Annotated in this window: 62 protein-coding genes (2 of these 62 only partly in view); 32 read left to right on the top strand and 30 right to left on the bottom strand. The window is 62.3% G+C overall.

Features of this window, described 5'->3' with window-relative positions:
• A protein-coding gene (locus AB3X96_RS22370) for an MBL fold metallo-hydrolase (RefSeq protein WP_368591428.1) crosses the window boundary here: on the top strand, positions 1-433 show its 3' portion. It extends 1,235 nt beyond the left edge of the window; 433 of the gene's 1,668 nt are visible here — the last part of the coding sequence; its start codon lies beyond the left edge, outside the window; the stop codon is at positions 431-433.
• Between the two features lie 75 nt (positions 434-508).
• Here AB3X96_RS22370 and AB3X96_RS22365 read toward each other — a convergent pair whose 3' ends face one another.
• Positions 509-1,486, bottom strand: coding sequence for an NAD(P)H-dependent flavin oxidoreductase (locus AB3X96_RS22365; RefSeq protein WP_368591427.1), 978 nt, complete (start codon positions 1,484-1,486; stop codon positions 509-511).
• Between the two features lie 190 nt (positions 1,487-1,676).
• On the opposite strand from AB3X96_RS22365, the gene folE reads away from it, so the two are divergent.
• A complete protein-coding gene (folE, locus tag AB3X96_RS22360; protein ID WP_176111401.1) occupies positions 1,677-2,312 on the top strand; it encodes a GTP cyclohydrolase I FolE in 636 nt (211 codons plus the stop codon).
• Between the two features lie 93 nt (positions 2,313-2,405).
• Here folE and AB3X96_RS22355 read toward each other — a convergent pair whose 3' ends face one another.
• The 4 genes from AB3X96_RS22355 to AB3X96_RS22340 all read right to left on the bottom strand — a co-directional run bounded on the left by AB3X96_RS22355 (position 2,406) and on the right by AB3X96_RS22340 (position 5,501).
• The gene (locus AB3X96_RS22355; RefSeq protein WP_368591426.1) at positions 2,406-2,948 is read right to left on the bottom strand and encodes a nuclear transport factor 2 family protein; all 543 of its coding nucleotides are present in this window, start codon (positions 2,946-2,948) and stop codon (positions 2,406-2,408) included.
• Between the two features lie 11 nt (positions 2,949-2,959).
• A complete protein-coding gene (locus AB3X96_RS22350; RefSeq protein WP_368591425.1) occupies positions 2,960-3,346 on the bottom strand; it encodes a hypothetical protein in 387 nt (128 codons plus the stop codon).
• A 340-nt stretch (positions 3,347-3,686) separates the two neighbouring features.
• A complete protein-coding gene (locus tag AB3X96_RS22345; protein ID WP_018436029.1) occupies positions 3,687-4,472 on the bottom strand; it encodes an SDR family NAD(P)-dependent oxidoreductase in 786 nt (261 codons plus the stop codon).
• Positions 4,473-4,601: 129 nt separating this feature from the next.
• Positions 4,602-5,501, bottom strand: coding sequence for a LysR family transcriptional regulator (locus tag AB3X96_RS22340; RefSeq protein ID WP_176111404.1), 900 nt, complete (start codon positions 5,499-5,501; stop codon positions 4,602-4,604).
• A 231-nt stretch (positions 5,502-5,732) separates the two neighbouring features.
• Between AB3X96_RS22340 and AB3X96_RS22335 the strand changes: the two genes are divergently transcribed.
• Positions 5,733-7,325, top strand: a complete 1,593-nt coding sequence (locus AB3X96_RS22335; protein WP_368591424.1) for a methyl-accepting chemotaxis protein — start codon at positions 5,733-5,735, stop codon at positions 7,323-7,325.
• A 185-nt stretch (positions 7,326-7,510) separates the two neighbouring features.
• Here the strand turns inward: AB3X96_RS22335 and AB3X96_RS22330 are convergent, their stop codons facing one another.
• Entirely contained in the window at positions 7,511-9,079 is a 1,569-nt protein-coding gene (locus AB3X96_RS22330) for a GMC family oxidoreductase (protein ID WP_368591423.1), read from the bottom strand.
• Between the two features lie 23 nt (positions 9,080-9,102).
• Positions 9,103-10,572: an aldehyde dehydrogenase gene (locus AB3X96_RS22325; RefSeq protein WP_368591422.1), complete on the bottom strand. Its 1,470-nt coding sequence runs from the start codon at positions 10,570-10,572 to the stop codon at positions 9,103-9,105.
• A 222-nt stretch (positions 10,573-10,794) separates the two neighbouring features.
• Here AB3X96_RS22325 and AB3X96_RS22320 point away from each other — a divergent pair, with 222 nt between their 5' ends.
• Positions 10,795-11,775, top strand: coding sequence for a LysR family transcriptional regulator (locus tag AB3X96_RS22320; RefSeq protein WP_368591421.1), 981 nt, complete (start codon positions 10,795-10,797; stop codon positions 11,773-11,775).
• Positions 11,776-11,788: 13 nt separating this feature from the next.
• On the opposite strand, the gene AB3X96_RS22315 is transcribed toward AB3X96_RS22320, so the two are convergent.
• Positions 11,789-12,742, bottom strand: coding sequence for a GlxA family transcriptional regulator (locus AB3X96_RS22315; RefSeq protein WP_368591420.1), 954 nt, complete (start codon positions 12,740-12,742; stop codon positions 11,789-11,791).
• 201 nt (positions 12,743-12,943) lie between these two features.
• On the opposite strand from AB3X96_RS22315, the gene AB3X96_RS22310 reads away from it, so the two are divergent.
• The 5 genes from AB3X96_RS22310 (at position 12,944) to AB3X96_RS22290 (ending at position 18,101) form a co-directional block, all read left to right on the top strand.
• Positions 12,944-13,372 (top strand): carboxymuconolactone decarboxylase family protein, encoded by a 429-nt coding sequence (locus AB3X96_RS22310; RefSeq protein ID WP_176111409.1) that lies wholly within the window; start codon positions 12,944-12,946, stop codon positions 13,370-13,372.
• Positions 13,373-13,411: 39 nt separating this feature from the next.
• The gene (locus AB3X96_RS22305; RefSeq protein ID WP_176111410.1) at positions 13,412-14,395 is read left to right on the top strand and encodes a phytanoyl-CoA dioxygenase family protein; all 984 of its coding nucleotides are present in this window, start codon (positions 13,412-13,414) and stop codon (positions 14,393-14,395) included.
• Positions 14,396-14,635: 240 nt separating this feature from the next.
• The gene (locus tag AB3X96_RS22300) at positions 14,636-15,553 is read left to right on the top strand and encodes an NmrA/HSCARG family protein (RefSeq protein ID WP_368591419.1); all 918 of its coding nucleotides are present in this window, start codon (positions 14,636-14,638) and stop codon (positions 15,551-15,553) included.
• Positions 15,436-16,521: an alpha/beta fold hydrolase gene (locus AB3X96_RS22295; RefSeq protein WP_368591418.1), complete on the top strand. Its 1,086-nt coding sequence runs from the start codon at positions 15,436-15,438 to the stop codon at positions 16,519-16,521. Before AB3X96_RS22300 ends, AB3X96_RS22295 begins: the two co-directional genes overlap by 118 nt.
• On the top strand, positions 16,518-18,101 hold the full coding sequence (locus tag AB3X96_RS22290; RefSeq protein ID WP_368591417.1) for an AMP-binding protein: 1,584 nt from the start codon (positions 16,518-16,520) through the stop codon (positions 18,099-18,101). Before AB3X96_RS22295 ends, AB3X96_RS22290 begins: the two co-directional genes overlap by 4 nt.
• Positions 18,102-18,116: 15 nt before the next feature.
• Here the strand turns inward: AB3X96_RS22290 and AB3X96_RS22285 are convergent, their stop codons facing one another.
• From AB3X96_RS22285 to AB3X96_RS22275, 3 genes are all read right to left on the bottom strand, one after another.
• Positions 18,117-18,992 (bottom strand): enoyl-CoA hydratase-related protein, encoded by an 876-nt coding sequence (locus tag AB3X96_RS22285; RefSeq protein ID WP_368591416.1) that lies wholly within the window; start codon positions 18,990-18,992, stop codon positions 18,117-18,119.
• Between the two features lie 42 nt (positions 18,993-19,034).
• Positions 19,035-19,988 carry a spirocyclase AveC family protein gene (locus AB3X96_RS22280; protein WP_368591415.1) on the bottom strand — a complete coding sequence of 318 codons (954 nt, stop codon included), beginning with the start codon at positions 19,986-19,988 and terminating at the stop codon, positions 19,035-19,037.
• A gap of 96 nt (positions 19,989-20,084) precedes the next feature.
• The gene (locus AB3X96_RS22275; protein WP_368591414.1) at positions 20,085-21,296 is read right to left on the bottom strand and encodes an aminoglycoside phosphotransferase family protein; all 1,212 of its coding nucleotides are present in this window, start codon (positions 21,294-21,296) and stop codon (positions 20,085-20,087) included.
• Positions 21,297-21,552: 256 nt separating this feature from the next.
• Here AB3X96_RS22275 and AB3X96_RS22270 point away from each other — a divergent pair, with 256 nt between their 5' ends.
• The 4 genes from AB3X96_RS22270 to AB3X96_RS22255 all read left to right on the top strand — a co-directional run bounded on the left by AB3X96_RS22270 (position 21,553) and on the right by AB3X96_RS22255 (position 24,911).
• Positions 21,553-22,356 (top strand): SDR family NAD(P)-dependent oxidoreductase, encoded by an 804-nt coding sequence (locus tag AB3X96_RS22270; protein ID WP_368591413.1) that lies wholly within the window; start codon positions 21,553-21,555, stop codon positions 22,354-22,356.
• A gap of 111 nt (positions 22,357-22,467) precedes the next feature.
• On the top strand, positions 22,468-23,274 hold the full coding sequence (locus AB3X96_RS22265; protein WP_368591412.1) for an SDR family NAD(P)-dependent oxidoreductase: 807 nt from the start codon (positions 22,468-22,470) through the stop codon (positions 23,272-23,274).
• A 50-nt stretch (positions 23,275-23,324) separates the two neighbouring features.
• A complete protein-coding gene (locus AB3X96_RS22260; protein ID WP_368591411.1) occupies positions 23,325-23,645 on the top strand; it encodes a 2Fe-2S iron-sulfur cluster-binding protein in 321 nt (106 codons plus the stop codon).
• 270 nt (positions 23,646-23,915) lie between these two features.
• Positions 23,916-24,911: a cytochrome P450 gene (locus AB3X96_RS22255; RefSeq protein WP_368591410.1), complete on the top strand. Its 996-nt coding sequence runs from the start codon at positions 23,916-23,918 to the stop codon at positions 24,909-24,911.
• Between the two features lie 18 nt (positions 24,912-24,929).
• Here AB3X96_RS22255 and AB3X96_RS22250 read toward each other — a convergent pair whose 3' ends face one another.
• From AB3X96_RS22250 to AB3X96_RS22215, 8 genes are all read right to left on the bottom strand, one after another.
• A complete protein-coding gene (locus AB3X96_RS22250) occupies positions 24,930-25,793 on the bottom strand; it encodes an alpha/beta fold hydrolase (RefSeq protein WP_368591409.1) in 864 nt (287 codons plus the stop codon).
• Entirely contained in the window at positions 25,790-26,647 is an 858-nt protein-coding gene (locus tag AB3X96_RS22245; RefSeq protein WP_368591408.1) for an alpha/beta fold hydrolase, read from the bottom strand. Before AB3X96_RS22245 ends, AB3X96_RS22250 begins: the two co-directional genes overlap by 4 nt.
• 19 nt (positions 26,648-26,666) lie before the next feature.
• The gene (locus AB3X96_RS22240) at positions 26,667-27,947 is read right to left on the bottom strand and encodes an MFS transporter (RefSeq protein WP_368591407.1); all 1,281 of its coding nucleotides are present in this window, start codon (positions 27,945-27,947) and stop codon (positions 26,667-26,669) included.
• A gap of 15 nt (positions 27,948-27,962) precedes the next feature.
• The gene (locus tag AB3X96_RS22235; RefSeq protein ID WP_368591406.1) at positions 27,963-28,286 is read right to left on the bottom strand and encodes a hypothetical protein; all 324 of its coding nucleotides are present in this window, start codon (positions 28,284-28,286) and stop codon (positions 27,963-27,965) included.
• 239 nt (positions 28,287-28,525) lie between these two features.
• Entirely contained in the window at positions 28,526-29,746 is a 1,221-nt protein-coding gene (locus AB3X96_RS22230; RefSeq protein WP_176121398.1) for a Bcr/CflA family multidrug efflux MFS transporter, read from the bottom strand.
• A gap of 75 nt (positions 29,747-29,821) precedes the next feature.
• A complete protein-coding gene (locus AB3X96_RS22225) occupies positions 29,822-30,793 on the bottom strand; it encodes a VOC family protein (RefSeq protein ID WP_368591405.1) in 972 nt (323 codons plus the stop codon).
• A gap of 13 nt (positions 30,794-30,806) precedes the next feature.
• Entirely contained in the window at positions 30,807-31,373 is a 567-nt protein-coding gene (locus tag AB3X96_RS22220) for a flavin reductase family protein (RefSeq protein ID WP_368591404.1), read from the bottom strand.
• Between the two features lie 29 nt (positions 31,374-31,402).
• Entirely contained in the window at positions 31,403-32,650 is a 1,248-nt protein-coding gene (locus AB3X96_RS22215) for an acyl-CoA dehydrogenase (RefSeq protein ID WP_184227086.1), read from the bottom strand.
• A gap of 112 nt (positions 32,651-32,762) precedes the next feature.
• Here AB3X96_RS22215 and AB3X96_RS22210 point away from each other — a divergent pair, with 112 nt between their 5' ends.
• A complete protein-coding gene (locus tag AB3X96_RS22210) occupies positions 32,763-33,653 on the top strand; it encodes a LysR substrate-binding domain-containing protein (protein ID WP_176367974.1) in 891 nt (296 codons plus the stop codon).
• A gap of 157 nt (positions 33,654-33,810) precedes the next feature.
• Here AB3X96_RS22210 and AB3X96_RS22205 read toward each other — a convergent pair whose 3' ends face one another.
• Positions 33,811-34,998 carry a pilus assembly protein TadG-related protein gene (locus AB3X96_RS22205; RefSeq protein ID WP_368591403.1) on the bottom strand — a complete coding sequence of 396 codons (1,188 nt, stop codon included), beginning with the start codon at positions 34,996-34,998 and terminating at the stop codon, positions 33,811-33,813.
• Positions 34,999-35,008: 10 nt separating this feature from the next.
• A complete protein-coding gene (locus AB3X96_RS22200; protein WP_176121404.1) occupies positions 35,009-35,428 on the bottom strand; it encodes a TadE/TadG family type IV pilus assembly protein in 420 nt (139 codons plus the stop codon).
• Positions 35,429-35,883: 455 nt separating this feature from the next.
• Here AB3X96_RS22200 and AB3X96_RS22195 point away from each other — a divergent pair, with 455 nt between their 5' ends.
• Positions 35,884-36,387 (top strand): flavin reductase family protein, encoded by a 504-nt coding sequence (locus tag AB3X96_RS22195; RefSeq protein ID WP_368591402.1) that lies wholly within the window; start codon positions 35,884-35,886, stop codon positions 36,385-36,387.
• A gap of 19 nt (positions 36,388-36,406) precedes the next feature.
• Here AB3X96_RS22195 and AB3X96_RS22190 read toward each other — a convergent pair whose 3' ends face one another.
• Positions 36,407-36,868 carry a hypothetical protein gene (locus AB3X96_RS22190; protein WP_176111431.1) on the bottom strand — a complete coding sequence of 154 codons (462 nt, stop codon included), beginning with the start codon at positions 36,866-36,868 and terminating at the stop codon, positions 36,407-36,409.
• A 129-nt stretch (positions 36,869-36,997) separates the two neighbouring features.
• Between AB3X96_RS22190 and AB3X96_RS22185 the strand changes: the two genes are divergently transcribed.
• Positions 36,998-37,504, top strand: a complete 507-nt coding sequence (locus tag AB3X96_RS22185) for a PRC-barrel domain-containing protein (protein ID WP_368591401.1) — start codon at positions 36,998-37,000, stop codon at positions 37,502-37,504.
• Positions 37,505-37,604: 100 nt separating this feature from the next.
• Entirely contained in the window at positions 37,605-37,901 is a 297-nt protein-coding gene (locus AB3X96_RS22180) for a hypothetical protein (protein ID WP_368591400.1), read from the top strand.
• Between the two features lie 18 nt (positions 37,902-37,919).
• Here the strand turns inward: AB3X96_RS22180 and AB3X96_RS22175 are convergent, their stop codons facing one another.
• Positions 37,920-38,201 (bottom strand): hypothetical protein, encoded by a 282-nt coding sequence (locus tag AB3X96_RS22175; RefSeq protein ID WP_368591399.1) that lies wholly within the window; start codon positions 38,199-38,201, stop codon positions 37,920-37,922.
• 17 nt (positions 38,202-38,218) lie between these two features.
• Here AB3X96_RS22175 and AB3X96_RS22170 point away from each other — a divergent pair, with 17 nt between their 5' ends.
• The 5 genes from AB3X96_RS22170 (at position 38,219) to AB3X96_RS22150 (ending at position 43,333) form a co-directional block, all read left to right on the top strand.
• Entirely contained in the window at positions 38,219-39,112 is an 894-nt protein-coding gene (locus AB3X96_RS22170) for a LysR substrate-binding domain-containing protein (protein WP_176111434.1), read from the top strand.
• A 164-nt stretch (positions 39,113-39,276) separates the two neighbouring features.
• Positions 39,277-40,026 carry an SDR family NAD(P)-dependent oxidoreductase gene (locus tag AB3X96_RS22165; protein WP_368591398.1) on the top strand — a complete coding sequence of 250 codons (750 nt, stop codon included), beginning with the start codon at positions 39,277-39,279 and terminating at the stop codon, positions 40,024-40,026.
• 108 nt (positions 40,027-40,134) lie between these two features.
• Positions 40,135-41,460 (top strand): MFS transporter, encoded by a 1,326-nt coding sequence (locus AB3X96_RS22160; RefSeq protein WP_368591397.1) that lies wholly within the window; start codon positions 40,135-40,137, stop codon positions 41,458-41,460.
• 32 nt (positions 41,461-41,492) lie between these two features.
• Entirely contained in the window at positions 41,493-42,338 is an 846-nt protein-coding gene (locus tag AB3X96_RS22155; protein WP_368591396.1) for a transketolase, read from the top strand.
• Positions 42,335-43,333, top strand: coding sequence for a transketolase family protein (locus AB3X96_RS22150; RefSeq protein WP_368591395.1), 999 nt, complete (start codon positions 42,335-42,337; stop codon positions 43,331-43,333). The genes AB3X96_RS22155 and AB3X96_RS22150 overlap by 4 nt, the downstream gene beginning before the upstream one ends.
• A 40-nt stretch (positions 43,334-43,373) precedes the next feature.
• On the opposite strand, the gene AB3X96_RS22145 is transcribed toward AB3X96_RS22150, so the two are convergent.
• A complete protein-coding gene (locus AB3X96_RS22145) occupies positions 43,374-43,613 on the bottom strand; it encodes a hypothetical protein (protein ID WP_176111986.1) in 240 nt (79 codons plus the stop codon).
• Positions 43,614-43,970: 357 nt separating this feature from the next.
• Between AB3X96_RS22145 and phaZ the strand changes: the two genes are divergently transcribed.
• Entirely contained in the window at positions 43,971-45,269 is a 1,299-nt protein-coding gene (gene phaZ, locus AB3X96_RS22140; protein ID WP_368591394.1) for a polyhydroxyalkanoate depolymerase, read from the top strand.
• 53 nt (positions 45,270-45,322) lie between these two features.
• Here the strand turns inward: phaZ and AB3X96_RS22135 are convergent, their stop codons facing one another.
• Positions 45,323-45,637, bottom strand: coding sequence for a hypothetical protein (locus tag AB3X96_RS22135; RefSeq protein ID WP_368591393.1), 315 nt, complete (start codon positions 45,635-45,637; stop codon positions 45,323-45,325).
• A gap of 208 nt (positions 45,638-45,845) precedes the next feature.
• Between AB3X96_RS22135 and AB3X96_RS22130 the strand changes: the two genes are divergently transcribed.
• Entirely contained in the window at positions 45,846-46,082 is a 237-nt protein-coding gene (locus AB3X96_RS22130) for a type II toxin-antitoxin system Phd/YefM family antitoxin (protein WP_368591392.1), read from the top strand.
• Positions 46,082-46,459 carry a type II toxin-antitoxin system VapC family toxin gene (locus AB3X96_RS22125; RefSeq protein WP_013093781.1) on the top strand — a complete coding sequence of 126 codons (378 nt, stop codon included), beginning with the start codon at positions 46,082-46,084 and terminating at the stop codon, positions 46,457-46,459. Before AB3X96_RS22130 ends, AB3X96_RS22125 begins: the two co-directional genes overlap by 1 nt.
• Positions 46,460-46,467: 8 nt before the next feature.
• On the opposite strand, the gene phbB is transcribed toward AB3X96_RS22125, so the two are convergent.
• Positions 46,468-47,214 (bottom strand): acetoacetyl-CoA reductase, encoded by a 747-nt coding sequence (phbB, locus tag AB3X96_RS22120; RefSeq protein ID WP_368591391.1) that lies wholly within the window; start codon positions 47,212-47,214, stop codon positions 46,468-46,470.
• Between the two features lie 64 nt (positions 47,215-47,278).
• A complete protein-coding gene (locus AB3X96_RS22115) occupies positions 47,279-47,629 on the bottom strand; it encodes a polyketide synthase (protein ID WP_368591390.1) in 351 nt (116 codons plus the stop codon).
• Positions 47,630-47,828: 199 nt separating this feature from the next.
• Here AB3X96_RS22115 and AB3X96_RS22110 point away from each other — a divergent pair, with 199 nt between their 5' ends.
• Positions 47,829-48,668, top strand: coding sequence for a universal stress protein (locus tag AB3X96_RS22110; RefSeq protein ID WP_176111445.1), 840 nt, complete (start codon positions 47,829-47,831; stop codon positions 48,666-48,668).
• Between the two features lie 23 nt (positions 48,669-48,691).
• Positions 48,692-49,210 (top strand): universal stress protein, encoded by a 519-nt coding sequence (locus tag AB3X96_RS22105; RefSeq protein ID WP_368591389.1) that lies wholly within the window; start codon positions 48,692-48,694, stop codon positions 49,208-49,210.
• Positions 49,211-49,239: 29 nt separating this feature from the next.
• Here the strand turns inward: AB3X96_RS22105 and AB3X96_RS22100 are convergent, their stop codons facing one another.
• On the bottom strand, positions 49,240-49,701 hold the full coding sequence (locus tag AB3X96_RS22100; protein WP_368591388.1) for a universal stress protein: 462 nt from the start codon (positions 49,699-49,701) through the stop codon (positions 49,240-49,242).
• A gap of 248 nt (positions 49,702-49,949) precedes the next feature.
• Here AB3X96_RS22100 and AB3X96_RS22095 point away from each other — a divergent pair, with 248 nt between their 5' ends.
• The 3 genes from AB3X96_RS22095 (at position 49,950) to AB3X96_RS22085 (ending at position 52,379) form a co-directional block, all read left to right on the top strand.
• Entirely contained in the window at positions 49,950-50,357 is a 408-nt protein-coding gene (locus tag AB3X96_RS22095) for a response regulator (RefSeq protein WP_368591387.1), read from the top strand.
• A 16-nt stretch (positions 50,358-50,373) separates the two neighbouring features.
• Positions 50,374-51,156 carry a fumarate/nitrate reduction transcriptional regulator Fnr gene (gene fnr, locus AB3X96_RS22090; RefSeq protein ID WP_368591386.1) on the top strand — a complete coding sequence of 261 codons (783 nt, stop codon included), beginning with the start codon at positions 50,374-50,376 and terminating at the stop codon, positions 51,154-51,156.
• Between the two features lie 122 nt (positions 51,157-51,278).
• Positions 51,279-52,379, top strand: coding sequence for a PAS domain S-box protein (locus tag AB3X96_RS22085; RefSeq protein ID WP_368591385.1), 1,101 nt, complete (start codon positions 51,279-51,281; stop codon positions 52,377-52,379).
• Positions 52,380-52,412: 33 nt separating this feature from the next.
• On the opposite strand, the gene AB3X96_RS22080 is transcribed toward AB3X96_RS22085, so the two are convergent.
• Complete coding sequence (locus AB3X96_RS22080) at positions 52,413-52,883, bottom strand: universal stress protein (protein WP_368591384.1); 471 nt, start codon at positions 52,881-52,883, stop codon at positions 52,413-52,415.
• 112 nt (positions 52,884-52,995) lie between these two features.
• Here AB3X96_RS22080 and AB3X96_RS22075 point away from each other — a divergent pair, with 112 nt between their 5' ends.
• Positions 52,996-53,283 (top strand): hypothetical protein, encoded by a 288-nt coding sequence (locus AB3X96_RS22075; RefSeq protein WP_368591383.1) that lies wholly within the window; start codon positions 52,996-52,998, stop codon positions 53,281-53,283.
• Here the strand turns inward: AB3X96_RS22075 and AB3X96_RS22070 are convergent.
• Positions 53,278-54,267, bottom strand: coding sequence for a zinc-dependent alcohol dehydrogenase family protein (locus AB3X96_RS22070; protein WP_368591382.1), 990 nt, complete (start codon positions 54,265-54,267; stop codon positions 53,278-53,280). The two genes, AB3X96_RS22075 and AB3X96_RS22070, sit on opposite strands and share 6 nt — an antisense overlap.
• Positions 54,268-54,556: 289 nt before the next feature.
• On the opposite strand from AB3X96_RS22070, the gene AB3X96_RS22065 reads away from it, so the two are divergent.
• Positions 54,557-54,630, top strand: partial view of a DUF3564 domain-containing protein gene (locus AB3X96_RS22065; RefSeq protein WP_368591381.1) — the 5' portion only. It continues 301 nt past the right edge of the window; the window shows 74 of its 375 coding nt (coding positions 1-74); the start codon lies at positions 54,557-54,559; the stop codon falls past the right edge of the window.

Genomic DNA, 54,630 nt, shown 5'->3' with positions numbered 1-54,630 from the left:
CGCAAGCAACCACGTCTGCCTGGTCCTTCTGGAGGACGGACTGCTATTCAGCGGCGATCACATTCTGAATGGCAGCACGACCATCATCGATCCTCCGGACGGCAATATGACGGCGTACCTTGCGTCACTAGACCGACTCGACGCGATCTGTACCGAACGTGAGATCGAATTTATTCTCCCCGCACACGGGTACGTGCTCGACCGTGCGCGTGACCAGATCACGCGCCTCAAGGCACACCGGATCGCCCGTGAAGCAAAGATCGCCGACGCGGTCAAGGCGCTGCCGAGCGGTTCGATCGACGATTGGCTGCGGCTTGCTTACACCGATGTTCCCGAAAGACTGTGGCCAGCCGCTTCCCGGTCGCTGCTGGCTCATCTCGAACGGCTCGACGAACACCGTCATCTGATCTCGCACGCCTGCTTGCACTCGTAATGCCCGTATCGGCTGTCCACGCCCGTGGAATCCCAAGCGCGGACAGCCGCATTCGATTGCCGTCTTCTTTCGACTTCAGCTCTCTGCTACGAGCGCGGTCAGCCGGTCATGAATGAGTGCGCGCGCCTCAGCCACCATCCGATTCACGAGTTCCGCACAGGTGGGAATATCTTCGATAAGCCCGATTGCCAGACCGGCCGGGAACGTTCCATCTTCCGTATCGCCCGTCTCGTACATACGCTTGCCGCGCTCCCCGCTGACGAGCGGCTTGAGATCCGCAAACGTCGCACCCTCTTTATGCTCCAGTTCCAGCACTCGCTCCGCTACCGAATTCCTGAAGATACGCGACGTGTTCTTCAGCGTGCGGAAGATCAATGCCGTATTGCGCTCATCATGCTCTACTAGCTTGCGCTTGACGTTCTCGTGAATCGGCGCCTCCCGCGTTGCCATGAAACGCGTTCCCATGTTGATCCCATCCGCGCCGAGCGCGAGTGCGGCGACCATGCCGCGCGCATCGGCGATGCCACCCGAGGCAATCATCGGGATGCGCAGCTTCGCGGCCGCGGCCGGCAACAGGACCAGATTCGGCACGTCGTCCTCACCGGGATGGCCGGCGCATTCGAATCCGTCCACGCTCACGGCGTCGCACCCCAACGCCTCGGCTTTCAGCGCGTGACGCACCGACGTGCACTTGTGGATCACCTTGATCCCCGCAGCCTTGAATGACGGCATATATGACTCGGGATTGCGTCCCGCCGTTTCGACGATCTGCACACCGCTCTCCACGACCGCTTGCACGTACTCGTCGTACGGCACCGGCTTGATCGTCGGCAGGATTGTCAGGTTCACGGCGAATGGCTGATCCGTCATCGAGCGAACGCGAGCTATCTCGTTGCGCAATGCCTCCGGTGTGGGCTGAGTGAGAGCGGTGATGGTTCCGAGCGCACCGGCGTTCGAGACAGCAGCGGCCAATTCCGCGCGGCCCACCCACATCATGCCCCCTTGAACAATCGGGTATCGAATCCCAAGCAACTCTGTAATGCGCGTTTTCATCTGCTGATTCCTGTGTAAGTGGATCCTGATTCGTCAACGTGCAGCGGTCGAGCGTCGCGTGTGAAATGCGTCACTCGTTTATATTTACGAACATCGTGCAATTATATACACTTCTCCATTGCCGATGCTCATGTGCTGCACTCGCGGACACGCACGTGATTGCACGAGGCATGAACGATCAGGAGAATTGATGAACAAGCGAGACAACGAGATTAGCGCTGAGGAAGCGTCGGTTCTCCCGACCCTGGATCAAGCGGAAGAAGCCGTGCGTACGCTCATCCGATGGGCAGGCGACAACCCCGAAAGGGAAGGGCTCATTCAAACACCCGCACGCGTCGCGCGCGCATACCGCGAGTTCTTCTCGGGCTACGAATCCGATCCAATGCAGATCCTGGCAACCACGTTTTCCGAGGTGGATGGCTATGACGAGATGGTGGTGCTAAAGGACATTCGCTTCGAAAGCTACTGCGAACATCATATGGTGCCCATCATCGGACGCGCGCACGTTGCCTACTTGCCCGAGCATCGCGTGGTCGGCATTTCCAAACTCGCGCGCCTCGTCGATGTCTATGCCAAGCGTCTGCAGATTCAGGAGAAGATGACCGTTCAGATCGCCGACGCGTTGAACACCGTGCTGCAACCCAAGGGGGTCGCCGTCATTCTCGAAGCCGCACATCAGTGCATGAGCACGCGGGGCGTGCATAAGCCGGGCGCGTCGCTGGTGACGAGTCGAATGCTGGGCGCATTCCGCGACGATCCTTCCACGCGCCGCGAGTTTCTCTCGATTGTCGGTCACGGCGCGAATACTCCATTACCCAATAGCTAAAAAAGCCAACGTCGGCTTCCAGCCGACGTTGGCTTTTTGGGCAAATCGATTCGCGTATCCGCGGCAAGTGTCGTTACAGGCTTGCGTACGGTTTCAAACCTCGGCGGGTTGACGCGTCGTTAGAGGCCGTTCATAAGAAACGTCTTCACGATTTCTTGAACTAACGCCGTTGCTCATCAGGATTTCACGCCATGCCGCAGGTACTTCTGCAGGCGTGAGTTCGTTGATAGCTTCAGAGATGCAGACACGAGCCGCGATCGCCCACACACCATCACGCTTCTCGAAGCGGTCGATATAGCGCCCCACCGCCAGCGTGTCCGGCTTGACGCGATTTTCTCCGAAGAAAAGCCAGTACGTTTCCGCGTGCGCCTCATTGCCCTGCAATTCGACGCTGTGATTGAACACCATATGGTGGTGCGACAGCTGATGCTCGGTATGGTATCCAAAAGCCCAGTCGACGAATTCCTCTGCATTTCCAACGAATGCGCCGTGATCGTCGATGGCGCCCGAATGGTATGCCGACAGCGTCAACTCACGGTCCATGCGGTCGACCCCGCGACAATATCGGTGCACGCATTCGAGTATGTCCTGCTTGTCCAACAGCGCTTCCACGCGTGCGTTCAACTCGTCATTCATCGTTTTTACCGTTAGATGGTCATGGCGACAAAAAAGACGACCGCGCCAATAACGGCGCCAACGAAGCAATAGCCTTCGCCTGTCGACAAATCAGTTTCCTGCGCTCGCGCACGGCTCGCGATCGCACATCCGATGATGCCCGCAAGTGCCGTCAAACCAAGCACGGCAAACGTCATCACGACGCCGAACAGCGCGGACCGACCCAGTTCTTCCATGTGCAGGTCACGTTGCAGCAGCCAGACCGCTGCTGCCGAAATCGACAGAAGAATGAGCGGCACCCATACTCTGCGCGCTTCTCGTGCGCTCTCGCGAGTCAGCGTTTTCATCGTGTCCGGCCCCCCATGCGCAGTTTGCCGAGAGTACCAGGCGCCATTGCTTCCAGCGCGCGCGTCACCCAATTCGGCTGTCTTGCGCGAGCCGATTCGTTCGACGAGGGAGCGCCGTTTTCAGCGCGCTGACGACGATAGTCGAACGTGTAGTCCGCAAGTGGACCTCGTAAATCGCTGTCGAGAAAGTACATCGCATGTCTCCGATCAGACTTATGCCTGGCGGGCGCTTGCATGGCGCCTCTAGATAGACATCCTAGGTCACGGAAAACTGTTATGCAACAAGTCGTTCAATTAATGGCGTCGGTGTTTTCACTAGCCGTGAAGGGATAGACCGGATCGCATGCGCGAGCGGCCGTTGCACACATGGTCATGTGTGCAACGGGTTCGGCAATGAGACGCGGACGGGCAATCAGGAGACCTGGAAGCCGCCATCGACAGCGAGAAGCTGCCCGGTGACATAGTCCGATGCCGGCGACGCGAAGAACAGCACAGCCCTCGCGATATCGGAGGCGACACCGATGCGGCCCAGCGGCATGCGGCCAGGCTGCGTAATGGGCCCGTGGGCCTGATGAACCTTCGTCGATGCGGCCGCGCCCTCCGTTGCCACGCCGCCGGGCAGCACTGCGTTCACGCGAATTCCATGTGGTGCGAATTCGAGAGCTGCGACCTTCGTGAGGTTGTTGACACCCGCCTTCGATGCGCCGTAGTCGCCGTTGTCGAAAATCACCGGCTGCAGCGAAGCCACCGACGAAATATTGATGATCGAACCGCCGTTTTTGGCACCCTGCATCCGCTTGATCGCTTCGCGCATGCACAGGAAGGTGCCGCGCAGGTTGACGCCGAGCACCTTGTCCCACTTCTCGGCCGACGTCTCGACGAATTGCGTCTTCGGATAGATACCCGCGTTGTTGACGAGAATATCGAGGCGCCCGAGCTTCGCCTGCACGGTTTCGTACATCGCGAGAATCGACGCTTCATTGCCGATGTCGACTTTGACCGCGATAGCCTTGCCTGACGCGCTTTCGATTTGTTTGACCGTCTGCTGCGCCGCTTCCTCGTTCAGATCCGCCGCGACCACCGCCGCGCCGGCCGACGCTAGCAGCAGGGCCGTCTCACGTCCGATGCCCGAACCTGCCCCTGTCACCACCGCTACTTTCTGATCGAGATTGAATAGACTCGCCACATTCGTGCTCACTGCTCCTCCTTTTGGCTCGCGTCGCGAGCAAGTTATTTTATGAACGTCATTCGGAAAAATAAACGCCCCGTTTGAAGGTGTCAAGATAAACGAGGATCCGCATGACGGAAGGAGCAGCTGCTGTGGGTATCACGTAGCAGTCGACGACGCGATTTCACGCATGATGTCGAGCATCGAACGATGATAGGGCTTGTGAGGCCTATCCGCCCACACCAGCGACACTTCGGTTTCGCCCGAAGCTGGAACATCCTCGATGTCGATGTAGGCGACACCCTCCACGGGCAAGTAACGCGCCGAGTCCAGCATCAGGCCGACACCCAGTTCGTGAGCCACGAGATTGAGCATCGTATAAGGATGGCGCGCTTGCTGGGTTACGCGCGGCGACAGCCCCGCCTCGCGGCGCGCGGCCTCGAACGCGGCGAAGAGCGGCTGCGACATCTGCTGAGGGAACATGATGAGCGGATATCGCGCGAGATCCGCAATGCGAATCGAACGCTGCGTCGCCACCGGCCACTTCGCCGGAACCGCGGCGACCACACGCAGACGCTCGATAACCACGCTTTCCAAACCCGAGACGTCCGCGGCGCTGGTGACCACCACGCCCAGGTCAATGCTGCCGTTTTTCACGCTGGCGACGGTCAAAGCACTGCCGCGCTCGATCAACCGGACGTCGACACCGGGCCATTGCTTGCGGAGCCCCTGAATGGCTAGCGGCATGATTCGAACCGCGCACATCGGCACGAACGCAACGCTCAAACTCGCCAGTTCGTCGGCGGCTTGCCGCACGCGCCGCTCGGCCAGCTCGGCTTGCGCGATCAGTGGCTTCGCTTCCGCGAGCAACGCGGCTCCGGCGGGCGTGAGCGAAACGCCTCGCGGTGTGCGTTCGAGCAGTTTGATACCAAGCTGCTCCTCCAGCCGCATGATCGACTGGCTGAGCGGCGGCTGCGCCATGCCCAGTCGCGCAGCCGCACGGCCAAAGTGCTGGGTCTCCGCAACCGCAACGAAATGTCTGAGATGCCGCAATTCCATGAGCTGATATGACTTTGATATCGGGTGCCGCCAGCATATCGCCTTTGTCCCGTTGCGGGGCACTGCGGACGAACCCTGGTCACATCGTTGAACGCGGCTTGGTGAACGCGGGCCCCACGACATATCGGGTGCTCCCCAGCTTGACGTCAAGCATCGATCCACATACATTTTCGAATGTCGTTCCACAATACGAATAATAATCAAAGGCGGCTCAGGTGAGCTTGGACAGATATGGGGCAACAGGACAATACGAATCGCGATTACGAGCTACAGGACCATGAGCTGATGGTCTGCTGCGTAGGCGTGCAATCTCAGGTGGTCTATACGAACCCGGTTTATCAACGCGTCACGGGCTTTTCGCTGCAGGAACTCCAGGCTACGCAGGGAGCGGACCGCATACGCGACGTTCCCCAACCGGTACTGGCCGACCTCGGAGCGGCTGTTAGGCAGGGCAAGCCCTGGAGCGGACTGATCAAGCTCGCTTGCAAGCGTGGCACCCTCGTGTGGTGCCGTTTGAACATGGCGCCACTCGTTTCGCATGGACGATACATCGGCTCCCTGATGGTTCTCAGCAAGCCGGTTCATGGTGAGATCGAGCAGACCGAAGCACTGTACCGACGTTTTCGCTCTGACCATGACGGAAAGCTCGGATGGGAGCAAGGGCGCATCGTGCGACGCGGCATCGTTGGCAAGGCCGCCGGCCGGATTCGCTCGGTTGGTCTGAAGCGCTACATCTGGGGTGTCCTCGGCGTGCTCACCCTGGTGGACATACTCGGACTGGCGAGTTGCGCTGACGGTCTTTCCTCGTTCTCGTTCTGGAGCGAACTCGCCGCGCTGATTCTGGAGACCTCCGCGGCGGGGGTGTTCCTGTGTCACGTCATCGCCGCCCCGTTGCAGGAAGCCGCGCGAACTGCGATGAAGATTGCCGCGGGCGATCTGAGCGCCACGTGCCACAGCGTTCGAAGCGATGAAATCGGTGACGTGCTCCGAACGCTGAATCAGGTCAGTATCAACATGCGTGCCACCGTGCTCGACGTCCGTAATGGCGTAAAGACCATGCAACAGGCAACGAACGATATTGCCGCGGGCACGTTCGAGCTTTCCGGACGAACGGAAACGCAGGCCAGCAGTCTCGAAGAGACGGCTGCTTCGATGGAGCAGATCAACTCGACGGTGGGTCACAATGCCGACGCAGCCAGACAGGCGAGTAGTCTGGCCGCCCGCGCGAGCCAGGCGGCCGAAGATGGGGGACGAGTAGTAGATCAGGTTATCTCGACGATGGAGAAAATCACGCAGTCGAGCAGCAAGATTTCGGACATCATCTCCGTCATCGATGCCATTGCCTTCCAGACCAACATTCTGGCCCTGAACGCCGCGGTCGAAGCCGCGAGAGCCGGCGAAGACGGACGTGGGTTCGCCGTGGTAGCGGGCGAGGTCCGGAATCTCGCTCAACGCAGCGCGCAGGCCGCAAAGGAAATCAAGGCGTTGATCACGCAAAGCGTCGAAACGGTCGAAGGAGGATCGAAGCTCGTCGATTCAGCAGGCAAGACGATTGCCGACATCGTCGCACAAGTTCGTGGCGTAACCAATCTGGTCAGCCAGATCGCGGAGGCATCGCGAGAGCAGTCGGCCGGAGTCAGTCAGGTCAGCGTTGCGGTAGAACAGTTGGACCGCATGACGCAGGTGAACTCAACGCTCGTTCAGCAGCACACGGCCGCAGCCGATAGTATGAAGCAGCAGACCCAGCGACTCGCCGAAATGCTGTGCGTTTTCACGCTTTCCCGCGACGAACGAAACGCGCTGCTGAGCGGAACTGCCGCGTAAAGCCGTAATGGTAGATGTCTGGACGATGTCTCCAGCGTCCCGGCTATTCGATAACACCGTCCTGATCTCCGACGTCATAGCTACAACCGCAGTCCAGCAATCCGCTGCATAATGACCGCCGTGTACTAGCACAACTTTGGAAATGCTCATTCGCGCGCTCCAGATCAGGCAAATCGTCGCAGAGGTCAACCCGCGATAATCATTTCCACCGCCTTCTCGGCCACGGCGATCGTCGCGGCGTTCGTGTTGCCCGAAATGATGTTCGGCATGACGGAAGCGTCGACCACGCGTAGCCGCTCGACACCGCGAACACGCAACCGGGTGTCGACTACGGCCATGTCGTCGGCTCCCATCCGGCAGCTGCCTACAGGGTGGTAGCCGATGCCCACGCGTTGGCGCACGTACGTTTCCCACGCACTATCGCTTTCAGGCAACGACGCAGGTTCATGATCGCCAATCACGTGTCTCGCCAGCGGGGTTGCGGCGAACACCTCGCTCACAAGACGGCTGCCCTTGATGGTCAACGCAAGATCGCGTGAATCACCAAGCAACGCATGCTCGATGACCGGCTTCGAGTACGGATCGAGATCCTTCAGGCGGATCCGCCCGCGGCCGTGGGGTCTCAGCACCTGCGAGCCGATCGTCACGCCTGCCTGCTTCGCGAGCGCGGGATGTCCGCCGACGAAACCTATCGCCAGCGGCAGGAAGCTCATCGCAATGTCCGGCTCGGTCAATTCGGGTGCGCTGCGCGCGTAGGCCATCGCGTGGACGGCTATCGAGGTCAGAATCCCTCTCTTTACCGTTGCATACTTCAGCAGATGTCCCGCGAGACGCAGGGGGCCCACCATTGTGTTGTACGTCGGCACGTCGGTCAGTCGGCTCTGTGAAACCCCGCAATGTTCCTGCACATTACGGCCGACGCCGGGCAGATCGGCGACGATTTCAACACCCATCGCGGATAGATCCGCACCAGCGCCGATGCCGGATCGCAGCAACACGCCGGGCGAAGCGATCGTTCCCGCACTCAGCACAACTTCGCGGCGAGCGGTAAATGTGCGCCTCTCGCCTGCGACAATCACCTTCACGCCAATTGCCCTCCGTTCTTGGAAGAGCACATGGTCTACGACCGCGCCAGTCGTGACAGTGAGATTGGGCCGATGTAGCGCAGGTTCGAGGTAGGCCTTGCGAGCGCTGCAGCGTTTGCCCTTCCGGGTCGTGCCATAGACAATGAATGATCCATGCACGTCGCCTGCGCAATACTCGGCACGCGCTGGCATGCCGCAATGCCCCGCAGCCTCGAGAAAGGTGTGAGCCAATGGATGCAGTACGCGCGGCGGCGAGACGCTCAGCGGACCATCAGAGCCATGCGCCGGGGACGCGGGACCGGTGAAATTCTCGGACTTGCGGAAATACGGAAGCAGATCGTCGAATCCCCAGCCCGGGCACCCGCTGTCCCGCCACGCGTCGTAATCTCCACGCTGGCCACGGATATAAACCATCCCATTGATGCTGCTGCTTCCACCTAGCGCCTTTCCCGCTGCCCATGTCGTCACGCGCGCACCGGCGGAGGGATCGGGCGCGGTCGGATAAATCCAGTCCGCCTTGGGATTGCCCATCAGCGCGAAACTGCCGGCTGGCATGTCGAAGAGAAATCCCTTTCCCTCACTTCCTGCCTCCAGCAGCAACACGCGTGTCGAAGGATTTTCGCTCAATCTCGCCGCAATGACGCACCCAGCCGAACCGCCGCCGATCACGATATAGTCGAAAACGCTTTCGCTCATCGCTTGCCTTCTCTGCGCGCAACGAAGACGTTCTTGAGCTGCAGATACTCCTCCATACCGGCCCAGCCACCCACCCTGCCGAAGCCGCTTTGACGGTATCCGCCGAACGGCGCACCCGGTGCCATCGAGGCGAAGCCATTGATGTTCACGTAGCCCGCGTCGAGGCGCTCGGCGAATGCGTGCGCCCGATCGAGATCATTGGTGTGCAGATAAGCACCGAGCCCGTAACGCGTACCGTTGGCGATCGCCAGCGCTTCCGCGTCATCGGCAAACGGAGTGATCGACAACACGGGACCGAACACCTCGTTCTGTTCCAGCGCACTTCCGGGCTGCACATCGGCAAACACGGTCGGCTGGATGAAGAAGCCGTCGGCCAGTTCGCCGCCCAATCGCTCGCCGCCCGCAACCAGCTTCGCGTCGCGTCGCGCTTGCGCGATGATGCCGAGGATACGATCGCAAGCCGACTGGCATATCACCGGTCCAGCGACCGTGCCGGAATCGAAGGGATCGCCCACCTTCATGCTGGCAGCCACCGCCGCGACGCGCGACACCATTTCGTCGTAGCGGGATCGGTGCACGAGCAAACGGGTCGGGTTCACGCAACCCTGCCCGCTCAGCCCCAATGCGCCATACACCGCCTGGATCGCTGCGGCGTCGAGATCGGCGTCTTCGAAGACGAGATTGGCGGACTTGCCGCCCAGTTCCAACGCGACCGGCTTCAGACATGCCGCCGCTGTCGCCATCACACGCCGCGCGACGCCTTCGCCGCCCGTGAACGTGACCTTGGCGATATCGGGGTGAGCCACGAGCGCCTCGCCAGCCTCGGCCTCGCCGGGCACCACATTGAACAGGCCCGCTGGCAAGCCGGCCTGATGAGCGAGTTCAGCGATTCGCAGGGCGACGAAAGGCGCAAGCGCTGGCGGCTTCAGAACGACGCCATTGCCGGCCGCGATTGCAGGCAGCGCCATCATGCAGGTCGCCATCAGCGGACCGTTCCAGGGAATGATGACGCCCACCACACCATAAGGCTCTCGCCGGGTGTAATTGAAGCCTGGCGCCGGATAAGACTCGCCATACGAACCCTCGATCTTGTCGATCCAGCCCATGTAGTGATCGACCCAGCCCAGCGCCATGTCCATCAGCGGCAGTCCCACCGGAATGCCGGACTCCCGGGCACCGAGAAATGCCAACTGCTGCTGGTTCGCTTCGAGCAGCTCGCCGAGGCGCCTGAAGCATCGTGTCCTCGCGCGCGGCCCCATCTCCATCCATACACGTTGGGCCGCCTTGGCCGCCCTGACGGCGTGGTCGATGTCGCTCGCGCTAGCCAGGCGCACAACGGCCTGAGGACGACCCGTCGAAGGGTTGACGTGCTCGATGGCGTCGCCATCACCTTCGACAAATGCGCCGCCGATAAAGAGTCGGCCGGGGACGTCGAGCGGGTGTTGGTGCGAGGGGGAAAGTGACATGTGCTGTTCCATTGAGCGTTTGACTTCTGGAGGCAGAAGACGCGTGCAGGAACAGACGCCAGGCGCGTCGTCGCGGTCGGTCGTGTCGTCTCCTGAACGTTCTCCTGGCCGGCTGGCGCGCCACGCGAGCCGGCTCTGATAAATTCGATTCTAGCGACGGCTCATGCTTTACACTGCTTACCGACCGGAACATCTAGAGTTACTTTTTTTCATGAATTGACGATGCCCGAAATCAGAAACCTGGAGCCTTTCGTTCAGGCCGTCCGTTGCGGCAGCTTCATCGCAGCGGCCACCCGGCTCCAGGTCACACCGCCTGCCGTCAGCAAGAGCATTGCCGCTCTGGAGCGTGAACTGGGCGTGCGCCTCTTCAACCGGACCACTCGCAAGCTCAGTCTGACGAGCGAAGGGCGGCAGTTCTTTCAACGCGTGGCGCCGTTGTTGAGTCAACTCGATGAAGCCGTCGCGGATGTGCGGCGCAGCCCTGAGCATCCGGAGGGGGTGATCAAGGTTTCGGTGACGCCCACGTTCGGAAGGCATTGCCTCACTCCGGTGATCGCGGAGTTTCTGCAACGCTACCCGCTCGTCGAAATCGACATCAGCTATGACGAGGTTGCGCCAAGTCTGGTCAATGACGGTGTCGACGTGAGCATTCAGCATGCGCGCGGACGAGGAACCAACCATGTCTCCCGTCCGCTGTGTGACTACCCAATCGTATTGGTCGCGAGTCGGGACTACCTCGAACGCAAGGGGGTGCCGCAATCGCCGGATCAACTGGCCGAACATGACTTCATCGGCATCCGGATGCCTTTTGGGCTTGCGGCGCTTCATCTCGAACGCTTGCCCGGCGGTACGCGAAAACGAGCCAATCGCGGGGAAAAGGCGTTCATCCATCATCCCCGCGGCCGTCTCACCGTCGCGGGTCAGCCGGATACCAGCCTGATCGCCGCTCTCAGCGGCGCCGGCATCACGCCGTCCTCGGTGCCTGTGGTGCTGCCGTATCTGCACTCCGGAGCGCTCAAGATCGTGCTTCCCGACTACACGGTGCGCGGAGACGAGGCGGAGGGTGCGGGACCACGCATTTACGTGCACTATCCCCACCGCCAGTATCTGCCCGCGAAAGTCAGGGTTTTCGTGGATTACCTGCTCGCACGTTTTCGGACAACCGATTTCGGCAAAGCGGAACTCGACAAATATTCGGCCTGAGCGCCGGCTGCCTTCATTCGCGGTCGGTGCCACGTCGCCGATACGCGGAAGGACTCGTCGAAACGTGCTTGTGAAAGATATTGCGAAATGCGCGCACGTCCGAATAGCCCACCATGACGGCGATCTGCTCGATGGAGATCTGCGTGTTGCGCAGCATCCTCTTGGCAGACTCGATGCGCAGTGAACTCGCATAGGCACGCGGCGTCACGCCCAAGCTACGTGTGAAGCGACGCAGCAACGTGGCATGACTGACGGCGAGGACGTCCGCCAGCTCGCTGATCTTGAAGTCCTGAGCGAAACGCTGCGCGAGCCAGAATTGCGCGCTGCTCACGAGCGGATCGTCGCTCGTCAGGCGGCCTTCCTCGCGCTCGCCGTCGGTGCCGGTCGTCGATGCGAGCCATTGAGCGGTGTGCGGCGATATCGCACGATCGACCAGACGGGCCACGAGTTGCCACTCGCTTGCCGGCACGCTGCAAGTGTGCACGCCGTCATGCTCGGCGATCGTGGAACCCGGGTCCACGCGCACCTTTGGAAAGCGCGAGCGGAACAGGCTTCTGAGCACTCGCGGGACCGCTGCCGGGCCACCGTCGAGCAAGCCCGCCTGCGCGAGCAGCGCCCCTGCCGTGCCGCTCGCTGCCAATACTGCTCCCCGCGCACGCTGCCAGCGCAACCAGTCCGTCACGGGCTCCGCGTGGTCGAGGAGCGTAACGAGTGCCTCTTCACTGGCGACCGCAAAAGCGGGGACATAAACGATGCGGTACTCGGTATCGCCGAGCAGGTTCCCGTCACTCTCCATCTTTCGCCCGCCGGCGAACTCCAGACCGTTTCCGTTGGCGCCGAGAAGACGCACCTGCGTCTTCATCGTGTGCCGGTAGGGAGGAGCGAACTGCCCGAATATGTGTCGTGCGATCAGCGCGAATCCGTCTACGAGCGCGCCGACGCTCGATAGATAGCTGCCCGGCAGCACGAGCGCGGCAACGTCTTTTACCGGTTCAGTCGGAGCGGCGGGCTTGCGAATTTCGATCCCCCAATATGCAGATTTTGATCCTCTTTCGCCGCGATCTTAGCACGCATCATCGTTGCTATCGCCGGCTACCAGAACGGCGGGGAACGCGGAATCGCATCCGCTGCCAATAGCCGCGCCGTCGCGGTTAAACAGGAGACAGAAGTGAAGAACCTCGAAGAAAAGCTTGCCTACGGTTTGAAGGTATTCGGCGAAATCATGGGTGAAGACAAGGCGGCCGGCTTGCGCGCCGCGAGCGAGTCCACCGGCTTCGGATCCGACATTTCGCGCCTTGCCGTCAACTACGCGTTCGCGGATGTATGGGGCGACGACAAACTCGAGCGCAAGCAGCGCAGCCTCGTCACGCTGGGCATCCTCATCGCCAACCGGCAGACGCTCGAACTGAAGAACCACGTCCGCATTGCCGTGCGCAACGGTCTGAGCGCACGCGAACTCGAAGGTGTACTCATGCAGGCGCTCCCGTATGTCGGCTTTCCTGCCGTCGCCTCCGCTACCACGGCCGTTCTCGAGACGCTGCGGGAACTGGGCATCGACACCACCACCCGCACTTCGGAAGAGCGCGGATTGCTGTAAGGCGCCATCGGAGCGCCCCGCGATCCAAGGAGACAATTTATGAGCACACCAATCGTGGATATCGTGCCGGCAATGCGCGAATTCAACGTTTCCAACGACCTGATCGGCGATCACGCCGCGCTGCAAGCACGATGGAACGAAGACGGCTACCTGTTTTTCCGCGACGTTCTGGACCATGAGCCGCTGGAGCGCATGCGCGGTCTGCTGGTAGACCACCTCGACAGCCACGGCTTCGTGGACCGTAACGATCGAGACGTGCGATGGACCGGCAAAGAACGCGAAAACTTCAGCTTCTTTCCTGTGAAGGCGATGAATGAACAGCGTGCCGCACGCACCGTGATGGAAGACCCGGCGATTCGTGCGTTCTTTCAGCGGCTGTTCGGCGTACCGCTTTACTGGGTGCCGTTCACCGAATACCGCACGTCGCCGCCCGCTATCGACAAAAGCCGCACGCGCTTCGACTTCATTCATGAAGATGCCATCTACAGCGACCGGCTCGATTTCATCATCTGCTGGATTCCGCTCAGCGATATCGATGCGCAAGTTGGCGGGCTGGCCGTAGCGGAAGGATTGCACAAGCTTCCATGTCTGCACAGGAAAGACGGCGACAAGATCATCCCGATCGATCTCGCTAGCGTGCCCGAAGACGCATGGCGCCGCACGAACTACCGCTTGGGCGACGTCCTGTTGATGAGTCGACGCACGCCGCACTCCGGCCTCAGCAATCATTCGGACCGTTTTCGTCTTTCTCTCGACACGCGCATTCTGCCGCACGGCGGAAGTTTCCCGTTCGAGCCGCGCCTGCCGTATGTGGGGACGCTGACGTCGATCGCATCGGGCCAGATCGTCGTGCGCGACGCGCATGGCGAACATGTGCTGCGACTCGACGAGACGAGCTATCTGCGCGGTTTCCAGGGCAACCGTCTGCGCGGAGACGAAATCGCCGACGTTTATCAGCCGGGCTGCGAAGTGATCGTTGCGCATGAAGGCGGCCTCGTTCAAACGCTGCGGCCGCAGCACTGATCGTCGCATCAGGCGTGAAGACGAGGTTCGTCTTCACGCCGCCACACGCCTTACCTTTCTGAAACATCGACTCACGCTCCGCTCCCACATTAATTGAACATCGTGCTAATATCAGAACGCATGCTTCGGAGCACGAGGCCGCGCATCTGCAATCACTGTCACCGGGATCAGCGGCATCGCGCGCGAACCGTCCAGGCATGACACGCCTGGCCTGCGTATCGTTCGACCACGGGACAAGTCATGATCGATTCATCCGACGCGGTACTCGTCATCGGCGCCACTGGCATGCAAGGCGGTGCCACGGCTCGGCATCTCGTTGCGGCTGGGCGCAAGGTGCGTTTCCTGACGCGAAATCCAGACTCGCCGGCTGCGCGTGCACTTGTCGAAATGAATGCGCAGGCGCTCCACGGAGATCTGGACGACAGCGAGTCCCTCGAAAAAGCGCTGGAGGGCGTCGGTTCCGTCTTCTCCGTTCTCCTTCCTGATTTCGATCGCAGCGACAGCGAACGCCGCCAAGGCTTTGCGCTCATCAACGCAGCACGTAACGCGGGCGTCGCGCAGTTCGTTCATACCTCGGTGGCGCAGGCGGGCAATCACGAGACGTTTCCCGGCTGGAACGACAAGCGTTGGAACCGAAAATACTGGACGGACAAATGGGAGGTCGAAGAGGCCGTTCGCTCGGCGGGTTTCGAATCGTGGACGGTCTTGCAACCTGCATTCATGATGGACAATCTGGCTGAGCCGAAAGCAGCCGCGATGTTTCCGCACCTACGCGAACGCCTGCTGCTCACCGCATTACTACCCGACGCACGACTCGACTGGATTGCCGCCGACGACGTGGGCGCGCTCGCGACCAGCGCGCTAACCGATCCGCAACGCTGGCACGGCCACACCGTGCCGCTGGCGTCCGAAAAGCTCACGATGTCCGAAGTCGCGCAGCGCCTGGGCAACGCAACGGGTGTACAGATCCGCGTTTCGCACGTCTCACCGGATGAAGCCAGAGCAAAGGGACTCTTACCGGGATGGGTGAATGCACAGGAATGGATCAACGCGGTCGGGTATCGCGTCGATCTCGATGCGCTTTCCGAACGTGGTGTCCGGCTCACCCCGATGGTGGACTGGATCGATGCGAATCGACAACGCATCCCACTCGCATAGCGGTCGTTGCGAAGCAATCGATCTGTCGCAGGTGCGAGAAGTCCTTCGTATGTCATTTCGTTCCGCACCGTCCGTCTGTGAACCGGTGTGGGCAAGCCTCAGGCAATGGAAGATCCACAATGAATGACCGTGCACCCTCATGGTTCGATGGCGCGATGACGCAGCCGCGTCGATCCCACTTCACCGAAGGCAGCGGGGTTACCGTGCACTATGTCTCGTGGAATGCCGCAGACACAGCTAAGCCGCCCCTCGTCTTCGCGCACGGCTTTCTTGGGCACGCGCACTGGTGGGACTTCATTGCGCCGTTCTTCACTGATCGCTTTCGCGTTTTCGCGCTGGATTTCAGCGGCATGGGCGACAGTGCCTACAGGCAGGAATACAGCGCCGGCGTTTTCGTGCGCGACCTCGTCGCCGTCGTGGATGCAATCGGCTCCGGACCGTGCGTCGTGGTCGGCCACAGCTTTGGCGGATCGCGTCTGCTTCAGGCGTGCGCGACCTTTCCCGATCGTCTCTCGCATGCAATCGTGCTCGATTCGTATTTCATGCTACGCGGTGATAATTTGCCGACGGTGGAAAGACGCCCGCCGCCACGCCCCTATCCGGACTGGCATACCGCCGTGAGTCGCTTTCGACTCATCCCTGGACAAGATTGCGAGCCGTGGCTGCTCGAGCATCTCGCGCAAACATCGCTTCGTCGAACCGCTGACGGCTGGGTATGGCGATTCGACCCGAAGCTGCGGGTTCTCCAGCCGGTCGAAGGCGAGGAAGACTTGCTGAATCGCATCACAGTACCCGTCAGCTATGTTCACGCCGAGTGCAGCAGCGTGGTCAGCGCCGATCGCGCTCGCCGCATCGTGGATGCGATTCCCGGCGCGAAGGGCCCCATCACGATGCCAAGCGCAGGCCATCACATGATGCTTGACCAGCCACTCGCGCTGGTGAGCCTGCTACGAGCATTGCTGGCATGAACCCCGACATGCGCGATCCGATGACAACGCCGTGGTCGACCGAGCTGCCTCTCTCGGCCCTGATTGCACACGCGGTCGAAAAGCACGGCGCCACTGCGCTGCATTTTCATACCCAGGGCGGTGCCTACACTTGCACCACCCGGTCCCTGCTGCACGACGCGAAAGAGATCGGCCGGGCGCTGAGAGCCATCGGCCTGCGTCGAGGCGATGTGATCGCAATACAACTGCCCACCCAGCGTGAGACTGCGCTGCTATATCTGGCTGCGCTCGAGATTGGTGCGGTGCTCGTGCCAATCGTGCACATCTACGGTCCCGCCGAAGTCGGTTTCATCCTTCGACAATCGCGCGCCCGATTTCTTTGCGTGCCCGACTTCTGGTCCGGCACCGACTATCTGGAGCGTGTCGCCGCGCTTGGCAACACGCCTGACCTCGAGCGCGTTATCGTCGTTGGCGATCGGGCACCCTCGAACGGCATCACATTTAGCGCGCTGCAACGACTCGCCGCGACAACGCATGATCAGCGCCCTGTCGACTTGCCAACGTCGGAAGATATCTGCCTGCTGCTGTACACGTCGGGAACGACAGCCTCGCCGAAAGGCGTGCAGCACTCTCATCGCACCGTAGGCGCAGAGTGGCGGATTCCGTTCATCGACGGGCCAGGGCCGTATATGACGCCCTTCCCTGCTGGTCATATTGCAGGCTTCAATTTCCTGTTGCGTCCGTTCATAACCGGCACCGAGATGGTGTTTATGGACCGATGGGACACCTCACTTGCCGCGCGACTGGTCGATGAGTATCGCGTGCGCCTTTCTGGCGGCACACCGTTCCATCTCCACGGACTCCTGGAAGCCGCTCGCCGCGACGGGCGCAGTTTGGCGTCCCTCGTGTCTTACGGCCTGGGCGGCACGGGAGTCACGCCGGAGCACGTCGCGATCGCCGACCAGGCCGGATTCGCCGGAACCCGCGCGTACGGGCTGACCGAGCATTCGACAGTGAGCGTCGGATGGGCCGATTCTCCCTTTGATGTTCGGGCCTGCACGGACGGCCGCATTCAACCCGGCTCGCAGGTGCGCGTCGTCGACGAGTTGGACAGCGACCTGCCTACGGGACGCGACGGTGAGATTCTGATCAAGGGACCGGAGTTGTTTGTCGGCTACACCGATCCGGCGCTCAATGCGGCCGCATTCACGCACGACGGCTGGTTCCGGACCGGCGATATCGGCCGCGTCGACGAAAGCGGCTGCCTGACCATCACGGATCGCAAGAAAGACATCGTCATTCGCGGGGGAGAAAACATCTCGTCGCTCGAAGTAGAGCGAGTGCTTGCCACGCACCCGGCCGTGCGCGATGTCGCTGTCGTGGCGCAGCCAGACGCGCGATATGGCGAAAGAGTCTGTGCGGTCGTCGTCTTGCACGAACACGCCTCGCTCGATCTGAGCGCAGTCCAGACCCACTTTGCCGCTGCGGGGGTGGCGAAGCAAAAGACGCCGGAACACCTTTGCGTGGTTTCAGAACTGCCGCGCACGGCTTCGGGAAAGGTGAAAAAAGGCGATTTGCGCAAGCAGCTTGCGGCGCAATAGTGGGTCGGTCGATGTTTATCGAGCCTGGCCGTCGTGGCGAGACTTAAAAAACCGATCTCGCCGCCTTGACACCTCATCGGACGAAATAAGCCGATCATAGATCGCACGCGCTGCGGCCATACCCGCATCGAAATCGGCCGATTCGGCCGCGGCGGCGATGGCATTCAGACACTCGCTTTTTACCGCCTCGCTACAGCTGAGGCGTGAGCGCGCCTCGGCAACCACGGAAACCGGATCGCAATCGGGCAACGGCAGCCGGCGAATCAACGGCAATGACGTGCTCCCTACCTTCTCACGCGCCAGTTCTATCGCAACGCGCAACAGGTGCTCCTCATCGCCCTCAACGATCCGGTCGAATAACGCGGTGCCGCGGAACGTTCCTGCGCGCACGATCTGAGCGCCAAGAATGAAATCGATCGACTTTGCGAGGCCCAGCACGCGCGGCAAACGCTGAGTGCCGGAAAGAGGGATCATGCCAAGCTTGCATTCGGGCAGACCGATCTGCGCACTGTCCGCGACCACTCGATAGTGGCACACCAGCGCGGTTTCCAGGCCGCCACCAATTGCGAACCCGTGGATAGCGGCTACAACAGGCTTGTCGCTCGCCTCGATCACCGGGTGAACATGCATCGACAACGCTGGCGCAGCGGTTGCAGCAGAAGTGCCGAATTCGCGAATGTCACCTCCCGCGGAAAAGCCGCGTCCACTGCCGGTGAGCACGATCGCGCGAGCAAGCGCATCGCGTTGGGCTGCGTCGAACGCAGCGACGAGTCCACGGCGGAGCCCCAGCCCTAGACCGTTGACCGGTGGATGGTCCATCGTGACGATAGCGACGTCGTCTTCTACACGATACGTTACGTCGGCGAAGCGCTGCGGCTGGCAATGCATCATCTGTTGTTGGCTGTAGCGTTTGACGAGGCCGGTAATGTGTGGCTAGCGGCTGTTCGCAAGCCAGCTGGGCATGTCTGCTGGCCACGGATCGGCGTACACCGCGTGCACACCCATCGCGGTCGTGTAGGCCAGATTCAGTACGTTGCAAAACGCGATGAAAGCCAACACCCGAAGCGCCGTGCGAACCGCTGGATGACAGTCGATACGATCGACGCCTCGCTCGATGGCCGTATGTCCGTTCTTGTCGACGCTCAGCAGAAGGAAGGCCGACGCCACGAAAGCAGACGGAAACAGCAAAAACTCATAGACCGGAAACTGGTAGTAGTGACCACCCCAGAAAGAAGCGCTCTGGAACGCACCTGGCCACGCGTCGAACCCCATGAACCGGCTGGCAGCGATGTCGAGCAAGCCCATTGTCATCCAGATCACGGCGAAGCCCGCGAGCGCGAGTCGCAGGTTGCCGGCACGAGGCCAACGCTTGCGGGTCGCACGCATCGCCCACAACGCCACCACGGCGGTGCCCGTGAAGGTATAGAAGTAGCTTGGCGCGTCGATCAGAATGGGCTCGGCGATGCGAGCATGCGACGATTGCCAGAACGGAATGAAACGGCACCAGCAGCCGAAGTTCAGCGCATGGGCGTTATAGGTGAACATCGGTCGAAGAAAGTCCAACCACGGATCAAGCCAATATGCTGAGAGCCAGCCGATCATCATCAAACGCACCGCGTCGATGCGGCGACTCTTGACGATTCCGTAGACATACCAGATCGCTACTGGAATCAGGATCAGCACGCTGACCCACTGGTAATGGTCGATCGTCGCTTTCACGGACTCTGGAATCGGATCCGCGCCCAATTCCACGGGGCGGAAGTCCTCTGAACGAATCCACGCCACATAGGCGCGGATTTGTGCAAAAGCGAAAAGCGCACCGAGCGCTGCCCACGCATACACCCTATGCCAGGTTGTACTGCTGCGGGGGGCGACCATTTCCGACATGCGTTGCCTCCTTCATCACGCCGTCATTCACCTATGTGAATGTTGATCGCAAAAATGTACTCCTACCGATGTGGCTACGTCAAGCACATACGCAGGTTATCGGCCCATGAGGTCGTGAATCTCGTGATCGAGCGCCGCCATCGCGAACCGAGGCGCAACTGCGCAATTGTTGACTTCCGCCTGCCATTCCACGGGATTCACAAGCCAGAAGAACAGCCCATAGACGATGTGGCGCCGGTAAGCATCCAGCGCGCTTTCAAATGACGGCGGCTTGTCCACGCCGTGAAAAGCAAGCCGCTCGAGATAGTATTCGAGCAACTCACGCTCCCATCGCGGCCGATCCGCGATATCGAGTGCCGATATCAGGAAGTACGTGACGTCATGGGCCCACGGTCCGCGTCGATACGACTGCCAGTCAAGAAAGCCGGGCGTGCCGTCGCGGTCGAAATAGAGATTGCCGAGGTGTACGTCGCCGTGAAGAAACGTCATCGGCCCGATCCGGTCGAAAGCACGCAGATCGAGGAGCGCCTGCTCCATCCAGTCACGATCATGAAACCGCTTAGGCACTGCAGCGCCGCGCGGCAACTGCGTGTAGCTGGCGAACACATCCGGTTTCAGTTGGCCCCAGTGATACGTGCCGGCCTCGCCGTCGGGCAGCGGGTCCTGCGCCGCGAGCCAGCCCAGTTCGCCACCGTTCTCGAGCGCAGGCGATTGCCAGAACTGCGCATGCCACCGCGCCTGGGCATCCAGATTTGCCGCCGCCTGCGCAAACGTCAGCGGCCGCTGCACGCGGCAGAATTCCACTTGCCGAGAACGTAGATCCTCGAGGATCACGATTGACTGCCCGCTTCGACTGTCCGTCTCTGCATAGAAGCAGGCAGGCACATTCGCAAGTAAGCACGGATGGACTTCCTTGAAGAATCTCGCCTCGTATTCGTATATGTAGGCGTTCAGATCGCGATACTCAGGAACGAAGCCGCCCTTGACGATCAGAGACTCCGGCATGCCAAGCTCGCGTCCTCTTGCGTTGTAAGCCAGACGCACCCTGACTTTGGTAGCCGTGCCGTACATCACGTCGTCTATAGCCAGCGATTCAATCGCTACGCCCTCATGGCTCTGGGCGAGCGCCGAGGTCAGCCATGAAGGTGTGATTTCCTCGACCTGCAACGGAAGCCTGCCGGTGTCTGACTGTGGCCCGTGTGATTCCGTCAGGGCGAGGCTTTTCTTCGCAACACTCATCTTGACGCGCTCCTGTGAGTTCCGTGTGCGTTCGTGCTCGACATCGTCCACGCGCATGTTGCGCGGCACGTCTGAAGGCTCGCAACGAGGGAAATCCCGGCTGGCATTTTCGTTTCTTTTTTAGAACGACGTACGCTTTCCTGCGCACCGCTTCAAACTCGTCTGCTAACACCGCGCCGAGCCGGCTTCATTCCTACGGTTCGCGAGAGCGCTAATTAGTGAAATTTCTTCACTCTAATCGTTCCATCCGGTAACCATCTTCTGTCGGCTGTTGTGGCTAGAATTCATAAAAAGGCCTAAACCGAGCCCCACAGGAGACGACTCGATGACCACGACCGTGCTTGAACGGCTATTCGGCATTAGCGGAAAAATCGCTGTCGTTACCGACAAGGGACGCAATTCCAGCATCGATATTGCGCCGGTGCTGGCCGCGGCCGGCGCACGAGTGGTAGTCGCGGATCACAGTCCGGCGCATATGCAACCGGTCGTCGACAAAATCCATTCGGCGGGCGGCGAGGCAATCGCCATTGAGACGGACGTGGAACGCGAAGCCTCGGTGATTGCCTTATTCGACCAGGTCAAAGCCGCCTGGGGCAGCCCGGACATCGTAGTCAATTGCGCGGCGATGACCAATAACGGCCCGCTTACAGAGTTCTCAGAAGCCGCCTGGGACGAAGTCATGGCGATCGACCTGAAGTCTGTGTTCTTTTGCATGCGAGAAGCGATCAAGCACATGCTCGCCGCAGGCCGGGGTGGACGCATCGTGAACGTCACCACCATGGGCGCCACGCATGCCGTGCTCAATGGCAACGGCGCTTATGGCGCCGCGCGCGCCGGCGTCGCAGGGTTAGTGCGGTCCGCAGCGCTTGACTATGCCCGCGACCGGATTCTCGTCAACTGCGTGCTGCCCGGTGCGGTGCCCGGCAAGGTTCAGTTTCATCCGGATATGCAGGCTCGCCTTAAGACAGGACAGCTCACGGGACCCGGCACGGATGCTGAGCGACGTCTGCCGCTCGGATGGGGCGACCCCGCCGATATCGCCGCCGCGGTGCTGTATCTCGCGGGGCCATCGGGCCGCTATATGACCGGCCAATCGATTACGCTCGACGGCGGATTTCTGATTAGCTGAAGGCGTCGGCGGCTGCCGCGAATCCTGGGTCGGCGGTTCACCGTGGCACTACGACGACTGAAGCGAACCGAATAGCCCGACCTTCATCGACCAATCAAACCGGAGCATTCCATGTTTAGTGAAACGCAGATCGGCGCGCGCCTCGCGCAGATTTTCAATCTCACGGGCAAGACCGCCGTTATTACCGGCTCTGCGCAAGGTCTCGGCCGCGAGAGCGGGCGACTGCTTGCCGAGGCCGGCGCCAATGTCGTGATCGCCGACCTGAACCCGGATGCCGCTTGCGCAACAGCAGCAGAGATCGAAGTCGACGGCGGCATCGCGATTCCATGCAAAGTCGACGTTGCCGACGAAGCATCCGTCAAGGCACTCTTCGCCGCCGTCGATGCAAAGTTCGGCGGTGTGGACATTCTGATCAATAACGCCGCGCACCGTTCGAAAGCCGAATTCTTTGAAATGTCCGTCGAACAATGGGACCAGATGCAGGACGTCACACTGCGGGGCACGTTTCTGTGTTGCCGCGAGGCTATCACGCGTATGAAGGCAAAGGGCGGCGGTGGCTCGATCGTCAACATTTCCTCCGTTGGCGCACTTCGACCCACGCTGTGGGGCGTCAATGCCCATTACGACGCTGCGAAGGCTGGCGTTGACAGCATCACGCGATCACTCGCCAGCGAGTTCGCAGCCGATGGCATCCGCGTCAACTCGATCCTCCCAGGCGGCATGGCCAGCGAAGGCGGCAAGAACATCAGCGCGACCTTCAAGATTCGAGGACCAATCGTTGGTGCAGGCCGAGTTCCGATGGGACGGATGGCCGCCCCGATCGAGGTCGCCCAAAGCGTGTTCTTCCTCGCAAGCCCTGCCGCTAGCTATGTCACTGGACAGATCGTCGCCGCGGACGGCGGCTTCACGGTCAGCTAGGTAACTGCCACTGCGTGGCTCGCACGACTGCAAAACATTAGGACACTGAAATGCCAAAGATTACGTTTATCGAGCACGACAACACGGAGCATATCGTCGATGCGATTGCCGGACAGTCGTTAATGCAAGCAGCAATCGACAATTCGGTGCCCGGCATCCGCGCGGACTGCGGGGGCTATTGCAATTGCGCGACTTGCCATTGCTACGTCGACGATATGTGGACCGCAAGGATTCCGCCTGCAAAACACGCGGAACTCGACATGCTGGGCGGCGCCATCGATACCAACAACAACAGCCGACTCGGTTGCCAGATTCAATTGACCAACGACCTCGATGGATTAGTCGTCCGGCTACCCGTTTCGCAAACCTGACGAAACCCACGACGAATAACCTGTTCGCGGAGAACACACATGTCTCATAGCGCGGTCCCACTCGTTCCAGTTCCCGACCATGTTCCTCCCGAACTCGTGGTGGATTGGGATTTCAGCAAGCCTCCCGGCGGCGAAGCCGACATCGTCGGCGCCTGGAAACGTCTGCACGATGGTCCGGACATCATCTGGACGCCGTACAACGGCGGTCACTGGATTCTCACGCGAGCGGAAGACATCGAATTCGCGCAGCGCAATCACGATCCGTTCTCCATGCGCGAAATCACGCTGCCCGCTAGTACAACAATGCAAATCTTGCCGCTCTCGGCCGATCCGCCTGAGCATGCCGACTATCGCGCACTGATCAACCGCTTCTTCGCGCCGAAAGTGATACGCGACATGGAAGGCGAGATCCGTGAACTGGCCGTCTCGTTGATCGAAAGCTTCCGGGAAAGAGGCCGATGCGAATTCATGGCCGACTTCGCGATGAAGTTTCCCATCACGATCTTCATGCGGCTCGTGAATCTCCCGCTCACCGATCTGGACGATCTGCTTGCGTGGACCGAGGCGAGCGTTCGTGCCAACGATCCCGAGCGTCGCGAATGGTCGCAGCGCATGCTGTTCGGCTACCTGGAGAGCATCATTCGTGAGCGCCAGAAAGAGCCGGGTACCGATCTGATCAGCGCAATAGTGAATGGAACCGTATTCGACCGGCCCCTCACGGAGCAAGAGATCCGCGGCATGATGGTCAACGTCATCTTTGGCGGGCTCGACACTGTTGCGTCCACCATGGGTTTTGCCGTGCTCTATCTCGCTCGCAATCCGGCGCATCGTCGTCAACTGGCGGAGCACCCGGAGCTGGCGGGGAACGCGGTGGAGGAATTGCTGCGCATGTTCGCGCCTTCGAGCACAGGCCGTGTGATGACGCGCGACTTCGAATACAAGGGCCTGCATTTCAAAGCGGGCGATCGGGTGTACGTCCGTCCGCTGCTACACGGTATGGACGAGCGCAAGTTCAAGTGCCCGATGCATGCAGACTTCGCACGTGCCAATGCTTCGCAACATGCGGCCTTCGGCAACGGTCCTCATCGCTGCGCCGGTGCGCTCCTTGCGCGCAGTGAGATTCGCGTGTTCCTCGAGGAGTGGTTTAAGCGCATTCCCGACTTCTCGTTGGATCCGGATGGCGAAATAAGCTTCGAAGGGGGAATGGTGAACTGCGTGACGCGTGTATCGCTTTTGTGGGATTCCGACGCGAAGCGCGCAGTCTAGCGCTCGGCGTCTCCATGATCAGGCTTCTTGCAGAAATGCAATGCTCTCCTGATTGAATCTCTCGGGCTGTTCATACTGTGCCCAGTGGTCACAGCCCTTGATTTCCACGAGCTGCGCGTTTGGTACGGTCCTCGCGATCGCATGGGCGTTGCTGAGAAACATATTGGGCGCATCAACGGCAGCGATCACCTGCACAGGCAGGGTCAGGCTGCGCCACTCTTCCTCGCTGAGGGCCTGGCCGCCCAGTGAGAAGGCCAGAAGACGGGGCATGGCGGCCTTCATGCGCGGGTCGCGGTAAATCTCGAGGCGCACGCCAACCAGTTCGTCGGACAGTGCCTCCGGGTCCAGAAGCAGCGCTTTCAAGGCAGCGGAAACAGTTTCCCAGCCAGGTTCGGCCGCGGCGGAAGATCGGCTCTTGCGCACACCTTCGGCAAAGCGTCGCTCCTCTTCCGGATCGACGATGATGCCCGCGGGGGCCACCAGCACCAGCTTGTCGACACGAGCAGGATGGGCCAATGCCAGTGCCGCACCCACCCAGGCGCCCAGAGACACGCCGACAACCGCGGCTCTCGCGATACCCATGGCGTCCATGAAGCCGCGCACGTGCTCGACGTAGTCCTCGATCAGGTAGTCGTAATCGGGCTTGTCGGTCCAGCCGCAGCCCAGCATGTCCAGACCGATGACGCGGAAATGGCCGGCATACGCCGCATAGTTCGCGCCGAAATTCTCCAGACTGCCCGCCGTGCCATGCAGCAGAATCACCACCGGCGCATCCGCCGGACCGGCTTCCAGATAGCGCGTATCGACACCGGCGGCATCGACCCACGCCAGCTTGTGGGGCGTCTTGAACAGGTGTTGCCAGATGCTGGTGTGCTTCTTCATTGTGCAGGCCTCGCCGTCAGGTCCACCGACAGGAAGCCGGTGACATTACTGTTGAATTCTTCCATCTTCTCGTAGGGCACCCACAGTCCACAGTTGCCATGGATATGGACGCGCGCCCGGGGAATGCGGGTCAACATGAACAGGGCATTGTCGTAGTTGATCGTCTGGTTATTACGTCCCCAGATGACGAGCGTCTCGGCCTGAATCTTGTGCAGGTCCTGCCACAACGGCTCCAGTGTCTGCCCCGGCTTGCCGCCGTGACCTTCCGGCGCCTGATTCATGAACTCGGGCTCGATACTCGCCTCGTAGCGTTCGCGGATCACCTCGTCGGTGAGGATCGTCGGGTCGTAGACGAGCCGCTCGAGATTGGCACGCATGCGCTCCATGCTCGGACCTTCGCCGGCGTAGTAATTGTGCGTATCCGGCCTGGGCGGCATGGGCTGGAAAAGCGATAGCCCGCCGGGCGCACTGATCACCACCAGGCGATCGATCAGCTCCGGATAGTCGATCGCCATTTTCAAGGCTACCGAACCGCCGGTCGCGAGACCCATTACATGCGCGTTGGCGATGCCCAGCGCCTCGAGCATGTCGCGGAAGGTGCGCGCATAGAAACTGGTGCGTGGCCCCTGGATCTGCGGCTTGTCGGATTTGCCGTAGCCCGGCAGGTCGACGATGAGCGTGCGGAAATGGCGCGACAGCGCCTTCAGGTTGCGGCCGAAGTTCCCCCAGCCGAAAGCACCTGGCGCACCGCCATGAATGCACAGCAGGACGGGCCCTGTACCGGCCTCGTGAAAGTGCACCTTGACGGCGCCCGCCTGCACGAATTTCGAAGTGTTGTCTCTTGTCAGCGTCATTGAAGTGTCATCCCAATCGTTATTCGCCCGCGGCCTTCATTGCCGGGTAGCGCCCAAGCAGCAGGATCGCGGCAGCGCCGACGACGCACGCAACCAGCGAGACTTCGTGCACCAGCGCATATGAGCCCAGGCGGTCGAATGCAAGGCCGTACAGGAACGGGCCGGCCGCGCCGCCCAGCGTCGCCGCGCCGAACAGGCAGCCGTAAATCGAGCCGAACGAGCGATTGCCGAAATACTTGCGCGCGAGGAACGGAATCAGATCCCCTTCCGAGCCCGTCGAAATGCCGAGCAGCAACGCCGCCAGAATGATCAACGCCGGCACGTGCGCGGCGCCAGTGAGGAAGATCGCAAAACCCATCGCGCCGACAAAGAAGGCGGCGCAGGCCACGAATGGAGCAAACACGCGGTCGAGCACTGCGCCAAGCCCTACCCGCGCAATCGCGAGACCCGCACCGACGAAGCCCGCCGCCTGTGCGCCGACATCGTGTCCAAGCCCCCGGTCGCTAACGAACGGAGCAAGATGCACGAAGCCACCAAGAATCGCGCTCGAAATTAGGAACATGACGATCGCGAGCAGCCAGAAGCGATAGCCGCGCACCGCTTCGCCGAGCGTAAGCCCCGGGTCGACCGATGCCGCCGCCCTTACATCCGCGGCAAAGTGCTTCTGTTCCGGCAGATTGCGGAACATCAGCCGATGCGCAACGAAGCCGAGCACCAGCACGACCAGCGCGCTCGCGCCAAACCAATGGCGCCAGTCCATCATCACGCCCAGCCGGTTGGCGGCGATGGGTGCGAAGAAGCCACCCACACCGGTACCGATCATCGCGAACCCGAGCGCCATGCCGAGGCGCTTGTCGAAGACGCGCGGCAGTACGCCCAGGTAGCCTGCGGGGGTGGTCCCCGAGCCGAGAAAGCCGATCAGGAAACCGACTGCGGCGAAATAGGCGTGATTAGGGGGCGCAATTGCAAGCGCAACCAGCGAAACCGCGAGAAGCGCGATCGAACCCGCGACGACCTTGCTCCAGCCCAGCCGATCGGCAAGAAAGCCGACTGCCGGCGCTCCTAGCGTCGTCCCTATCAGCGAGAACATCGGCAGCACCGCCACGTCGGAGCGGCCCCAGCCAAAGGTCGCCGCCATGGGCTTCAGAAACACGCCCGCGACGCTGAAAAACAGAGGCCCGAAGCCGAACATCAGGCCGATGGCGGCGCCACAAACGATCCACAGGCCCGCGGATCGGGTCATCTTCGACGATGCTTCGAGCGAGGGCATCATCTTCGTGCCAAGAGGACTGCTGCTCATAATCTTCTCTCCTTCTTAAAACACGTGGCGAATGCCGAGGTGTACGATCGTTTGCGTCCGCGTCGACGATGCACCCACACCGTTGGGCATCGTCGGTGACTGCGAATACGGCGTCACCGCATAGAAATTGCCTGCCACTTTCGCGCCCGCAAACGCGTGCTGCCAGGTGCCGACCGTGAACAGGTCGGTGCGTTTCGACAGCCGATAGTCGACACCGAGAGTCCCGATGTTGTACTTGCCGAGCTTGCGCTGATCGACATAGGCGAGGCCCGCGCCTACAAGGAAATCCGGCGCCGGATGCCAGCTCAGTCCGCCTTCATCTTCACCAGGCCAAACCATCGCTGGTAAAACGCCACCATCCTGTCGACATCGATGGCATGGATGCCGACGTGTTTGAATCTGGCCTTGAGTGCCTGTGGCATGCTGAGTCTCCTGTTGTATGGGTCGTTGTGGTATTTGATTGACGGGCCGTCGTCCGTAGCACTCCATGAGCCAAGGTTACGGGCCCGAAACTCTATGACAAAGCAACATTTTTGCGGCTTGAATGACTTCAGATCATCCAGGCGCCTTCATTACATTCACGTCGACAGCGCCAGGGCCTCTCGTCCATGTCCCCGCACGATCAAAACCCTGCCGACGTAGCCGAGCACGCCGCACACGCCGATGGTCCAGCCCATGCCGGCCGGCGAGATCCCCGGAAACAGTCCGACGACGAAACTCGCCAGCGCGCCGAAGGCGAGCTGGGTCGCGCCGAACAGCGCCGCTGCCGCGCCGGCATTGTCTGGATAGCGCGACATCAGATCGGTCGCGCAATTGGCGGAAAGCAGTCCCACCACGCCGATGACACAGCACAGTCCGGCCACCATCGACCACAGCCCGCCCCACCCGGTCAAGCATGCAAACGCGACGAACAGTGCTGCGCCAGACGAGAGCGTCGATGCGGCGGAAATCATCCGCAACACGCCGAACCGGCCGACATAGCGCGTGTTCAGAAAGTTGCCGGCCATGATGCCGAGCACATTCAGTGCGAAGAACAGGCCATAGTGCTGCGGCGAGATATGGAAATACTGGATATAGACGAACGGCGTCTCCGTGATGTAGGTGAACATCGCGGCAAACACCATCCCGCCGCACAGCAGATGCCCCCAGACGGCCGGATCGCGCAGCAGCCGCCCGTATGCGGCGAACGACTGCAACACGGCCTGGTTAGCGCGCTTCTCCCGCGGCCACGTTTCCGGCACACGCAGCCACGCGGCCACTGAACAGAACGCGCCGAACAGCGTCAGTGCGACGAATACTGTGCGCCAGTCGCCGAGCAGCAACAGTTGCCCCCCGATCAACGGCGCGAGCAGCGGTCCGACCGAGGTGACCAGCGCGACCATCGACAGCACTTTCGACGCTTCGCCGGGCTCGTGCGCATCACGAGCAATGGTCCGCGCAAGCACCGAGGCAGCGCCTGCCCCGAGCGCTTGCAAAAAGCGCATCACTATGAGCTGGTTAATGGAGGCCGAGAGCCAGCATGCAACGCTGGCGACAACGAACAGGCCGAGACCGGCGAGCAGCACCGGACGTCGCCCGTACGCGTCGGAGATCGGACCGTACAGCACCATGCCGATCGAGAACCCGGCGATAAAAGCCGTCAGCGTTGCCGCCGCAGCGGCGGCCGGGACGCCGAACGATGCGGCAATCGCCGGCAGGCTCGGCAGATAGATATCGGTCCCGAGCGGACCGCAGGCGGCAAGCGCGCCAAGCAACAGGATCAGCCGCCGATCCGGCCGGCGTCGAGTCAGGTGGGGCATCGCAATTCCGTTGGAAGCGGTTCGGTTCGTATTCGCCAGAAAAAACCGGCGGGCGGGCACACTCACTGCACGCCATCAGATCGCAGCATCGCGACTCACGAATCCGCCTTCGCCGTTGATTTCAACCGGTGCCAGCGCTCCCCTGCTGGCGGCCAGCGCGTTTTGCTCGCGCTGCTTGAGCCGGTTTTCAGGCGTCTCCCAGCTACGCTCGTGCCCCCACAGGCTCATGCACCAGAGCTCCTCTGGCTTCCAGCTTTCACGATCGATCAGCCGGCCACCCCACCCCGTTTCGATGAGAAATCCACCGGGCGTCTTCGAATAGAAAGACAGCATGTGGTCATTGCCGTGTCGGCCGAGACTCGTCTGGATCATGCCCGGCATGGTCAACGCCTTGTCGTATAGCCGGCCGACATCGTCCATGAACTTGTATTCGACCATCACGTGATGCAGGAATCTGGCAGGGGTTTTGACCAGCGCCAGCGAGTGATGCCGCTCATTGGCATGGATAAAGCGCACCTTGATGTCCCCTTCCATATAGTCGGTCAGGCCGAAGCCGAGCACCTTTATGTAGAAATATTCCATCTCCTCCAGAAGCGGAGTGCCGATGACAACGTGGCCGAACCCCAGCGAACCGGTACGGAAGCCTCCGATCGGGCGGCCCGGCTTGAAGGGGCTCGCGTCGGTACTACGTCCAACGAAAAATTCGACACGATTGCCGTCTGGGTCAGATGCCCACAACATGCGCTGCACACTGCGTTCGCACCGCTCTGCAGCGTTGCTTTCGTGCACTGGAATACCCGCCGAGGTCATTTCCTCATGCACCGTCTCCAAGGCTTCCAGGCTGTCGACCTTCATGCCGATAAACCCGACGCCATTGCGCTGCGCCGGACGCACGAACAGACGCCAGGCATAGTCATCCATGCGCAGGCCGAGACACCCCTGATCCAGCGAACGGACTTCGAATCCGATGTAGTCCCTTGCGAACGCACGCCACCCGTCCATGTTGGTGGCGTCGATGCCCAGATAGCCGATTTCCTGGATTTGCAATTTGAATCCCCTGTCAATTCGGTGCGCAGTGATGCTCGCGCGGCAGCCCCTGCGTCATCGCGTATTCGCCATTGCTGAACGTCAGGGGCTTGCCGTCGAAATGCGCGTATTGCTTGACCTCGCCGATCAGGATCAGGTGATCGCCGGCTTCCTGGACGGAAACGCGCTGGCATTCCAGCTGCGCAACCGCACCGTAGATCAACGGCGCACCGCCGAGCCCCGCCACCCACGACACCAGCTCGAACTTCTCCGGATGACTCGTGCAGAACCACTGCGACACCTCGACCTGGTCATGCGCGAGCATGTTCACCACGAAATGCTCTGCGCTCCTGAAAGCCTCGACATTTCTCGACTCGCGCCGGATCGACCACAGGATCAATGGCGGGTCCAGCGAGACAGAGGCGAAGGAATTCACCGTCATGCCGACCGGACCGCCGTCATGACTGGCCGTGATCACCGTCACCCCAGTCGGATACTGACCAAGGCAGCGTCGGAATGAGCGGCTGTCATCCAACGGGCGGCCGCGTTCCAGCAGTGCCCACCGCTGCTTGTCCGCGACGAATTGCTGTTGAATCATCATTACGTTTTCGCTCCGTGATGTCTGCGGGATTAGCGCCAATAGGCGGCAGTGGCGAAGTCGTTGACCTTGAATTCGGGCGCCGGCAGACCCAGAAGTGCCCGCGAATAAGCGCTCGCCGCGAGCTCCTTGCCGCCGGTGCCGTGCGTGCGCGCCGCCATCAGGTTGCGGAAGATCAGCTGCATCGGATTGGAGCTCTGCGAAGCCACTGCGCCGACCATCGGCCAGATGTCATGCAGGACATCGAAGCAGGCGGCGAACGAATCGGCCGATTCGAAGCGCACGCGCAGACGCTCCAGATGCGAAATCGGTTCGCCCTTGCAGGCCTGATCGAAAATATGCCGCCAGTTGTTCAGGGTCCGCGTTCGAATGTCGTTGATGCGGGTCAACGCGTCCGCGAGCTTCAGATGGAGGATGGGGTTTTCGGCCAGGCGTGCCCCGGTGCCCATCTTCGTATAACGATTGCGGGACTGTTCAAGAAACAGGTTCACGCCTTCCAGCGCCGTGCCGATCACGGTATTGGCAGCCGTCGCGTAGAACACCGTCATCCACGACACGCCGCGATACAGCGGTGTCTGGATAGCCTCGTAGCCAGGGTTGATGTCGTTGACGACATCGACCATCACGTGGATGCGGTGATTCGGCACGAACACCTTGTTCGCCGTGACCGCCTTGCTGCCGGTGCCGCGCAGGCCCTGCACGTCCCAGCTGTCGTGGTCGATGACCAGGTCCTTGATCGGCACCAGGAAATTGCGCTCACCACCGCCGAGCACGACATAGTGCGCAAAATCGACGCCACTGGAGAAGGTCCATCTGCCATCGAGGATATAGCCGCCCTCGGTCGGTTCGGTCTTGCCGAGCGGCGCGTAAGAGCTGGAGGCACGGGCGTCCGGACCGTAGACGCCCCAGAAATCCTCGTGCATCTGCGGGTCCATCGCCGCGATTTCGAGGTTGTGGCAGACGATCTGGCCGGCGATCCACGCCGCGGAACTGTCGCATTGGGCAATGCGCATCAGGCCGTCGTAGAAGTCCGCCGGAGAGAGTTCCAGGCCGCCGTATTGCAGCGGCGTGAGGCTGCGGAACACGCCGGCATCGAGCATGGCCTCGACGCTGGCATCTGCAACGCGACACTCGCGCTCGGACTGCTCGCGGCCTGCGCGCAGCACCGGAAGGATCGCATCGACAGCCTTCAGGAATGCCTCGCCCGCTTTCAGCGCGCGCTGGCGATACGCTTCGCCCTCGGTGGCCGTGAAGGGTTGGGTTTCAATCACTGCGTTCATGTCGTCTCTATCGATGTAGTTCGAGTGAGCACAGTGTAGGTGGGGTAAGTACCCGATCTAAAACGATTCCTTGTACGTTAGAATGAGTTCAACTCATGCAAGAACGTTTGAAATGAAGCGCCTTCCCTCTCTGACAGCCGTCAGATATTTCGAGGTCGCTGCCCGCCTGCAAAGCTTTACCGCGGCGGCCGCCGAACTCCACGTGACCCAGGGCGCGATCAGCCGCATGATCCAGACGCTCGAGGAACAACTCGAGGTTCGCCTGTTCGAACGCAATGGCCGCTGGATTTCACTGACACCCGTCGGCAGGACCTATCACGAACAGATTACGGTGGGCCTGAACCAGATTGCCGAGGCGGGCAGCCGGCTGAAGGAAAGCGCAGACCAGTCGACGCTGATCCTTTCCGTCAACGTTGGCTTCACCCTCTGGCTGGTCCAAAACATCAGCGAGTTCCGCGCCAAATTCCCGGATATCCAGGTGGACGTGCTGGCCGAGGAACTCAAGGAACTTGATTACGACGCGCCCGTCCATGCTCGCATCCGTTATGGCTCACCCCCGTGGCCCGGTTACGATTCGATCTGCCTGCTCGACACGACCGAGGCGGGCGTGGTTTGCTCGCCGCGCATGAAGCAGCAGGTCGATGTGCATGAACCCGCCGACTTGCTCACGGCCCCGTTGCTGAGCATTGCCGGCACGCGCGAAGAACCTTGGCAGAAGTTTTTCGAACAGCACGGGCTGCAGATGCCAAGCCTCGGCAAATCCCCGCGCTTTCTGCAGATGCTGATGATGCGCGAAGCCGCCATGTCAGGTCTCGGCTTCGGATTGGTGCCCTTGTTCCTGTTTCAGCAGGACTTTCGGGACGGCCGGTTGGTGCAGGCCATCCCGCACACATGCACCATCCAACACGGGTACCACCTCCTTTACCGTAAGGGGGAGGACCTCAACCCGAAACTCAAGATTTTCAAGAAGTGGCTGTTGGCGCGGCTTCGAGCGTCGATATGAGCGCGTGGCCAGGGACACTGCGCACGGCATTGTCGAGTCAGCGACTATAGGTTGAGTCGCGCTGACTGGGTGTAGGCGTCCTGATCAGATAGCGTTGAGGCGGGCTTTTGCTACGCCGCAGAGTTGCCATGCCGTGAAGCGCGCCTCGACGGCAATCTTACTGAACCAACCGGGGCATCATGATCGTCCCATAGTTGGGGCCGATGCCGTCCATCTGGCTGTTTTTGCAGTAGTTCGGATCGTTGCCCATCTGAACGGTGATCAGTGCGTTGGTGCCGCTGCCTGTCTCGTTCAGGATGTGCAGGCACCCGAATGCGACGATCGGCGGAGTACTCCCCTGTCCCCCCGTAACATTACTCACCACGGCTACCGTCACCCAGGCACAACTACCCGCCGAACCCGACGGAATCTGACTACAGGTTCCAACATTGTGGAACGCATTGCTATTCAGGCCCGTCTCGAGATAGATCGGTTGGCCGATAGACATCGGACTCGCGTTTCCGCTCGTCATCAACCCGACTATGGCGTCGGAACCAAGCTGGCTGTTAGCAGAAGAGAGGGACGTCCATTGTCCTGCGTTGCAATTGGCGGCCTGGTACGACGCTCTGATCCCGAAGATGTACGGTTGGCCGATCGTCTGCGGAATGGGCGTGCCGTTGTTGGCCGCTTGGGGGTCGGTTGTACTGGTAGCAAGCTTGGGGGAGTTGGTCGCCGAATTCCAGTAGGAGTTGTACAGGCATTGCGACATCACGATCGGGAACAGTGCCCCAACTTCAGCGGTTCCCGGACTAGCCACGACCGCGGTCGCCGTCGCACTCGTCTTCAGCGACGCGATGTTCAGCACTTGCGCCAGATACATCGGGACGCTCCCGTTGGAGTCGGTCCCATCCTTGTGCACCGTCACCTGGACCGCAGGCACGATCTTTCCGCTTGCTACCGGCACGGTGGCCTGGGAGACACCAGCCGCAACATTGGTCACATTCACATAGCCCGTGGTGACATCCGACGTATGCAACTGCACGGCCGCCCCCTGCACGTTGTTCTTCGGCCCGAACGAAACAGCCACGGTCTGCGAGTCGTTCCAATCCGGATTGGCGGCGCTCGCGTTGTTGCAGCTAGCGTTGCTGGCCTGGGTATAGAGGCACTGTGCCCCTGCAAGCGCCGCGGCGTCCGCGGCAGTCTGTGCCTGCGTGCGGGCCACCATCAGGTTGCCAATGTCGATCGCGAGCGCCGCGAAGCTGAGGAGCATAAGCAGCAGCAAGGCGACCATGATGGCCACCGCGCCCTTCTGCTTCTTCATCGATTTTGCGCGGCGCGGAGTACGCAGGGTATGGACGTTACGCATGATGTGCTTCTTATTCGTTGTTCATCGTGGCCGTGGAGCTCAACGTTATCGGCCCAGTCAACGGGTTCATCAGGGGGCCGAGCAACAACCCCGTGAACGTGTACGAGACCTTGACCGCCAACGCGGTGCCGAACGACCCGCCTGCATTGGTCACCGAGACCGATGGCGCGGGGTTTTTCGCCGCAAAAGAAATCAGGTACGAGGACGTATAGCCGGTCACGACGCTCGTAATGTCCGTGGTCGTGGGTCTGGGACTCGTTAGCACGATGCCCGCCCGCGCGCCCTCCCTGGCGGCGTTGGTGATGACAGCCTGGTCGTACAGAGCCAGGCCGAACTCGACGATTCCGAACACAATCAGCAACAGAAGCGGAAGTACGAGCGCGGTTTCGACGGCCACCACACCCTTTTGCTTTTTTTTCAGGTTCATCATTTGACTCCGTAGGCGGTCACGCAACATTCGCCGACCGCATCCTGGTCGCTAAAGCTTGCGCTCTGCTCCGGACGCTGATTCGGTGGACGCGATCTTGTATTTCGCAACGGCGCGGCTAGCGCCAGGAAATCGAAGTTGGGGTGACTGAACGGCAACGAGCCAGCACACATCGAGGTAACATCGATGACGTGGCAGGTTTGAAATATGATGGAATCGCGACGGTGCTCTTCGCTTGATTTTTCATGATGTCCCCCGACGATGAGTGCCACACTCCGCATGTGATTGCTGAATGCGAAGGGCCTCGGGAAGCCATCTGGTTGTCATTTTGGCTTCCGTTTATAGCTTCGAAGCATACGAGCCAAAGCGGGAAATTCTGCGCGCTGCCGCACAATTCTTCTGCAATAGCGGCAAAGCGGCGATCGACGACAACCCATTGGAATGATTCACCTCCCCCTATGAGCAACAGGATCGCGCAGCTTTTCCGGCATCTGACGTCAGGCGTATATGTGATCGGCGTAGCGGACGGCGAGCGCCGCAATGCGTTCACCGCGAGCTCGGTGATGCAGGTTTCGTTTGCACCATTGCTCGTCGCGCTCGGGATCAGTCCCGAGCATCAGTCGTACGAACTGCTGCGCAGCGGCGCGGTGTTTGCGATCAGCGTGCTGCGCGCGGATCAACAGAAGCTCGCCGAGCACTTCGGCACGCAGTCGGGCCGCGCCGTCGACAAGCTCGCGACGACTCGCTGGCGTACCGGCGTGACCGGCGCGCCGCTATTGGTCGATGCGCTCGCGCATTTCGAGTGCCGGGTGGTCGATGACATCGCGGCGGGAGATCATCGGGTGGTGATCGGGCGTGTCGTCGATGGCGCGCTAGCGGGCGCGGGCGGAAAGCCGCTGATCTATGCGCAGACCGGCAATCTCGATATGAGCGAGGACCTTTATCCCGGGACGTTTTCGTAGTGGGTGGCGTGCTGGCTGCTCAATGCCAGTGCCCGCCATGTCCTCCGTGCCAGTGGCCGTAGTAGCCGCCATGATGATAGCCACCGCCCCAGTAGCCTCCGATCACCACTGACGGTCCCCACCATCCGTAGTAGCCAGCCCATGGATAACCGTATGGGTAGCCGTAGGGATACCCGTAGTAGCCCGGATAACCGTAATACCCGGGATAGCCGTAATAAGCAGGCGCAGGAACCGCGACATAGGTGCAATCCTGTCCCGACAACGGCAAATCGTTTGGCGCCGGATTCGCGCCGGCCGTCCCGCTTGCCGCCGTAGGCGCGCTGCCGGTCGCTGATTCCGTGGTGGCAGTGGCCGCCCCGCTGGTGCAGGCGTAGTAACCACCCGCTCCCGGATAGTACGAATAGGGACCGTAATAGACGCAGCCACACAGCGCAAATGCGCCCGCCACGCCAGTGCATAGACCAACGATTCCACAACGCATGATCGCTCCCCCTCTGCGGGCGCAGCGCAGCCGTCGCGACACGGCATGGTTTTATTCTAGTCGTCGAATCGTGCATCAGGTACGCGTCTTGCGCCGGACAGGTATTCCGTGAAAATCAGGAGTTTCGACATGGACCTGCCCGATCCTCTCGACCCGAACGCCTCCTCGACTCCCGCACAGCCGGCCACCGGCGCACGGATCGCCGGCAGTGGCGTTGGCGATGGTCCCGGCCCCGACGTAATGGCCGCCGCCACGCTCGACGGCAACAAGGTACTGTCTTCCGACGGCCAGGACCTCGGCAAGATTTCCGACATCATGCTCGACGTGCGCAGCGGCCGCATCGCGTATGCGGTGCTGACGGAGGGCGCCATTCTCGGCATCGGCGGCACCTTGCACGCGATCCCCTGGCGCGCGCTGACGCTCGACACGGACCGCAAGTGCTTCCAGCTGGACGCCACGGCCGAGCAGGTGAAAAGCTCGCCGGGCTTCGACAAGGACCATTGGCCGGCGATGGCCGATCGCGCATGGGGCGCGTCGGTCCACCAGTTCTATCATCGCGAACCGTACTGGGAAGCCACACGCGGTGTCGTCGAAAGCGATCCCGCCGCACGTATCGATCCGACCACCGGGATCTGAAGAAGACCCTCGTCCCGGCGCTCCAGCACCGCTATCTCACGCACGTCACCGTCTTGCGACGAGCACACGAGGCGCGGCGCGCGGCAAAGGGGAAACGACGATGATGCGACGCGCACTAGTCAATCGAAAGAACATATCCTTCGTCGCGTGGGTGGCAATCGGCACGGGTTCGGTGTTTCTCAGCCTTGCGCTTCCGCTGCCCGCGCTGGGCGCATTCGTAGTCGGCGCTTGTTGCGCGTATGCGGGGCGTTCCGGCCGGTGGCAGAGCGGGCATCCGGTCGCCGGCTTGCTGGAGCGCAAGCAACCAGAGGTCGTCGACGACGTGAATCAGCAAGCACCGGCGACGAAGTCGACGCGCGAGGCGAGCGAGACGGAAGACGATGCGGCGACGCGTTGAAGCGCCGCATTCGCACGCTCATCGCCGGGCGGCGATCAAGTCATAGCGTTTGAGCAGCGCATAACGGCGAAGCTTGCGCATGCCGTCGGGCGGCACAATAGGCGTATGACGGATGTCGAGCGAAGCTTGCCTGACTAGCGAGAACGCCGCGCAGATCGCGTGCGGCGAAGAAAAACGGATAATGCACGGCGGTCTGTCTCCTGCGCAATGGTGCACTGCGCCATATCGGTATCGGTGCGGCTTACGGGCAGAATGGCAGTGCGCATCACTCGCGAACAAGGCGGTTTCCTTCAACTGCAACTGAAAAAAATTTCCCTATGCGCATCCCACCGCTGAAGGCGATCATCGCGTTCGAAAGCGTTGCCCGCACGAAAAGCGTAAATCGCGCAGCCGACGAACTTGGCCTGACCGCGTCGGCGGTGAGTCATCAGCTGAGCAACCTCGAATCGATCATCGGGCAGGCGCTGTTCCAGCGCTCCGGCCGCGGACTCGTGCTGACGCCGACCGGCGAGCGCTATCTGGCCGACGTGACGGGCTCGCTCGCGGACCTGAGCCGCGCGACCGAACGCGCGTCGAGCCGTACCGACGTCGAGATCCTGCGCGTGCATTCGAGCCCGAGCTTCGGCCTGATGTGGCTGCTGCCGCGACTGTCTTCGTTCCAGGAAGCGAACGACGACATCCAGCTGAACGTCGCCTGCTCATACGAAAACGTGTCGTTCTCGAACGGCTTCTACGACATCGACGTGCGCCACGGCTACGGCAACTGGACCAACGTCGAAGTCAAAACGGTGCGCGGCGAATTCATCGCGCCACTCGCGTCGCCGAAGTACCTCGCGCAACATCCGGTGAAGACGCCGGAAGACCTGCTGTCGCATCGGCTGATTTATTCGGAGTCGCCGCTCGTGCAGTGGAAACAGTGGTTCGGCAGGACCGGTGTCTCCGCCGCGCACAAGACCTTCGACTTCTCGTTCGACCGCTCGTACATGTCGCTCGAAACCGCGGCACTCGGGCTCGGCATCGCGCTCGAAAGCCTGATGCTCGCATCGGTGAAGATACGCGAAGGCCTGCTCGCGCCCGTGTTCGACGCCAGCTTCGCGGTCGAAGTCGGTGCCCACCATCTCGTCTATCCGGCGCAGAACGCGGACCTGCCGCGCGTCGAGCGCTTCCTTGCGTGGATCGAGCGCGAAGCGGCCGCCGACTTGCGGGGCTGAATCCGCGTTTTCGTTCGCGTCCGGCTGCACGCCTGGCACAGCGCCGCGCGTGCGCTCCATCCGTCATCTGAATTTTTCTCAGCTATTGCTGAACGTTTCCGCGTTGATGCGGGCGCCTCGCGAGCCGACACTCTGGGCACCAGTCAACACACAGGAGACAAACCATGTTGCTCGAGAACCGGACCATCATCGTGACGGGTGCGGCGTCGCCGCGAGGCATCGGCAAGGCCACGGCCCGCGCACTGGCCGCGCAAGGCGCAAGCGTCGTGATCCTCGATCTGCGCCGCGAAGATGCGCAAAGCGCGGCCGCCGAGCTCGGCGCGAGGCATCTCGGTCTGGCTTGCGACGTAACCGACAAGGACGCCTGCATCGCGGCCGCGCGCGAGACGCTGCAGCGCTTTGGACGCATCGACGGTCTCGTCAACAACGCGGGCATCACACAGCCGGTGCGCACGCTCGAGATCGGCGGCAAGGACTTCGACGCGATCGTCGACGTCAATCTGCGCGGCACGCTGTACATGTCGCAAGCGGTGCTCCCGGCGATGAAGGAGCAGAACGGCGGCAGCATCGTCTGCATGTCCTCGGTCTCGGCCCAGCGCGGCGGCGGCATCTTCGGCGGCCCGCACTACAGCGCCGCGAAAGCGGGCGTGCTCGGTCTCGCCAAGGCGATGGCGCGTGAATTCGGCGCGAACCATATCCGCGTGAACTCGATCACGCCGGGCCTCATCCATACGGATATCACCGGCGACAAACTGACGCCCGCGATGCGCGAGGACATCATCAAAGGCATTCCGCTCGGCCGGCTCGGTGACGCCGCGGACGTCGCGAACGCGTGCCTGTTTCTGCTGAGCGACCTGTCGAGCTACCTGACGGGGATCACGCTCGACGTCAACGGCGGCATGCTGATTCACTGAAACACTGCGCGCCGCCAGACGGCGCAAGCAACGCACCCGGGACACTATCCGGGGCACGTGGCCGCGGGCACGCGCAGCAGCGCCTGCCGTGGCACCCAGGAGACATCGATGAAAGCGAAATACACCGCGACCGTTGCCGGCGACGTGATGCCGCGAAACGACGAGCTCACGTTCGAAGCGCGGACCTATGCGAAGGTCGCCCGCCGGCTGATTCCATTCCTGATGCTGTGCTACCTCGGCGCGTATCTGGACCGCGTGAACGTCGGCTTCGCGAAGCTGCAGATGCTCAACGATCTTCACTTCAGCGAAACGGTGTACGGGATGGGCGCCGGCATCTTCTTTCTCGGCTACTTCCTATTCGAGGTGCCGAGCAACGTGATCCTTCATCGCGTCGGCGCGCGCCGCTGGCTTGCGCGAATCATGCTGACGTGGGCCGTTATCTCCGCGAGCTTCGTGTTCGTCAGAACACCTACCGCATTCTATGTGCTGCGGTTTCTGCTCGGCGTGGCCGAGGCCGGCTTTGCGCCCGGCGTGATCCTTTACCTGACCTACTGGTTCCCGGCGCAGCGCCGCGCCAAAGCGTTGTCGCTGTTCTTCATGGCGATTCCGCTCGCGGGCATCATTGGCGGACCGCTGTCCGGCGCGATCATGCATTCGCTGCACGACGCGCTGTCGATGTCGGGCTGGAAATGGCTGTTCCTGCTCGAAGCGCTGCCGTCGCTCGTGCTCGGCATCGCGATTCTGCTGTATCTCGATGACGGCATCGCCAAAGCGAAGTGGTTGAACGACGCGGAAAAAACGCTGCTCACACGCAACGTCGCGAACGATGCGCAACAGACGGTCACGCACGTGTCGATTCGCGACTTCATCGGCGACCGGCGCCTGTGGCTGATGGCGGCGATCTACTTCTGCGTGGTGCTGGGCCAGTATGGCCTGACGTTTTGGCTGCCCACGATCATCCGCAAGGCCGGCGTCGCCGATCCGTTGTGGGTTGGCCTGTTCACCGCGATTCCGTATCTGTGCGCGATCGTCGCGTTGCCGCTGATCGGCATGAGCGCGGATCGTCGCCGCGAGCGCCGCTTTCACCTGGCGATTCCGATGCTGGTCGCCGCCGCCGGCTTCGCGACGTTGCCGCTGCTTGGCAGCGTCGGTGCGTCGATCGTGTGTCTGAGCGTTGCGTCGGCAGGCATTCTCGCTTCGTCGTCGCAGTTCTGGTCGCTGCCGACCGCGCTGCTCGGCGGCATGTCCGCGGCGGCCGGTATTGCCGCGGTGAACTGCTTCGCGAATCTGGCGGGCTTCTTCTCTCCGGCGATCGTCGGCTGGCTCAACGATCTGACCGGCAAGTCCACCGCCGGGCTGATCTTCATTTCCGCCGCGGTAACGCTGGGCGCCTTGCTGGTCTTTCTGGTGCCCGCGCGATCCGTGAACCGATGAACCTCTCTCTCGACCTGCTACAGGAGTTACCGATGGACACTGAGACCATCACCGAGTCGGTCACGCTCGCCGAGCGTGCGTACCGCATCCGCCGCAACGCGTTGCTGATGGGCGAAGTACAGGGCCAGGGCTATATCGGCCAGGCGCTCGACATCGCCGACGTGCTGGCCGTCGCTTACTTCGGCGCGATGCGTTACCGCCCTGAAGACCCCGAATGGGAAGGCCGCGACCGCTTCCTGCTGTCGAATGGCCACTACGCGATTGCTTTATACGCGGCGCTGTTCGAAGCCGGCATCCTGCCCGCCGATGAACTCGAAACCTACGGCAGCGACGACAGCCGTCTGCCGATGTCCGGCATGGCGAGCTACACGCCCGGCATGGAGATGTCGGGCGGCTCGCTCGGCCAGGGGCTGACGATCGCCGTCGGCCGCTGCCTCGGATTGAAGCGCAAAGCGTCGGACTCCTTCGTCTACACGCTGTTCTCCGACGGCGAACTCGACGAAGGCGCGGTCTGGGAAGGCCTGATGTCGGCCGCGCACTGGAAGCTCGACAACCTGATCGCGATCGTCGACGTGAACAACCAGCAGGCCGATGGTCCATCAACGCAGATCATGGCGTTCGAGCCGCTCGTCGACAAGCTCGAAGCATTCGGCTGGTACACGCAGCGCCTGGACGGCAACGACATCGACGCGGTGAAGCGGGCCTTCGACAACGCGCGCCATCACGACAAGCCGCAACCGCGCATCATCGTCTGCGATACGAAGATGGGCTGTGGCGTGCCGTTCCTCGAAGCGCGCGAGAAGAATCACTTCATCCGCGTCGATGCACACGAATGGCAACTCGCGCTCGAAGCGCTCGAAGCCGGGAGACAAGCATGAGTACCGTTGCAAATAAGCCGCGCCTTAAAACCTCGGCGATGATCGCGTCGATTGCCGCCGAAGGACAGGTCACGCGTTCCGCGCCGTTCGGTCATGCGCTGGTCGAACTGGCGCGCACCAAGGCGAGCGTGATCGGCATGACAGCCGACCTCGGCAAGTACACCGACCTGCATATCTTCGCGAAGGAATTTCCGGACCGCTACTACCAGATGGGCATGGCCGAGCAACTGCTGATGGGCGCGGCCGCCGGCTTCGCGCACGAAGGCGCGCAGCCGTTCGTCACGACCTACGCGGTGTTCGGAACGCGCCGCGCGTACGACTTCATTCATCAAACGATCGCCGAAGACAATCTCGACGTGAAGATCGTCTGTGCGTTGCCGGGCCTGACGACCGGCTACGGCCCGAGTCACCAGGCGGCCGAAGATCTCGCGCTGATGCGCGCGATGCCGAACATGACGGTGATCGATCCGTGCGACGCGCTCGATATCGAGCAGATGGTGCCGGCCATTGCCGCACACGAAGGGCCGGTCTATGCACGCCTGTTGCGCGGCAACGTGCCCGCCGTGCTCGACGAATACGACTATTGCTTCGAATTGGGCAAGGCGAAGCTGCTGCGCGACGGCAACGACGTGCTGCTGATCTCGTCGGGGATCATGACGATGCGCTCGCTCGAAGTCGCGAAGGCACTCGAGGCAGATAACGTCGGTGTGGCGGTGCTGCACGTGCCGACCATCAAGCCGCTCGACACCGCGACGATCCTGCGCGAAGCGAAGCGCACGGGCCGTATGGTGATCGTCGCGGAGAACCATACGGTGATCGGCGGACTCGGCGAAGCCGTGGCGCGCACGCTGCTCAGCGCTGGAGTGGCGCCGCCGTTCCGGCAAATCGCGCTGCCCGACGCGTTCCTCGCCGCTGGTGCGCTGCCGACGCTGCACGATCTGTATGGCATCTCCACTAACGCGATGACTACGACGATCAAAACGTGGCTCGATTGACGTCGCACGTTGTCATGACACCGCGCGGGCCTCATCGGCTTTACACCCCGATGGTCCGCGTCGTCTTCAGCGCGATCCATGTCATGCCTTCGCGCAGTCCTTCGAGTACCGCTTCTCTTTCCACGGCGAACACCTGCGATTGCTGAAAGGTGCGTTCGAAGTCACCTTCGGGCGACACATGTTTGACATGGATCGTCGCCTGAAACCCGCCTTGTTGCGCCTCCTCCGTGTGGACACTGACGGACCAGGTCCCTTGCTGCGCGTTTGCTGATATGGCCATTGAATGCTCCTCGGGTTGTTGCGAGCGGCTGCCACCGTCAGCGTAAGGCCGTACAACGCCCGTCTCGTTGATCCAGGTCAAGCGTCGACGTGAACCGTGCGTCACGCTCGACGCCGATCGCTCGCCCGACGCCTTCAGCTTCGCTTCAGACTCACGCGAAATCGCGTGAAAACCCTGCCGGGAAAACGCGCAACGACCCGTGCATGTGAGATGCTGAGGCGCCATGCACCGCGCTCGCATCGATTTCAGGCCCCTCGCGCCGAAGTTTCGCGGTAAGCTTTTGCGACGTACCCGCGTCACGAGTTCGTGCCGGTGCGGCAACGCTGCCCTCATGATCGACGAATGCCGGGGTTCATCATGTGGTACGCCTTTATCGACGCACAACAACGCCTCGCTCGCGCGATGGTCGGGGGAGTTCCAACCGATTCGGGGTCGATGCCGAGCGCGCAAACGGGCTGGCTCAGCCCGAATCATGCGGCCGACGCGTTCAGCCACTGGCTGCTGAGATCGACTTGCGCTTTCGAGCGAACGCCGCCATTCGCGATCCACTCGGTTGTCGTCGACGGTCGCCGCGTGAGCGTCGACGAAAACGTCGTCGCCTCGTTGCCACTCGGCGCGCTGCTCAGATTCAAGCGCAACCTGCCTACCCCACCTACCGACACCAAACCGCCAGTGCTGTTGTGCGCGCCACTCGCCGGACATCACTCGGTGATGCTGCGCGAGACCGTCGAGACGCTGCTCGAAGAACGTGACGTATTCGTGACCGATTGGACCGATGCGCGCGACGTTCCGCTCGAAGCGGGCCCGCTATCGCTCGCCGACTACGTGCAGGCGCTCGATAGCTTCATCGGCACCGCCTGCGCGTTCGGGTCGCCGATTCATGTGGTCGCAATCTGTCAGGCGAGCGTGCCCGCGCTCGGCGCCGCGGCGCTGCTCGCCGTGGACGAGGCCGCGCCGATTGCGAGCATCTCGCTGCTGGGCGGCCCGATCGATACCCGTTTGAACCCGACCGTCACGGACCGCTTCGCGAGTTCGCATACGCTCGAGTGGTTCCACGATCATGCGATCGATATCGTTCCACCGCCCTATCGCGGCGCGGGACGTCTCGTGTATCCGGGATTCATCCAGCAGGCCGCGATTTTTGCCGCGCATCCGGAGCGGCAGTTGCGGCTCGAAGCGGACTACTGGTCCCGCTGGCTCGCCGGTGACATGCCCGGTGCGCGGCGGGCGCTGCGCTCGGCCAACGAGTATGCCGCGGTCCTCGATATGACGGAGTGCTACTTCCTCGACATGCTTCGCGTGGTGTTTCACGAACATCTTTTGCCGCGTGATTTATGGTCGGTCGCCGGGCGCCTGGTGCGGATCGCCGCGCTGCGCGATACCCCGCTGTGCACGATCGAGGGCGACAGCGACGAGATCACCGGCGCGGGGCAAACGCATTGCGCGCATGCGCTGCGCGACACGTCGCCGATGCGACCCGCGCGGCAGCTCACCATCGAGCAGTGCAATCACTACGATCTGTTCATCGGCCCGCGTTGGCGCGATGCGGTTTGTCCGAGCCTCTGCGAATTCTGGCGCGATGTCGAACACGCCGCGACGGAGGTTTGCCAGCCGCGCCGCGCGGCCAGGGCTTCGGCAGACCGCAGACCGGCGTGAGGTGGCCGCGACAACGCCGGCAGTCCGCGCGTCACGTCACGACGCCAGTTTGCTCAGTTCCCGCGCTCCATGCCGATCGCGGCTTCCAGGGCCAGTTCCGCCACATCGAACGCGCGGCGGATCGCCGCTTTGGCGTCGTCGTCAGCGCAGTGCGCGATGGGCTTGAGTTCGCGCGCGGGCGTGACGAGATCGAGCCGCACGTCATACAGCGGACGCGACGATCCGGGACGCAATGCCTCGATGGCGAGATGGCAGTGCGACACGAGCACGCCAAACCGCGCGAGACGCACCAGTTGCGCACCTGCTTCCGCTTCGAGCGGTGCGGCACCCGCAAAGCCAAGGTAGACAATCTGCATGTCAATGCCCATCTTCGCCTCCCGTTGCGATGATTAATCTGGCCCGGTTCCGATACACGCAGGTCCAGGCGCTCGTTATGGGCTTATCTTGTTCTTACCTGAGAGGCGGTCATTGACGTGGGTCAAGCGGGGTGAAGGCAGTGTGGCAATCAACTAGTGATAGTCGCTTGACTGCCATACCGGAGCGGACTAACATGGACTTAGTCCACTAGGAGCAGTTATGCAGACAGTCAATATACATGAAGCAAAGACCCAGTTTTCGCGTCTCGTCGATGCTGCGGCCAGCGGCGAGGAGATCGTGATCGCAAAGGCCGGCAAGCCGGCAGCGCGGCTCGTGCCGATGGAACATGCCAGGGCCGTTCGGCGGTTTGGTGGACTGAAGGGCAAGGTTCGCATTGCGGACGACTTTGACGCACCTCTGCCCGATGACGTTATCGCGGCATTCGAGGGCCGTTGATGCGACTCCTTCTCGATACGCACGTTTTCCTCTGGGCAGTCACGGACGATCGCAAGCTGACCAAAGCTGCCCGTAAGCTGATACTCGATGCAAGCGAGGTTTTCGTCAGCAGCGCGAGTATTTGGGAGGCCTCGATTAAAGCCGGTCTTGGAAAGCTCGAGGTGGACGTCAATCTCCTCGTGTCCGAGATCGAAGCGAGCGGCTTTCTGGAATTGCCGGTGCGGGCAGTGCATGCCGCTCTGGTTCGAGATTTGCCCGATATTCACAAGGACCCATTTGATCGGCTTCTGGTCGCACAAGCTCTTTCGGAGCCGTTGCGCTTGCTGAGTTCAGACGGCCACCTGTCGAAATACACAGACTTGGTTATCGCCGTCTAGGACACTCGTCAATGCATATGCATCCCCCCATTGATCGCAATATCGGCACCGGTGATAAAAGCCGCTTCGTCGGAGCATAGAAACGCGATCAACGCCGCCACCTCGTCCGGACGTCCGAGCCGGCCGACCGGGATCTGCGGCAGGATCTTCGTGTCGAGAATCTCGCGCGGCACCGCTTCGACCATCGCGGTCGCGAGGTAACCGGGCGACACGGTGTTCACCGTAACGCCGTGCTTCGCGGTTTCGAGCGCAAGCGCCTTGGTAAAGCCGTGCAGGCCCGCTTTGGCCGACGAATAGTTGGTTTGCCCGTAGGCGCCGCGCGAGCCGTTGACCGACCCCACGTTGACGATACGGCCGTGGCGCCGCTCGAGCATGCCGGGCAACAGCGGCTTGGTCATGTTGAACAGGCCATCGAGATCGGTGCGCAGCACGGCGTCCCAGTGCTCCTTGCTCATTTTCGCGAAGCTCGTGTCTTGCGTGATGCCGGCGTTGTTGATCAGCACGTCGACCGCACCGAGTTCGGTCAGCACGCGTTGTGCGCAGCGCGCGCAGGAATCGAAGTCGGCGATGTCGGCTTCGTATGCGTGAAAGTCGCGCCCCGTGTCGCGCTCGTGCTGCAGCCAGGTCGGCACGTGATCGTTGTGCGTCGAGTGCGTCACCGCGACCGTCATACCCGCGTCATGAAGCGCCCGGCTGACCGCCGCGCCCAAACCGCCCATTCCGCCTGTGACCAATGCCACGCGATCCGTTCCCATCTGAACTCCTCCTTGCCGTGTCTGCCATTGACGGTGCGCGCGCCGGCTTTGCCGGCCCGCGCGGCTAAACGACGCCCGCGAACGGCAGCGCGTTCTGCGAGCTCCACCACCACGCGCTCAAGCCGCCCGCGAGCGGCGCGACGCCCGGCGCGATGCCGTACGCCGCCTGCCACCACGCAGACCACGCAGCGCAAGCGCGGTTCGCCTCGTCGAACCACTCCGCCTCGCGCTGTACGGCGAAGGCGATCGACTTGCTCCAGTCGGCGAAACTCCGCGCCGCGTACTCGCGCGCGGCGCCCTGCGCGGTCTGATACGCCGACGCGTAATCGAACCAGCCTTCGGGCTGTCCGGATGCCGTCGAGGTCCATGGTGAAGCGAAGCGTCCGAGCGGCGCGTCGGATTCGGATGCCATCATCGCTGCCCTCCAGTGGACAGCATAGGATTGCCAGGCGCGGTTGCAAACCGTCGAGCGCGTCTGCCACCGTATCGAGCTCGCGACGGCCCGCGCTTGATCTGCATCAACAGCCTCGCCCGCCGGGCCCATAGACTCCATTTGACGACGGGCGCGAGCCCGCTTGCGCCCGTTTCCCACGTTCTGTCACGGAGCTTTGGCGATGAGCTACAAAAGCATTCTCGTTCACCTCGATACGAGCGTTCGTGCACATCCGCGTCTCGAGATCGCATTGCAGCTCGCACACCGCTTTCATGCGACGCTGACCGGCCTGTTTTCGACGTACGTACCGCCGCGGCACGCGTTCTTCGTGATGGCTGGCACCGCCGACTACTATGCGGAGCACGAGCGCCTGCGCCACGAGCGTGCCAGCGCGCTGGAGCGGCTCTTTCGCGCGGAACTCGCGCGCGCGAACGTCGACGGCCAGTGGATCGCCGCGAACGGCTACGCGAACGACGTCGTGCCGCCCTATGCGCGGGTCGCCGATCTGATCGTGCTGGGCCAGCCCGACCCGACCGACCCGGACGCGTTCGTCGCCGAACAGTTCGTCGAGCACATCGTGCTGTCGGCCGGGCGGCCGGTGTTGCTGGTGCCGTCGAGCGGCACCTTCGCGGCGCCGGGCCGCCACGCGCTGATCGCGTGGGACGGCAGCCGCGAAGCGACCCGCGCGATCCACGACGCGCTGCCGTTCCTCGCGCACGCGGCCAAAGTGACGCTGCTGACGGTTCATTCGTCGGCCGATCGTCCGCCGCAGGGCACGGCTGCCGGCGACGACATCGCACTCACCGTCGCGCGTCACGGCGTGAGGATCGACGTGCGCGAGCTGAGCGTCGCGGACCGCGCGCCGGTCGGCGACGCGCTGCTGTCGCAGGCGGCCGACCTCGGCTGCGACCTGATCGTAATGGGCGCCTACGCGCATTCGCGTCTGCACGAAGTCGTGCTGGGCGGCGCGACGCGCACGATGCTCGAATCGATGAGCGTGCCGGTGCTGTTGTCGCACTGAAGTGTGCGCTTAAGGAGTCCGCCATGTTTCACCGCCTATTCGTCGCGCTCGACGGCAGCGCCACGGCCTCGCGCGCGTTCGACGCCGCGCTGACCCTCGCCGCCGAATCGGGCGCCGAGCTGATGCCACTGTACGTGATCGACGTACCCATCATCGCTTACGACGCGCCCGGCTTCGACCCTTCCACGATCGAGGACGCGTTCATCGAGGAAGGCAAGCGGATCGCGGCCGACGCGCAGAGCCGGATGACCGCACGCGGGGTCAAGGGCACGGCCCGCGCCGTCGAAGCCGCGACCACCGGCGAAGACGTCGCGCATCGCATCGTCGAGACGGCGCGCGAATGGCACGCCGATGCGATCGTGATGGGCACGCACGGCCGCCGCGGGTTTCAACGGCTGATGCTCGGCAGCGTCGCCGAGCGCGTGCTGCGCCGCGCCTGTTGCCCGGTGCTGATGATTCCCGCGCAGGCGAGCGGCGCGACGCGCGTCCAGCCAGCCCCCGGACAGCGCCGACAGCGGACCCGCCTGAGCGAACTCGCCTGAGCCGCTAGAAACTGGCTCTGCGCGGCGCTTCAGGGCCGAGGGTGGGCTTGTTCGTCATGCCGCACGATCAGCACCGGTATGTCGGTCGACCGCACGAGCGACTCCGCGACGCTGCCGAGCAGAAAGCGCTGCACGCCACGGCGGCCATGCGTGCCCATCACGATCAGATCGGCCTGGATTTCGTCGGCGACGCGCGCGAGCACCGCCGACACGTTTTCGGCGTAAGCGTCGATCACCCGCACGCCGCCCGGCACCTGCGCCTCGCGCAACAGCTCGCGCGGGCCATCGAGCGCGCGGCTGGCGAAATCTTGCGCCGCGCCCGCCGGTTCCGGCTCGAAAGCCACGTCGGCATTGTTCGACCACTTGCCGTGCCCCACCACGCAGCAGGCTTCGAGCGTGGCGCCCGTCAGCTTCGCGAGCTTCAGCGCCTCGGCGAAGGCGCGCTGCGCGCTGGGACTGTCGTCGAGTGCAACCAGAATTCGTGCATACATGTCGGACTCCCTCTGAAAGCGCTGGCATGACCCGAAGTGGTGCCCTCGCGCGTTTGCACCGACAGTGTGAAGCGCGCCCCGCCACTCGGCTTGACGCAGGTCAACGGGTCGCCGCTCGGCGCTGCCGCTGCTGGACGACATCGCCAGCAACCCACTAGGAATAATCCTACAACCACTACCTGAACTCCTAGCACCGCTTAAAGCGCTGCCGATATGTTTCCAAGATTAGGTCGCCAATACTGGTCGGTATGGACACCGCCCCGTCAGCCACCTTATCGAGAGTCTTCCTCGTCGACGATGCGGTCGAGGTCCGGCGCCGGCTTGCTTGCCTGATCGCGCTGATTCCCGGCATCGAAATCGCCGGCGAGTCGGCGGGCGTCGAGCACGCGTTCGACGACATCGTCGCGAGTCGCGCCGATGTCGCGGTGCTGGACCCGTGCTTCTCGGGCAAGACCGACCTCCTGCTGCTCGCTGCGCTATCGCGGGTGCGGCCGTCCATCGTCAGCATCGTGCTGACCAATCATGACGCGACGGCGTTTCGCCGCGCGTGCGAAGCGGCGGGCGCCGACTTCTTCTTCGACAAGACCTCGGAGTTCGAGCTCGCCTGCCGCGCCATCGAAGCGATTGCCTATGCGCGTCGTGCGCATCGGGTCTGACCGCCAGGAGCCGATCATGCAAGTTGCCGCAGTCCGTGAACCCCGCCACGACGCGCCTCGCACCTCGCACGTCGTACCGATCCACGTCGCGCCCAGCACCGCGGCGGCACGCCACGCCGTCACGCGCTGCTCCACCTGCGCGATGCGCGCGATCTGCATGCCGCCCGAGCTGACACTGGACGAACTGAGCCGGCTCGATGCGTTGATCTGCTCGACGCGCTCGATCAAACGCGGCGACGCGCTGTATCGCGCGGGCGACGAGTTTCAAAGCATCTACGCGATACGCGCCGGCTCATTCAAAACCGTGGTCATGCATCGCGACGGTCGCGAGCACGTGACTGGCTTCCAGATTGCCGGCGACTCGCTTGGCCTCGACGGCATCGGCGAGGGCAAGCAGAATTGCGATGCGATTGCGCTCGAAGATAGCGTCGTGTGCATCATTCCGTTCGCGCAGCTCGAGGCGATCTGTCGCGAGATCAAACCGATGCAGCATCACATCTATCAGCTGATGAGCGGCGAGATCGTGCGCGAATCGAGCCAGATGATGCTGCTCGGCACGATGACCGCCGAACAGCGCGTCGCGACGTTTTTGCTGAATCTGTCGAAGCGCTTCAAGGCGCGCGGCTTTTCCGCGGCGGAGTTTCATCTGCGCATGACGCGCGAGGAAATCGGCTGCTTTCTGGGCATGAAGCTCGAAACGGTGAGCCGGATGTTCTCGAAGTTCCAGCGCGAGCACCTCGTCAAGGCGAACGGCAAAACGATCCGCATAGAAGACCCGGAACGACTGGCTCGGGTCTGAGCACCGGCGCGACGCCCGCCTCACGTTCGTTCGCGGGACATGCCGGGTGGAACAGGCGCTCCTGAACTGATATAACTCAGTGCGTTGCGGTACGCGACCTTGCGTGGCCGCCCGGAGGAGCGATGGGTCTATCGAGCGGCGAGTCTTCCTGCTTCACCAGTGCTGCATCCGGGTCGGACGTGTCGGTCGAGGATCGCTATTTCATGTTGGTCGAGGCGGTGCAGGACTACGCTATCTTCATGCTGGACCCCGCCGGCCGCGTCACCAGCTGGAATCCCGGCGCACAGCGCATCAAGGGCTACACGCCCGAAGAAATCATCGGCCAGCATTTCTCGAAGTTCTATACCCCGGAGGACATCGCGGCCGGCAAGCCCGCGCGCGAACTGGAAACCGCCGCAGCCGTAGGCCGCGCCGAGGACGAAGGATGGCGTGTGCGTCGCGACGGTTCGCGTTTCTGGGCCAACGTGGTCGTTTCCGCCGTGCACGATGCGTCGGGCGCGCTGCTCGGCTTCGCCAAGGTCACGCGCGATCTGACCGAGCGCATGCGTCTTGCGGAACTCGAACGCGCAAGCCAGGTATCCACGCACGCGCACATCGCCCGTGAAAACGAGCAGAAACGGATTGCGCGCGAACTGCACGACGATCTCGGCCAACGGCTGACGGCGCTAAAAATGAGCGTCGCGCTGCTCGAAGCGAAGCTGAACAAGCAAGCCGACACTGAGCCGCTTGCGGCGCAAACGCGTGAGCTGCAACAGCAGATCGACTGGATGGCCGCTTCGCTGCGGCGCATCGCCGCCGATCTGCGCCCCCCGCTGCTCGACGACCTCGGACTCGCCGCCGCGCTCGACTGGCTGGCCGAAGACTTCACGAAACGCTACAACGTGCGCTCCAGCGTGCATCTCGAACCCGCCGAGCCGGTATGCGGCGAATTCGCGGCGACGGCGCTGTTTCGCATCGTTCAGGAGGCGTTGACGAACGTCGCGCGGCACGCCAAGGCGAGGCGCGTACGCATCGACATGACCTGCGCGGGCCCGATCGTATCGCTCGATATCGACGATGACGGCGCGGGTGTCGCGCTGGATCATGCGCAGGGAACAACTTCATTCGGGCTGCTTGGCATTCGCGAACGTGTGCGGCAGTTGCGCGGCAACGTGTCGTTCATCAGCTCGCCGGGCCATGGTTTCAGGATCTCGATCCAGATACCAGCCGACGCGCTCGTGTAGTGCTCCCACGCCGCCGCGCCCCGCTACCGCGGATTACTCCTGGGGCGCTTCCTCGCTGATCTGCTCGCGCATCAGCAACACCGGACAGGTCGAGAAACGCAGCACCCGCTCCGCCACGCTGCCGATCACGAGGCGCCGCACGCCGCGTCGCCCATGCGTGCCCAGCACGAGCAGATCGGCGTGGACCTGCTCGCCGTGGCGCAGCACGATCGTGGCGACGTCGTCGGACAGGCTCTCCGACTCGATCATCGCGGGCCGGCAGCGCACATCGGCGGCGGCGCACGCCTGCTCGGCCTCCTCGAGCACCGAGTGGCCGTCCTGGCGCAATGCTTCGACTAGCGCGAGCGGGTCGTAATAGCCGGCATAGGAAAAGATCGGCGTCTTGTCGACTACATAAACCGGATGCACGACGGCCTTCGTCAACGCGGCGATAGTCACCGCTTCTTTCAGCGCGCGTTTCGAGAAGCTACTGCCGTCCAGCGCGACGAGGATATGTTGGTACATGCCGATTCTCCACTGAGGTTGGATTTGTCAACGCGCGTGGCGCGCCCCTGCTACAGATAAAAGGGCCCGCCCGCACTGCCCGGATGCGGCGTGCCGCGCGTATGCCGCGGCGGTGAGCCGTGTGCTGGTCGCGGTCGACGAGACGAAAGCGCGCATCGGCGGCGACGAACTGCCGGGCGACATGCGTGGCGAGCGCCAGTCCGGTGCCGCCCGCGGACGCGATCATCACGCGGTGGAAGGTGTTGCGCTCGGCAGCAGTGATCATCGGCTTTCCTCGGATCGTCGCGTCGCGCCTCGGACCGTGACGGGGCGCCCAACGGTGCCCGCTTACATAATGAACGCCGGCGCGGCGGGCGGCTTGATCTGCATCAAGCGACCATGGCTCGCGAACAAATCATGAGCGGACCGCGAGCACGGCCGCGCCGGTCAGCTTGCCGTGGCGCAGATCGTCGAGCGCGCGGTTCGCGTCGCGCAACGGGTAGGTGGTCGTCTCGATCGCGAGCCGGGTCTCCGCGGCGCTGCGCATGAACGCAAGCCCATCGTCGCGGGTCAGATTGGCGACCGACACGACGCGCCGTTCGCCCCACAGAAACGCGTACGGGAACGACGGAATGTCGCTCATATGAATCCCGCCGCACACCACCACGCCGCCCTTCGCGACCGCCTGCAGCGCCAGCGGCACCAGTGCGCCGACCGGCGCGAACAGCAGTGCGGCGTCGAGTTCGCTGGGCGGCGCCTCGTCGCTGCCGCCCGCCCATGTCGCGCCGAGGCGCAGCGCGAGTTGCTGGGCCGCGTGATCGCCGGGACGCGTGAACGCATAGACGGTGCGCTGCCGGTGACGCGCGACCTGCGCGACGAGATGCGCGGCCGCGCCGAAACCGTAGATGCCGATCCGTTCGGCGTCGCCCGCCATGCTCAACGTGCGATAGCCGATCAGACCCGCGCACAGCAGCGGCGCGGCCTCGATATCGCTGTAGTGCGGCGGCAGATGGAAGCAGTAGCGGCTATCGGCGACCGTGCGCTCGGCATAGCCGCCGTCGATCGTGTAGCCGGTGAAGCCGGCGTCTTCACAGAGATTTTCGCGGGCGGACAGACAGTAGCGGCAGTGACCGCAGGTGCGCCCGACCCACGGCACGCCGACCCGTTCGCCCACGTTGAAACCGCTGACGCCCGCGCCCAACTCGGCCACCACGCCGACGATTTCGTGGCCTGGAATCACCGGCCGCTTCGGATGTTCGAGGTCGCGATCGACCAGATGCAGGTCCGTGCGGCACACGCCGCAGGCATGAACGTCGATCAGAATCTCGCCGGCGCCGGGCCGCGGATCCGGCACTTCCCGCTCGGTCAGGGTCGCCGAGCTGCCGTCGAACACCATCGCTCGCATCGGGTTGCTCCTTCAGACGCTTCGGCGGCGGCACGCTGACGTTATGCAGATCGTGAGCTGCGCGCCGCTTTCATCAGATCAGCATAGGCGTGCCATTGTGTCGCGCGATCGGTCGCTGCCCTGAACCGTTTGATCGAGGTCAATAAGGGCCGTTTCGCCGTCCGTACACTGATCTTATTCCTGATAGGGGGCCCGTGCCGTGATTGCGGGAATGCGAATTTGTCTGCTCGCGGGCGCGGCGGGGTACTTAGCCAATACGAACCAGTCATTTAAATTGCGGAGACTTGTCATGCGCTTGACCGTTCATCTCGACACGTTCGATCGTGTCAACCCGATGGCCTTCGCCATTCTCTGGCTCGACAA

This window comes from Paraburkholderia sp. BR13439, assembly GCF_040948805.1.
Lineage (GTDB): Bacteria > Pseudomonadota > Gammaproteobacteria > Burkholderiales > Burkholderiaceae > Paraburkholderia > Paraburkholderia youngii.
The sequence above is the reverse complement of the archived record's forward strand: the minus strand, read 5'-3'. Positions and strand labels throughout refer to the sequence as shown.

Excerpts from the sequence above, each read along its gene's own strand:
- AB3X96_RS22280 (WP_368591415.1), bottom strand. The coding sequence starts at position 19,988 with ATGTCGGAAATGGTCGCCCCCCGCAGCAGTACAACCTGGCATAGGGTG.
- AB3X96_RS22210 (WP_176367974.1), top strand. The coding sequence starts at position 32,763 with ATGAAGCGCCTTCCCTCTCTGACAGCCGTCAGATATTTCGAGGTCGCT.
- AB3X96_RS22080 (WP_368591384.1), bottom strand. The coding sequence starts at position 52,883 with ATGTACCAACATATCCTCGTCGCGCTGGACGGCAGTAGCTTCTCGAAA.
- AB3X96_RS22265 (WP_368591412.1), top strand. The coding sequence starts at position 22,468 with ATGTTTAGTGAAACGCAGATCGGCGCGCGCCTCGCGCAGATTTTCAAT.
- AB3X96_RS22145 (WP_176111986.1), bottom strand. The coding sequence starts at position 43,613 with ATGGCCATATCAGCAAACGCGCAGCAAGGGACCTGGTCCGTCAGTGTC.
- AB3X96_RS22125 (WP_013093781.1), top strand. The coding sequence starts at position 46,082 with ATGCGACTCCTTCTCGATACGCACGTTTTCCTCTGGGCAGTCACGGAC.
- fnr (WP_368591386.1), top strand. The coding sequence starts at position 50,374 with ATGCAAGTTGCCGCAGTCCGTGAACCCCGCCACGACGCGCCTCGCACC.
- AB3X96_RS22290 (WP_368591417.1), top strand. The coding sequence starts at position 16,518 with ATGAACCCCGACATGCGCGATCCGATGACAACGCCGTGGTCGACCGAG.
- AB3X96_RS22215 (WP_184227086.1), bottom strand. The coding sequence starts at position 32,650 with ATGAACGCAGTGATTGAAACCCAACCCTTCACGGCCACCGAGGGCGAA.
- AB3X96_RS22070 (WP_368591382.1), bottom strand. The coding sequence starts at position 54,267 with ATGCGAGCGATGGTGTTCGACGGCAGCTCGGCGACCCTGACCGAGCGG.
- AB3X96_RS22355 (WP_368591426.1), bottom strand. The coding sequence starts at position 2,948 with ATGAATGACGAGTTGAACGCACGCGTGGAAGCGCTGTTGGACAAGCAG.
- AB3X96_RS22155 (WP_368591396.1), top strand. The coding sequence starts at position 41,493 with ATGGACACTGAGACCATCACCGAGTCGGTCACGCTCGCCGAGCGTGCG.
- AB3X96_RS22165 (WP_368591398.1), top strand. The coding sequence starts at position 39,277 with ATGTTGCTCGAGAACCGGACCATCATCGTGACGGGTGCGGCGTCGCCG.
- AB3X96_RS22190 (WP_176111431.1), bottom strand. The coding sequence starts at position 36,868 with ATGCGTTGTGGAATCGTTGGTCTATGCACTGGCGTGGCGGGCGCATTT.
- AB3X96_RS22185 (WP_368591401.1), top strand. The coding sequence starts at position 36,998 with ATGGACCTGCCCGATCCTCTCGACCCGAACGCCTCCTCGACTCCCGCA.
- AB3X96_RS22325 (WP_368591422.1), bottom strand. The coding sequence starts at position 10,572 with ATGTCACTTTCCCCCTCGCACCAACACCCGCTCGACGTCCCCGGCCGA.
- phaZ (WP_368591394.1), top strand. The coding sequence starts at position 43,971 with ATGTGGTACGCCTTTATCGACGCACAACAACGCCTCGCTCGCGCGATG.
- AB3X96_RS22235 (WP_368591406.1), bottom strand. The coding sequence starts at position 28,286 with ATGGTTTGGCCTGGTGAAGATGAAGGCGGACTGAGCTGGCATCCGGCG.
- AB3X96_RS22300 (WP_368591419.1), top strand. The coding sequence starts at position 14,636 with ATGATCGATTCATCCGACGCGGTACTCGTCATCGGCGCCACTGGCATG.
- AB3X96_RS22130 (WP_368591392.1), top strand. The coding sequence starts at position 45,846 with ATGCAGACAGTCAATATACATGAAGCAAAGACCCAGTTTTCGCGTCTC.
- AB3X96_RS22195 (WP_368591402.1), top strand. The coding sequence starts at position 35,884 with ATGAGCAACAGGATCGCGCAGCTTTTCCGGCATCTGACGTCAGGCGTA.
- AB3X96_RS22100 (WP_368591388.1), bottom strand. The coding sequence starts at position 49,701 with ATGTATGCACGAATTCTGGTTGCACTCGACGACAGTCCCAGCGCGCAG.
- AB3X96_RS22340 (WP_176111404.1), bottom strand. The coding sequence starts at position 5,501 with ATGGAATTGCGGCATCTCAGACATTTCGTTGCGGTTGCGGAGACCCAG.
- AB3X96_RS22095 (WP_368591387.1), top strand. The coding sequence starts at position 49,950 with ATGGACACCGCCCCGTCAGCCACCTTATCGAGAGTCTTCCTCGTCGAC.
- AB3X96_RS22115 (WP_368591390.1), bottom strand. The coding sequence starts at position 47,629 with ATGATGGCATCCGAATCCGACGCGCCGCTCGGACGCTTCGCTTCACCA.
- AB3X96_RS22110 (WP_176111445.1), top strand. The coding sequence starts at position 47,829 with ATGAGCTACAAAAGCATTCTCGTTCACCTCGATACGAGCGTTCGTGCA.
- phbB (WP_368591391.1), bottom strand. The coding sequence starts at position 47,214 with ATGGGAACGGATCGCGTGGCATTGGTCACAGGCGGAATGGGCGGTTTG.
- AB3X96_RS22260 (WP_368591411.1), top strand. The coding sequence starts at position 23,325 with ATGCCAAAGATTACGTTTATCGAGCACGACAACACGGAGCATATCGTC.
- AB3X96_RS22230 (WP_176121398.1), bottom strand. The coding sequence starts at position 29,746 with ATGCCCCACCTGACTCGACGCCGGCCGGATCGGCGGCTGATCCTGTTG.
- AB3X96_RS22240 (WP_368591407.1), bottom strand. The coding sequence starts at position 27,947 with ATGAGCAGCAGTCCTCTTGGCACGAAGATGATGCCCTCGCTCGAAGCA.
- AB3X96_RS22245 (WP_368591408.1), bottom strand. The coding sequence starts at position 26,647 with ATGACGCTGACAAGAGACAACACTTCGAAATTCGTGCAGGCGGGCGCC.
- AB3X96_RS22135 (WP_368591393.1), bottom strand. The coding sequence starts at position 45,637 with ATGGGCATTGACATGCAGATTGTCTACCTTGGCTTTGCGGGTGCCGCA.
- AB3X96_RS22170 (WP_176111434.1), top strand. The coding sequence starts at position 38,219 with ATGCGCATCCCACCGCTGAAGGCGATCATCGCGTTCGAAAGCGTTGCC.
- AB3X96_RS22270 (WP_368591413.1), top strand. The coding sequence starts at position 21,553 with ATGACCACGACCGTGCTTGAACGGCTATTCGGCATTAGCGGAAAAATC.
- AB3X96_RS22255 (WP_368591410.1), top strand. The coding sequence starts at position 23,916 with ATGCGCGAAATCACGCTGCCCGCTAGTACAACAATGCAAATCTTGCCG.
- AB3X96_RS22320 (WP_368591421.1), top strand. The coding sequence starts at position 10,795 with ATGCCCGAAATCAGAAACCTGGAGCCTTTCGTTCAGGCCGTCCGTTGC.
- AB3X96_RS22200 (WP_176121404.1), bottom strand. The coding sequence starts at position 35,428 with ATGATGAACCTGAAAAAAAAGCAAAAGGGTGTGGTGGCCGTCGAAACC.
- AB3X96_RS22205 (WP_368591403.1), bottom strand. The coding sequence starts at position 34,998 with ATGCGTAACGTCCATACCCTGCGTACTCCGCGCCGCGCAAAATCGATG.
- AB3X96_RS22250 (WP_368591409.1), bottom strand. The coding sequence starts at position 25,793 with ATGAAGAAGCACACCAGCATCTGGCAACACCTGTTCAAGACGCCCCAC.
- AB3X96_RS22305 (WP_176111410.1), top strand. The coding sequence starts at position 13,412 with ATGAGCACACCAATCGTGGATATCGTGCCGGCAATGCGCGAATTCAAC.
- AB3X96_RS22335 (WP_368591424.1), top strand. The coding sequence starts at position 5,733 with ATGGGGCAACAGGACAATACGAATCGCGATTACGAGCTACAGGACCAT.
- AB3X96_RS22365 (WP_368591427.1), bottom strand. The coding sequence starts at position 1,486 with ATGAAAACGCGCATTACAGAGTTGCTTGGGATTCGATACCCGATTGTT.
- AB3X96_RS22085 (WP_368591385.1), top strand. The coding sequence starts at position 51,279 with ATGGGTCTATCGAGCGGCGAGTCTTCCTGCTTCACCAGTGCTGCATCC.
- AB3X96_RS22220 (WP_368591404.1), bottom strand. The coding sequence starts at position 31,373 with ATGATGATTCAACAGCAATTCGTCGCGGACAAGCAGCGGTGGGCACTG.
- AB3X96_RS22285 (WP_368591416.1), bottom strand. The coding sequence starts at position 18,992 with ATGATGCATTGCCAGCCGCAGCGCTTCGCCGACGTAACGTATCGTGTA.
- AB3X96_RS22105 (WP_368591389.1), top strand. The coding sequence starts at position 48,692 with ATGTTTCACCGCCTATTCGTCGCGCTCGACGGCAGCGCCACGGCCTCG.
- AB3X96_RS22180 (WP_368591400.1), top strand. The coding sequence starts at position 37,605 with ATGATGCGACGCGCACTAGTCAATCGAAAGAACATATCCTTCGTCGCG.
- folE (WP_176111401.1), top strand. The coding sequence starts at position 1,677 with ATGAACAAGCGAGACAACGAGATTAGCGCTGAGGAAGCGTCGGTTCTC.
- AB3X96_RS22150 (WP_368591395.1), top strand. The coding sequence starts at position 42,335 with ATGAGTACCGTTGCAAATAAGCCGCGCCTTAAAACCTCGGCGATGATC.
- AB3X96_RS22295 (WP_368591418.1), top strand. The coding sequence starts at position 15,436 with ATGGATCAACGCGGTCGGGTATCGCGTCGATCTCGATGCGCTTTCCGA.
- AB3X96_RS22160 (WP_368591397.1), top strand. The coding sequence starts at position 40,135 with ATGAAAGCGAAATACACCGCGACCGTTGCCGGCGACGTGATGCCGCGA.